Raw genomic sequence first — 56420 nt, forward strand, 5'->3', positions numbered from 1 at the left:
TTGGCGGGCAATTGCCGGTCGCGCTTGGCGAAGCGCTGATGGCGCGAGTCGAATACTGGGGCGGCGACCGTTACGGCATCACGGCCACACGACCCAGTCTGGTGATGGGGCAACAGAGTTGTGACGCCGCCGCCCGCGGCGCGGCGCTGATTCCGCTGCGGGCCTGCTTTTTCCTGTAAGCGGTTTTTCGTCTGTCCGGCCCATGAGGTTCAATAATGCGAACGCTTCACTGCCTGCTCGTACTCCTGCTGACCGCCACAGCGACTGTCGCCCGGTCGGCCGAAAGACTGTATGCCTGCGGAGACGATCAGGTTCGCGAGTACCGTGTGCAAGCGGCGAGTGCCAACGAGATCTGGCGCTGGAGTGCGGCTCAGGCGAAGGACTTGCCGGACGCCTACCGCCAGAAGCTGCTGTCGCATATCGACGAATGCAAGCCGGTCGAGGGTGGCCGCGCCATTCTGGTGACGTCTTCGACGGGCGGTGTGGTCTTGCTCGATCGGGCATCCGGCCGGGTTCTGTTCCGGGCCCTGGCACCCATGGCGCATTCGGCCGAGTACCTGCCCAACGGTTTGATCGCCGTCGCGTTGTCGATTGAGCCCCGGGGCGACCGGCTGCAGCTCTACGATCGGTACCGCAATGAAACGCCGCTGTTCGAGACGCCGCTGCCCTCGGGGCACGGCGTGGTCTGGGATGAGCAGCGTCAGCGTCTGTTCGCGTTGTCCCATGACCTGTTGCAGGCCTTCACGCTGAGCGGCGACCGCGCATCACCCGTGTTGCAGGAATCTGAGCGCTGGACGTTGCCGGGAAGGCGCGATGGCCATGACCTGTCGGCGCTTGGCGATGGTCGTTATGCGGTCACAACCGATGATGGCGTCTGGCTGTTCAGCCTGGACAGCGGTGTGTTTTCGACGTTCGAGCCTTTACGCTCGGCTTCAAGGGTCAAGGCATTGAGCGTTATGGATGAGCGCATGGCCTGGGTCGAAGTGGAGCAAAGCTGGTGGGCCTTTGGTTTTCATCTGGCCGAGCGCGACGGTAGCGGCGGGGTGCGTGTGCCGGTCGCGGATCTGCATCTGTACAAGGTGCGCTGGGTGCATTGACCTGTCGGTCTCTGGCGGACTGCCTGCTCATTTTCCTGCGCCCAGCTCGACCGCGCTTCGCAGCCGGCTGGCATCCCTCGCAGGCGGCAGGCCGAACAGGCGCACGTAGTCCCGACTGAACTGCGAGGGGCTTTCGTAGCCGACCTGATAGCCCGCACCGGCCGCGTCCACGGCCTCGGCCACCATCAAGCGACGTGCTTCCTGTAATCGCAACTGACTGCGAAACTCCAGCGGACTCATTGACGTCACGGCCTTGAAATGCGCGTGGAATGTGGAGCGGCTCATGCCCGCCAGTTCGGCGATGTCATCGATCCGGCAACCCTGTCGGTAGTGCTCGCGCATCCAGGCAATCGCCTTGGCAATCTGCCGCAGTCGGCTGTCTGCCCGGGCCAGTTGCCGGACGATGCCGTTGCCGCTCTCGCTCAGCAGCCGATACAGCATCTCTCGGACGATGAGCGGAGCCAGCGCATCGATATTCTGGGGTGTGTCCAGCAGACCGGCAAGCCTGGCCGCAGCGTCGAGCAGCTCCGGTGTGGTGGCGTTGAGTTCGATGCCTGCAGTCGGCAGGTCGCTCTTTTCGCTGGTGTCCGGGTGCCGAAGCGCCAGTTCGCTCAGGATGGCCATGTCCAGATCCAGCACGAGACACAGGTACGGCAATGCTTCGCTTGCCTCGATGACCGAGCCCATGACCGGCATGTCCACCGACGCCACCAGATAGGTGGATGCGTCGTACACATAGGACAAGGCGCCAGCCGCGACCTGCTTACGGCCCTGAACGATCAGGCAGAGGGTCGGTTCGTAGACCACCGGCATCGGCACGGTAGGCGCGCCCGAGCGAACCAGGCTGACACCTGCGACAGGCGTGGTGTGCATGCCGTCGGTCCTTGCATGCCGGCTGATGACGTCGATCAGTTTTTCAAGAGAACCCATAGCGGCTCCGGTCGCTCGATGATGAAAACAGCCTTTAATCCCGTTCGGATAATCGTGCAAGAACGCAGGATTATCCGGCTACAGCGCAGCGCCTCCCTGACGGCAGACTGAACCTGACTGTTCAGAACTTCACATCCACAAGGAGGCCATCATGCCCACTATCACTGCACTCGACCACTACCGTCTGCTCGGACGATCAGGTATGCGCGTCTCGCCCATGGCCCTTGGCACCATGACCTTCGGTGCCAACTGGGGCTGGGGCGCCGAGGCCGATCAGGCACGGCAGATATTCGATGCGTATGTCGACAAGGGCGGCAATTTCATCGACACCGCCGTCAACTACACCAACGGCGAGTCGGAGCGCATCCTGGGGCAGTTTCTCAAGGGCAAGCGCGAGCGCCTCGTCGTCTCGACCAAGTACACCATGGCGCGTGATCCGGGTAATCCGAACTCGGGCGGCAACCATCGGCTGAACCTGATGCGCTCGGTCGAGACCAGCCTCAGGCAGCTCGACACTGACCGCATCGAATTGCTCTACCTGCATGCCTGGGACTTCACCACCTCCGCCGACGAAGTGATGCGTGCGCTCGACGATCTGGTGCGCGCCGGCAAGGTGCTTTACCTCGGTATCTGCAACACCCCTGCGTGGAAGGTCGCTGAGTTGCAAACCCTGGCCCTGCTGCGTGGCTGGTCGCCGCTGGTTGCGCTGCAGATCGAGTACAGCCTGGTCGAACGCAGTGTCGAGCACGAGTTGATTCCGATGGCAGAAGCGATGGGGCTTGGCGTGCTGCCGTGGTCGCCGCTGGGTGGCGGCATTCTGAGCGGCAAGTACAGCCGCGACGATCTGCAGCAGGTCAGCGAAGCGGGGGTTTCGACCACGCGCAAGGGCGTGATCAGTTCATCGGGGCACATGACCGAGCGATCGCTGGAGATCGCCAGTGTCGTGGGTGATATCGCGAAAGACATCGGCGTCACGGCTTCACAGGTCGCACTGGCCTGGACGCTCATGAATCCGGCCGTGGTTGCGCCGGTACTGGGTGCCAGGACGCTGGCGCAGGCGCTGGACAATCTGGCCGCACTTGATCTGCAACTGGATGAGCAGCAGGTCGCTCGGCTGGATCAGATCAGTGCGCCCGCGCCGATCTTCCCCGAGCGCTTCGTGTCGCGGCCCATGGTTCAGCAACTTATCTTCGGCGGTGCCCGGCTGCAAAACCGAATGTAACAGCTTCGCAAATGCCCGCTCATCCTGGGCGGGCCTTCTGCTCTTCAATGCCGTGACGGCCAAAGGAGTCTTTAGATGCACGTTTCCATTCTGAAAAAAATCCACGCGTTGGCGCTGGCAGTGGCGGCCCTGATTGGCGCCGGGCTGATTTCCGGCAATGCTCATGCCGATTGCGGCCCGGATACCGAGGCATATAACAAGCAGCTCATGACTCAGGCCTTTGATCGCTGGGCGGCTGGAGGGACGACGTTCTTCACTGACATGCTGTGGCCGGATGTGGTTTGGACCATAAAGGGCTCGGGTCCCAGCGCGGGCGTTTATCGAGGCGTCGATTCATTCGTTCGACAGGCGGTGCAACCGTTCGTGTCGCGGTTGTCCAATCCGGTCAGGCCTGTGAGCAAGCGCGTCTGGGCGGATGGCGATCACGTTATCGTTCAGTGGGACGGCGTTGGCGTTGCGCGGGACGGACAGACTTACAACAACAGCTACGCGTGGATCTTTCACATGCGTGACGGCAAGGCGTTTGAAGCCACCGCGTTTCTCGATCTTGCACCTTACGACGATGTGTTACGACGGATTCCGGTGCCTGCCGCGAGCGGCGGATAGAAGGTTTTGATTCGGGCGATAGATATCTATTGATGTCGATCAGCATCAAAGTCGTTGACGGCTACGATTACGTTCATCATCATAGCGCCATCTTCATTCGATCGACCCGCGAAGGAATTCCCATGACGACTCCTAAACCTGTAGCACTGGTGACCGGCGCTTCTTCCGGCATCGGCGAAGCCACTGCCAATGCGCTCGTTGCGGCAGGCTATACCGTGTACGGAACCAGCCGGAAAGGGAATCAGAGCGGACAGCGTAACTTTTCGATGCTGGCCCTCGATGTGACGGACGATGCGTCCGTCGAGGCGGCGATCAAGGAACTGCTGGTGCTGGAAGGGCGTATCGACCTGCTGGTCAACAACGCCGGATTCGGACTTGCGCCTGCAGCAGCTGAAGAGAGCTCGATCGAGCAGGCCAAGGCGATCTTCGATACCAACTTTCTGGGCATTGTGCGCACCACTCGTGCGGTCGTACCGCACATGCGTCGGCAGGGAGGCGGCCGAATCATCAACATCGGCTCCATTCTGGGCATCGTGCCGGTGCCGTTCGTGGCGTTGTATGCGGCCAGCAAGCATGCGGTGGAAGGGTACTCGGAATCTCTGGATCACGAATTGCGCACCTTTGGCATCCGGGTCACGATCATCGAGCCTGGCTATACCAAGACCTCGTTCGAAACCAACAACCTCGAAGCCGACGCCAAGCTTGAGCTCTATCAGGACGTGCGGGCCAGGGTGTCCAAAGCGGTCAACCACGCCATGGCCAATGCCGACAGCCCGGAGGTAGTCGCCCAGGTGGTGCTCAAGGCTGCGCGTGCCGAGCGTCCGAAGCTGCGTTATACCGCCGGTAAAACCGCTGGCCAGTTTCAATTCATGCGCCGCTTTGCGCCAGCGGGTTTTCTGGATGCGGCCATCCGCAAGAACCTGAAACTGGACGCAAAATCACCTTCGCAGGCACGCACGTCTCACCAGCCAAGTTGATCCGGCCGGCATCGCCCGATCAATCCCTGTTCGCCAGACGCGCGTTTACTCACTACAGTGGTTCCCGATGGCAACTTCAGGAGGAGCCCGATGACGCTTCCAAAAGCGCTGGCGTTTGATGTCTTCGGTACAGTGGTTGACTGGCATTCGGGTATTGCCCGCGAAACCGCAGCGTTTCTGGCGAACAACCTGCCTTCGGTCAGCCCGGCCGAGTTCGCGTTGCAGTGGCGCAAGCTGTACGCCCCGGCAATGCGCGAGTGCATCAATGAGGCAAGAGGCTTCGTGGTGCTGGACACCTTGCACCACGAGACGCTGCAACAGCTGTTGACGACCCACGGCCTGAACGTCGGCCGGATTCAGCCCGATGAGTTATGGCGGCTCGCCCATGCCTGGCGCCGACTGGATCCCTGGCCCGATGTGCCTGAAGGGCTGGTGCGACTGCGCGAGCGTCTGCCTGTCGTGACCCTGTCCAACGCCAACGTCGAGCTGATGATCGCGATGAACCGCTACAACGGCTTGCAGTGGGACGCCTTGCTGGGCGCTGAATTTGCCCAGACCTACAAACCGGAGCCTGCCGCCTACCTGACGACAGTCGATGCCCTGGGCCTGAAACCCCAGCAGTTATGTCTGGTGGCGTGCCATCACAGCGATCTGGCGGCAGCCAGGGATTGCGGCCTGATGACGGCTTTTGTCCATCGGCCCATGGAGTACGGTGGAGCGCCCGCGCCCGACGCGGATTATGCCCAGGACTGGGACTACGAAGCCGACAGTCTCATCGATCTCGCCCGGCAGCTTTGCACCGCACCCTGAACCTTCCGACGATACAGCGCTCACTTGTTAAGCCGCCGCGTTGAGTGACCGCGCTGTCCCATTGCCGATAAGGAATTCGCATGCACCAAGCCTCGCCATCGCTTTCGTCGACGACTTCGCTGGCCGGACCTGTAGAGCGTGAGCTCAGCCTGCGCGCTGTGGTTACCGGGATCGTGCTCGGTATCCTCCTGACGCCTTCCAATGTGTACGCGGGACTCAAGATCGGCTGGTCGTTCAACATGTCGATCATTGCCTTGCTGATCGGCTATGGCATCTGGCAGGGGCTGGCCCGGCGTTCGAGTACGCAATTGCCCTGGACCCTGCACGAAAGCAACATCAACCAGACGGTCGCTTCTGCCGCCGCATCGATCATTTCCGGCGGGCTGGTTGCGCCGATTCCTGCCTACACGCTGCTCACCGGCCAGCAACTGGATGCGATTCCAATGATCGCCTGGGTGTTCTCGGTGAGTTTTCTGGGCATCTGGATCGCCTGGTACCTGCGCCCCTCGCTGCTCAACGACAAGGCGCTGAAGTTTCCCGAGGGCATGGCGACGCTGGAAACCCTGCTGCACATCTATAACCACGGCCATGAAGCCGCAACACGTCTCAAAGTGCTGCTGAGCGCTGCATTGCTGTCGGCATCGGTCAAGTGGGTCGACACTTTCATGTGGGCCTTGCCACGCTGGTCGCCGAACGCACAGCTGGAGCGTCTGACCTTTACTGCGGACCCCTCGCTGCTGCTGGTGGGCTTTGGCGCGATCATCGGCATTCGCGTGGGTCTGACGTTGCTGCTCGGTGCCGCTCTGGCATGGGGCGGGCTGGCGCCCTGGCTGCTGGAACAGGGGCTGGTGCAGTTGCCGCCCGACAGCAGCGGACCACAGTTCGCCGCGCTGGTGGAGTGGTTACTGTGGCCGGGCGTGAGCCTGATGGTCTGCTCGACACTCGCGTCGCTGGCGATACGGCTTTGGTCACTGCACAAAACCACCCGGGCGGAGGGCGGCAAAACCTGGGCCCTGCCAAAGCCTGGACCGGCAGCCGGTTTCGCGCTGGCAATCGTGTTGGTGGTCAGCCTGCAGGCCCTGTTGTTCGGCATCAATCTGTGGATGGCGCTGCTGACCATTCCATTGGCCATCTGCCTGGCCGCAGTGGCTGCCCGAGTGGTCGGTGCCACTGGCATTCCACCCATCGGCGCCATCGGACAGTTGTCCCAGTTGAGCTTCGGCATCGTCGCACCGGGTCAGGTGCCGATCAACCTGATGAGCGCCAACACCGCAGGCGGTTCGGCCGGGCAGTGCACTGACCTGATGAACGACTTCAAGGTCGGCCGCGCCATCGGTGCAACGCCGCGCAAACAATTGATCGCGCAAACTCTGGGGATCTTCGTTGGCAGCATCGTTGGCGTGTTCGCCTATCTGGCCCTGATCCCCGACCCGCAGAACATGCTGCTCACCGAAGAATGGCCTGCGCCCGCCGTCGCTACCTGGAAAGCCGTGGCACAAACCCTGACCCACGGGCTGGACTCGCTTTCCACGAGCATCCGCTGGGCGATCTTCATCGGCGGCCTGGCAGGGCTGCTGCTGGGCATTCTCGACAGTGTGTTGTCCACACGCCGCGCCAGATTCCTCCCCAGCACCGCCGCGCTGGGTCTGGCCTTCGTACTGCCGGCATCGGTATCACTGATGATGGCCCTCGGCGCAATCGTGACCTGGCTGGTGAGCTGCCGCTGGGCGAGCCTGACCGAGCGGTTCGCGATTACCGCGGCGGCGGGGCTGATTGCAGGGGAGAGTATTACCGGGGTGGGGGCGTCGTTGTGGCAGATGGTGGGGAATGGTTAAGGTTGCGCTGAGAGGCGCTTCTGCCCGCAGTAAGTGGGAGGGGGCTTGCCCGCGATGAACGATGATGCGATTTTCCTGACACACTGCATCGCCGGCAAGCCGCCTCCCACGGACCGGTGTTTGCAGCGCGAGGGCGATACCTCGTAGACGTGGCGGGGCCACTCACGGCTCAAGCCTGTTTATTCAGGAACGTTACGTACTGCCTGAACACGATGCATCGAACATCAACCCATCGACTGTGCGATCAAACGTCTATGTCAGCTACCGTCGTTGTCCTCATTGTTCAATTTATTCTCGGCCCCATCTGTCTCTGCATTGCAGTGCCTTACATCGGTTTTCCCAAAGCCTCAACGAGAATTGATCACCCCTCCAGACCCTGGCGAATCTTCTATCGAATCATGTTGGTGGGCATGTGCAACTTCCTTTCGGCGACCGTGACATTTATCGCGATGATTGCCGCAATGGGTGAGATCAACGATGAGGGCCTGTCGGACATCAGTTGCGCGCTGCTCATGGCAATTCTGCCCATACCCTTGCTTGTCGCCTTTTACTGGTTTTATGTCAGAGGAATGCGCATGCGGGATCGGGAGAGCATATGAGCGATGGTCTTTTTCACAAGCACCACGCAAGGGCGCGTCGTTAGCTTTGATGCGCAGGATTTACGTTCAGCTTACCCAGCAAGCGACCTCAAAAGAATGTGCCGATTCCACGGTCCGCAATACCTGGGGATGTGTGCGATCAGCACATAGCCGATGCGCTGATACCAACCGGCAACCCCGTCATCCAGCGTTTCAATGATTGAATCCACCCAGCCTCTTTCGAGAGCCAGCGCCTCTAGCTTGTGCAGTGCCTCGGCGCCGAGCCCGGTGTCGATGACGCCATCTCTGATTGCTTGCAGAAAGCTACTGTCGAGGTTGTCATCCGTTATCCATTTTCTCATTCCTGTGCCCCCTGCACGTTTGTGTAGAAAATAGACAGGCAAATGAAATGCCAGGAGGTGTTGATTCACTAGGTCCAGTTGCCGACGCTGGGCTTACACTGCGATAAACCCTGGCGAATGGAAAGATTTGTACGAGACACATTAAGCATGACGTGACGAGGAGGACCGCAAGCAATGGAATCGCAGATTAGCTATCGAAAAGCGACAATGGACGATGTTCTGGATATCTGCAAAGTGGGTCAATTGCTCAATGCCATCCACCACGAGGCACGCCCAGACATCTACAGCGCTGCCACTACGGACTATGCGCGCGACTTGCCTCACTGGATGAGAAGCTTCGAAAGTCCTTTTCAGGTCGTCTACATCGCGCATGTCGATAACCGTGCGGCGGGCTTCATCACCGCCAGCCTTGCGTCGAGCAGCGGACCATTGATGCAGCCATTGGATTGCGTCCGAATCGGGTCGGTCTGCGTGGCTGAAGCAGAATGGGGAAAAGGTATCGGAAGTTGCCTTTTGCAAATGGCCAAAGACTGGGCCATTCAGCAGGGAGCGAAAGATATCAGGCTGACGGTCTGGGCGTTCAATGCACAGGCCATACGGTTATACACGGAGTTAGGCTATGAGACGCGTGCACTCGAGATGGGAATGCGCCTGTAACAGGCTGGATTATCTGCGAATGCATACTGTGTTTGTGCAGTGGGAGGCTCCACCACGTCTTCGAAGTAGCGCTGTCGCGCAGCAAACACCGGACCGTGGGAGGCGGCTTGCCGGCGATGAACGATGACGCGACTTTTCTGACATACCGCGTCGACTGCATCGCCGGCAAGCCGCCTCCCACAACAACGTGTTCAGTCAGCAGGTTACGTGTTGTTTGATAAGAGCGGCGCGCTCTTCTACAAAAAGCGCGCGCCTGATGAACCCTGTGGGTCAATCACGATAAACAGGATAATCCGTATATCCCTCGGCACTCCCGCCATACACCGTCGCCGGGTTCAGCGTATTCAAGGGCCAGTCATGTTTGATCCGCGCAGGCAGGTCGGGGTTGGCCATGAACGGGCGGCCGAACGCAACGAAGTCTGCCAGTCCTGAGTCCAGCAATCTGGCACCCGATTCGGCGTTGTAGCGACCTGCGTAGATGATTGCGCCCTTGAACGTGTCGCGCACTGCACGGCGGAAGGTTTCCGGCATGGCAGGTGCGTTGTCCCAGTCGGCTTCGGCGATGGACAGGTACGCGATGCCCACATCCTGAAGGATCTTGATCGCCTCGATGTACGTGGTGTGCGGGTCTTCCTCGACCATGCCCAGGTAAGTGCGCGCTTCGTCGGTGGTCGTGAACAGTGGCGCAAAACGCACGCCGACCTTTTCCTTGCCGATGCATTCGGCCACGCCAGCGACCACTTCGCGCAGAAAACGCAGGCGGTTCTGCAGAGAGCCGCCGTACTGGTCGGTGCGAAGGTTGCTGTGCGCGGAGATGAACTGGTTGACCAGATAGCCGTTGGCGCAGTGCAGTTCGATACCGTCGAAGCCGGCTTCCATGGCGTTGCGCGCAGCCTGAATGTAGAGCTGGATCAGTTCCTGGACTTCATCAGTGCTCAGCGCTCGTGGAGCGGAAGGTGGAACCAGCTCGCCTGCGCCGGGGGCGGTTTCGATGAACACGCTGACGCGATCAGTGGCAACGGCAGAGGCCGACACGGGGGCATCGCCGTTTGGCTGCAAGGCGGTATGCGATACACGGCCCACATGCCAGAGCTGCGCGAAGATCACGCCGTCTTTGGCATGAACGGCTTCGGTCACTTTGCGCCATCCGGCGATCTGCTCTGCGGTATGAATACCCGGAGTCCAGGCATAACCCTGACCGCGCGGCTCGATCTGCGTGCCCTCGGTGACCAGCAGGCCAGCGCCGACGCGCTGTTGGTAATACTCGGCCATCAATTCGTTGGCGACGTTGCCCGGTTGTGTGCTGCGCTGGCGGGTCAGCGGCGGCAGGACGATGCGGTTTTGCAGGGTGTGGGAACCCAGTTTGGCTGGGGTGAAGAAAGCGCTGTTTTTCATCGGTGTACCTTGTTTGGTCTGATTAGACCAGTCGACTAGTATTTGGGTGAAAATAAAACCGTGTGCCAGGCACACGGTTTCATGAGCTGCCGAGGACGGACGCTGGTCTATGGATCAGCCAAGCATCTTCAAAAGCTTCTCGGCCACTGCAGCCGAGCTGGCGGGGTTCTGACCCGTGACCAGTTGGCCGTCAACGACCACGTGGACTTGCCAGTCAGCGACTTTGGAGTAGTGGCCGCCAAGGCGTTGAAATTCGTCTTCGATCAGGAAAGGCACGACGTCGGTCAGGCCAACCGCAGCTTCTTCGGCATTGGTGAAACCGGTCACTTCGCGGTGTTGGATCAACGGCTTGCCATCGGCTCCGACGACGTGACGCAACACGCCCGGTGCGTGGCAAACGAAGCCATGAGGCTTGTTGCTGCGATCAAAGGCTTCAATCAGCGCGATGGAATGCTTGTCTTCGGCCAGGTCCCACAGCGGGCCATGACCGCCTGGGTAGAACACCGCATCAAAGTCATCAGCGCTGACATCAGCCAGGCGACCGGTAGTGGCCAATGCCTGCTGAGCAGCAGGGTCATTGCGGAAACGATCAGTCTCGGCGGTCTGTGCATCCGGCTCATCGCTCTTCGGATCCAGCGGAGGCTGGCCGCCCGCTGGCGAAACCAGTGTGATCTCTGCGCCAGCGTCCTTGAAGGCGAAGTAGGGGGCGGCGAATTCTTCCAGCCAGAAGCCGGTTTTCTTGCCGGTGTTGCCGAGCTGATCGTGTGAGGTCAGAACCATCAAGATTTTCATAGCGCACCCTGTAGTTGGTCAGGCATCAGCGACGTGCAATGAATTTGCGTGTCCCGAGTACCTGTGGAATAGGTTGACGGGGCGCAGCATAGTTTCTAATTAGACCAGTCGTCTAGTAGTTTTTTTAACCCGAGGTTTTTCACCACCGGATGTGGCAAACTCTCGGTCCTTCGAATACGACTGGTCTATTGCCTGGTAATCCGCCCCATGAAACCGACCTACGACGACACCCGCCAACACCTGCTCGACACCGGCCACCGGATGATGGCCGAGCGAGGCTTCACCAGCGTCGGCCTGAACGAACTTCTGCAGGCGGCAGGCGTGCCCAAGGGCTCGTTCTATCACTACTTCAAGTCCAAGGAGCTCTATGGCCAAGCCTTGCTGGAGGACTACTTTGTCGGCTACCTCGCTGACATGGAGCGACGTCTCACGCTGCCCGGTCTGAGCGCTTACGAGCGTTTGATGGACTACTGGCAGGGCTGGCAGGATCGCTGCGTGCCGGACGGGCAGGGCGACGAATGTCTGGTGGTCAAGCTCAGTGCCGAGGTGTCGGACCTGTCCGAAACCATGCGTCTTACGTTGCGTGACGGTACGGAGCGGGTCGTGTCGCGTATCACTGTTTGCATCGAGCAAGGACAGGCCGACAAGTGCCTGCCTGTCGGCGATGCCCGTGCACTGGCGGAGACGCTCTATCAGCTTTGGCTGGGAGCCAGTCTGCTGAACAAGTTGCAGCGCACCGGGCAGTCACTGGGCAGGGCGATGGAGACGACGAAGCGGTTGCTGAGTGTTTGATCGAACGCAACAGCCCGACTAGGTGGAATGACTGAGAATTGAATCAAGCAAGCCTGGAAAGCGTCTTTCAAGCTCATCCTTGCGAAGAGAGTTCATGTGGGCTGTAGCAACCGTGCGGGTGCGCATCAATCCCGCATCACGCAGAACCCTGAAGTGATGAGAGACGCTTGATTTGGGGCGCCCTCCATCCAGCTCACCGCAGGTCGCTTCGGCCATGCTGTCGAGACGGCGAATGATCTCCATGCGTACAGGGTCGCTCAAGGCATAGAGAACACGCTCAAGAACGAACTCGCTGGCTTCCGGATGTTTGAGTGCTCTCATGATCAGCAACCTTTAACGCAGAACGGTTGGAGTGGATGCGATGTTTTCAGCGCACCTGACCTCTGAAAGCATCAAGGTTTTCACGAAGCCAATCGGACAACGAGCGGGGCGCGTTACCGGTGAGGTCTTCTACCGTGAAGGTCCGTTCTGTCAGTACGCAGTCATGGAAAACCCGGTCAAGCCCCACGAGAATTTCAGCCACGAACGGAGAGAGTCCGTCGGCAACCAGCGCAGCATGCTGGGCGGCGGGAGTCCTGTGGGTATAGCTGACAGCGTGACCTAGCAAAACGGATAGTTCCTCGGCAATTTGCGGCATGGTCCAGTTTCCAGGTCCTGTCAGGTGATAGGCACGCCGGGAGCCTTTCTCCACATCTTCCAGTAGCGCTATACGCGCACAACTGGCCACGTCTCGAGTGTCGATCAGGTTGACGCGTCCATGGCCTGCGGCACCGGCCCAGGTGCCCACAGCAATGGCATTACCAGCGCGTTTGAGTACGTCCATGAATGTGGTGGGTCTCAATACGGTAGAAGCCAGGGATTGCTGACCCAGATGCGCTTCTATCGTTGAATGCCAGGCGAATGGATTCATAGGGGTCGATGGCCCCATGACCGAGAGCTTTACGATGTGCTGCACACCTGCTTCTACGGCAGCGTCAATGAGGGCAATTTCATTGGCGACCTGTTGCACAGACGTACCGTGAGCAATGAACAGTTTATCGACACCTGCAAGCGCCTTTCCGAGCGTTGACGGTTGATCAAAATCCACTGTCGCGGACGCCACCCTCGCGATAGAGGGCGGGGATGATTGTTGGCGTGTAAGCGCCATCAGGGTGACCGGGTCAGGTGCCAGTTGATCGATCAACTGCATGCCTACGCGGCCCGTAGCGCCTGCAATGGCGATGCGCAGTGGTTTCGTTTGCCTGTTGGATGGGTCAATCATGATGAATTTTCCGTATCATGGAACGATCAGTCCATCTATCCTGTACCGATCGTTCCAGTGTGTCAACGGAGGAATCATGAGCGGTAAACCGCAATATGATGAAAGCGCGGTGTTGAAAGCCGCTACAGGCGTTTTCTGGCGTCATGGGTATGCAAATGCCTCTGTGAGCGATCTGACCGAGGCGACGGGACTGTCTCGATCAAGCCTGTATCAGCGCTTTCAAGACAAGGACGGGCTCTTCAACGAGTCCCTCCAACTGTATACCGAGCGCGTATTGGCCCGGATGAAATCGACTCGCGTACAGACCTCCAAAGCGAGCGTGGAAGCGCTGCTACGTGAGTTTCTGCCCAAAGAGTCTGATGTAACGCGCCCGTCAGGCTGTCTGATTTCGCGCAGCAACGCTGAGCAGGAAGGCCTTAGTGCCACAGGAAAAAGCGCTGCGAACGCTGCGGCCTGCAAGCAGCGGCAGATTTTTCTGGAGATTTTGATGGATGGGCAAGTGGCAGGTGAGATCGAGCGCGACGTGGATGTGGATCTGCTGGCCTGGTATTACTTCGGAATATTGCAGTCGATTGTAAATCTGCCTTTGGTGGGTGCTAACAGCCAGACGCTTACCCGTCTCATTGACGTCGCCATGCTCACATGGCCGCAAGGCAAGGCGTGAATGACGGTCGTGTTGAGGCTGTTTCGCCGACATCCGGAGGCCCGTTGGCTGAACAGGTTGGCGTCGCTTCGATCAAGGCTTGCTTACATATAATTGGTAACTAATTGTTGGCTGATTGCCGCCCCGCATTTGATGTATACCCTTTTTCTTTTTTTGCCGTCGCCGCTGCACGAAGAGTGAAGGGTGAGCGTTAAGGACTGACCATGAAGCCCGAAAGCCAACCCGCCATGCAGGCGAAAAGCGGCCCGATTACGTTTGCATGCAATGGATGCGGAATCTGCTGCAAAGGACGTCTCATACCCCTCACGCTTCAAGAGGCCGAGGAGTGGCTGGATCGCGGTAACGATGTCGCCGTCATACTTGAAGCGTTCGACCACTCGACCTACCTCGATCCGGCACACTACGCCCACAGCGTCAAGCGCGCTGCGGAAGTGATCAGTGGCGAGGCACGCATCCAGGTGGTCGCCGTCTTTGCGGGTAACGCGCTGACACAGTGTCCGAGTCTGGGTGAGGATAACCGCTGCGGAATCTACGAAGACCGGCCGCTGGTCTGTCGAATCTATCCCATGGAAATCAACCCGTTTCTGACCCTGCGTCCCGAAGAAAAGGTGTGTCCGCCGGAAGTCTGGGAGTCGGGCGACGTGTTGTTTTCTGATCGGGTCGTTGACCCTGTCCTGGAGGATCAGATTCAACGCTCCCGCCAGGCAGACCGAGACGACGCCGGGGCCAAGATTGCCGTGTGTGAACAGATGGGAATGAACGTCGCGGCCTGGAAAGGCGATGCTCTGGCTGTTTATCTGGCTGACCGCGTGTTACTGCGACAGGCCATAAGGCTCGTCAGGGCAGGGGATCCTAAGCCTGCAAACGTGTCCTGGAAAGTCCGTGCCGATGATGCCGATCTTCACACCCGTCTGGACCTGGCGGGCGTTGAAATGGATTTTGGAAAACAGACCGACTACATCTTTCATTCCGTTGCCGTATGAGCCTGCCGGGTGATGGTTGTGCTTTTACGGAATGAAGAAAATACCGAGACGTCAGCGCAACCGTTGATACGCCAGCAACCGGTGCTCGGTCGCTCGAAACAGGCCAACCAGAGCAAATGCCACCAGCATGTATAGCAGCGCAGCTATCCCGTAGGCCTGAAAAGTCTTGAAGGTGGCAGCGTTGACATCGGCAGCAATTTTCAGAATATCGGGCACCGTTGCCGTAAACGCGATGGCCGTGGCGTGTAGGACAAAAATCACTTCGTTACTGTAAGCGGGAAGTGCCCGGCGCAACATGCCGGGTATCAGCACGTGAAGGAACAGTCCGCTGCGCGTCATGCCCAACGCCAAAGCAGCCTCGATCTCGCCACGGGGTGTGGTGCGCAATACGCCGGAGAGAATTTCGATGGTATAGGCGCAGGTATTCAAGGCCAGCGCCAGAATCACGCAATGCATACCGTCCTTGAAGAACCACCACAAGCCCGGCGATTCCCTGATGACGCTCAGACTGGCCATGCCGCTGTAGATAATCAACAACTGGACGAACAGCGGCGTACCGCGAAACACTAGGGTGTAGAGCCTGACCGGCAGAGCGAACCATGGGCTGCTGTAGGTGCGTATCAGGGCCAACGGTATTGCGGCGAGCAACCCGATGGCGGCGGACGTTACCAGCAGCCATAACGTGACGGCCAGACCGCTCCAGTGGTATCCGTCCGACCACAGGAAGTTCGGCCCGAACTCTTGCAGTATGTCGATCACGATAGCCTCCGCTTAGGCTCGACGCTGTAACGCCGCTCAAGCTGTTTGAGCGCAACACTTGAAAGGATTGCGAAGGCAAGGAATATCGCGGCAATCACCAGGTAGAAAAACATCTGCCTTGAAGTCGCGTTACCGGCCTGTTTGGCTACCTGCACCATGTCGTTGAGACCCAGCAGCGAAATCAGTCCGGCACCTTTCAACAGGACTTGCCAGATATTGCCGAGGCCAGGCAGCGCAAAGCGCATCATCAACGGAAACCGGATGCGGCGCAGCACTTGCCAATGACTCATGCCATAAGCACGAGCGGCTTCCAGTTGCCCAGGTGGAGTGGCCTGGAACGCGCCGCGAAAGGTCTCCACGCAGTACGCTCCGTAAATGAATCCCAGCGTTGCGATGGCAGTGCCGTAAGGGTTCAGAGGCCATGAATCCTGGCCGAACGCTTGCGCCATCTGGTTCAGTCCGATCTGTGCGCTGTAGTAAATGAGCAGCATCAGGACCAGGTCCGGAACACTGCGCACCAGGGTGGTGTAGAGGGTCGCGATCAGCCTTAGCGGTGCCAGTGGCGCCAGTTTTGCCAAGGCTCCCAGCAGGCCGAGCAGGACCGCGAGGCAGGCAGCCCAGATGGCCACCTGAACGGTCAACCATGCCCCCTGAAAAATGAGATAGCCGTACCCCTCAAGGAACATGATTTCAGGCTCCGCGGTGGTGGTTTATTGAGGCGAAATGTCGAAGTCGAAGTATTTTCTGGCGATACGGTCATAGGTGCCGTTTTCGTGAATCTTCTGGAGCGCCCGGTTGATGTCGGTGGCCAGCGCGGTGTCACCCTTTCGCAAGCCTATTCCTGTTCCCGGCCCGAATATTTCGGGTGATTTGACGACGTCGCCGGCGTAGCTGAATCCCTTGCCTATCGGCTTCTTGAGCAAGCCTTCATTGATCGCGATGGCGTCGTCAAAAGCAGCATCGAGCCGTCCGTTCATCAAGTCCGAATAGGTCAGGTCGCTGCTTTGATAAGGCACTACCTCTACACCCTTCAAGCCCCACATCCGCTTGGCATAGACTTCGAACACACTGCCTTGCTGCACACCAATGCGCTTGCCGCGCAAGGATTCTGCCGTCGGCTGCCAGGGGCTGCCTTGCGGTGCCACCAGACGGGCAGGGGTGTCGTACAGCGTGTCGGAAAAAGCGATTTCGTTCTTGCGCGCTTCGGTAATCGACAGCGCAGACAGGATGCCGTCGAACTTCTTGCCTTTAAGCGCCGAGATCATTCCATCGAAGGCGTTTTCCACCCAGACACACCGACGTTTCAACTCGGTACACAGGCTTTCACCCAGCTCGATATCGAACCCTGTCAGCGAGCCGTCCGGTTGCTTGGACTCAAACGGAGGGTAGGTGGGGTCTACCCCGAAACGCAGCTCGTCACTGGCGCCCCAGCTCAGCAGTGGGAGTGCCGCGAACGTTAATCCGATCAGACATTTTTTCATCGACAGGGTATCCACAACGGTTGGTTGAACGGTCCAGGCACACGCCTGGAACAGCGCGTATCAGCCTTGGTTTTTCAAGGCGTTTTTCAGGTGCTCGGAGCGTTCGACGTCCAGTGTCTGCGCATGACCAAAACCACCGTTCCAGCCACAGACCTGAACGGCATAATCGACGCCGCGCACCAGACACTCCGCAAGGCCGTACCGGGCCTGATTCGCCAGCAGAAAAGCGGTAGTGAATCCGTCTCCGGCCCCCATGCTGTCGACGACGCTGCAGGGCAGGCCAGGGTGTTCGTGGATCCCTTGCCCATCAGTCGCGAGCGCACCCCGCGCACCACGAGTGATGACCACGATCTTCGGCCCCATGGCCTGCATCGAGAGCGCCAGTTCGTGCGCGTCTTGTGAAGGCAGGTCGGCGGCCGAGAAAAAGGCGATATCGACCTGTTCGATCAGACCTTTCCACTCGAACTCGACCCAGTTGTCCGAGAAGTCGAAAGACAGACAGCCACTTGCATGACGAATCTGCGCCAGCTGGTTTTCAAGCCCGCTATAGAGGCTGCTGTGCGCCAAGGGGAACTGCGCGATGTAGGCCAGATCCTCGGTGCTGAGTTGCAACTGACGACAGACACCAGGATCGCTCCCGAGAAACACGCGCTCGCCATCGATGCTATCGACACACGCCCAGCCATTGGCGCCCGGCAGCGTTCGGCAACGGGACGTATCGACGTGTTCTTTCTGAAGGCTGTCGAGCAGACACTTGCCGTAACGGTCATCGCCCACGCAGCCCAGGTAGGCGCTGCGAGCGCCAAGCCGGGACGCAAATACCGCTGCGTTGAGCGCATTCCCGCCCGGATACTCAATGTTCCGGTCCAGGTAGACGTCCATGGTGTTGTCGCCGACCGCGATCAGGCTTGCCATGCTCAGTACTCCGTTTTCCACATATAGCGGCGAGTGGTCAGCGGTTGTTGATGCCAGACAGCCAGATGCGCGGCGATGCGTTCAGCTGCGATACCGACGATATAGGGCGCAACCATGGCGCGGATTTCGGGCTCGATCCCGACCATCGGGAAGTCCTTGGAATCGTAGATCATCACCCGCTCGGTATAACGCTGGCAGAAGCTCACGACCCGTTCCATCTGCGCCCGGCTGGGATCTTCGCCAACCAGCAGCAGCAACGGAGTAGAGGCGTCGATGGCTTCGAACGGACCATGGAAAAATTCCGCAGCTTCCACGGGCAGGCAGTGCAGCCATTGGCTTTCCATCACGACACACACGCCGAATACATAGGCAGTGGTAAACATCGGCCCCGATGCCAGGAAATACATGACGCGATCATCTTTGTAGAGGCGGGCCTCTTCAGTGGCGCGTTGGTCGTTGTTGATTGCCGCATCCGCCAGCGCTTGCGGCAATGCCTTGAGCGAGCGGGTGAGCTTGTCGAGCAATGGCCAGCCTTCACGTTTGGCCAGAATTCCGCCGACCAGGGCCTGGAGGATCATGAAGCAGCCGAAGTAGGCCTCGTCCGTCGGCCCCAGCAGAAAGCAATGCTGAACGGCTTTTGCCAGCGGCAACCCGGCCGTTTGCGTCACGCCCACGGTGAGACAGGGTTTGCCCTGAAGAAAGTGTGCAGCGGCGATGGTTTCCTGCGTCGTTCCGGACTTTGAGGCAAGCACCACCAGCGTGCGTTCGTCCAGGCGCGGCGGATCGATATCCATGAAATCGGCCGGGAAGTAGCGCCGGACTTCCAAGGAATGGCTATAGCGTTCAATCCAGTATTGCAGACCGAGCATGATGCGATTGGGCGCACCGCAACTGACGAAATAAATCCGGTCGATCCGCGTGGCCAGTTCCTGGCCGAACTGCTGGGCGTCGTCGACGATTTGAATGGATTGTTGCAAGGAAGCGATAAAGCCTTCCCGGTTGAACTGGATCGCCATGCGGACTCCTGAGTACCTTGTGAAGAGGCTACTATTCGCCAAGAATTAGACCAAAACCTATACCATGAAAAAGACCACTACAAGGCTTTTCCTTCATGGTCTAATAGGGCGAGTGAGCGATTTTGTAGAAAGCTGATGGGCCGTTCATTAACCAGATCGCCTAACGCGGGGACTTTTTGGCTGTAGCAGTCACACGAACCGCCAGAAAAAATAAATCGGGATGTAGACCATGAAGTTGACCAGTGAAAAACCTTCGGACACGGCGTTTCCTGCCCCTCTGCGCAAGCAGGTGGCCTGGCAGGCTGTGCAGGCATTGCTGGAAATGCTTGAGCGCCCGGAGTTCGGGCCGACTGAGCGTATTCCGGCGGAGCGGGACCTGGCTGAGCACCTGGGCATCAGCCGCATGACCTTGCGCAAGGCATTGCAGATACTGATCGACCGAGGGGTGCTTGAGCGTCGCGGCAACCGTGGAACCTTCGTGACGGCACCAGGCGTTGAGCGGCCACTCAATACCATGGCGCGCAAGGGCATCGCCCAAGTGGTTGAACAGGCCGGGGCTCGCCCAGGCAGCAAGCTGCTCTACTTTGAGCAAACCGCCGCAAGTGCTCGCGTCGCCAGACTGCTGAAGATTCAGGAAGGGGACGTGCTACTCACCATCAGGCGTCTGCGCACAGTGGACCAGAAGCCGTTCTGCATCGAGACCAGCTACATCCCCGCCGCCAAGGTCCCTGAGCTGGTTGCTGCCGACCTGATTGAAGGGGCGTCGCTGTATGCGCTGTTGTCGGAGCGCTATCAGATTGAAATAGAAAGTGATGAGGGGACGTTAAGCGTTGCCACGATGAACGACCAGGAGGCCCGATTGCTGGAGGTTGAACCCGGCACAGCCGCATTGGTTTATCGAGGCGTGATATTCGATACCCAAGGGCAGCCGGTCGAGTATCTGGTCTCGGTCAACCACCCCCAGCGCGTGGTGTTCAAACTGGCAGACAGTCGGATCAATGGTTTCCATGCCCGTCCCTAGACCGCCGGATGCTGGCCAAAAACAATTTGACATATGTTATTTGTGATCACATATTGAGCGCATAAGAACGCCAATATGAGCCAGATCCATGACCGACAGTCCGACCCTCCTGCCCAGCATGCGCCAGGTTTCTCGCGATACCTTGCAGGATCAGATCTATCGTCAGATCCGTGAAGCGTTGATGAGCGGTCGCTTCCAGCCAGGCCAGAAGGTGACGATCCGCGGCCTCGCCGAGGCGCTGGGTTCCAGCCCGATGCCGGTCCGTGAAGCACTCAATCGCCTCAGCGCAGAGAATGCCTTCGAAGTCACTGAAACCTCCCGTCTGCGCGTCCGCATGATGACGCCCGAGCGACTGCGCGAGATTCGCGACGCGCGGGTTGCGCTCGAAGGCCTTCTGGCCGAGAAAGCGGTCCTTCTGCTCAAGGACATCGACCTCAAGGAAATCAGCCACCTCTGTGACCAGATGCAGCAGGCCGCCGACAGCGTCGATGTGCCCCGTTATCTGTGGACCAACTTTGCCTTCCACCGGCGTATCTACGCGGTAGCGAACGCTGAGCTGACCATCGCCGCCGTTGAGAATTTCTGGCTGCACATGGGCCCGTGCTTTGCGCTGGTGGCACCCGATAAGGCGCACCTTCAGCGCTCGATGGAGGCACACAACCGCATCGTTCAGGCGCTTGCCGAGCGCGATGGGGCTGCGGCCCGGGCGGCAGTCACCGACGACATCATGCAGGCCGCCGATTCCCTGGCGCGCCTGATCGTCAAGAGCGGCCGTTCAAGGTCGTCTGTCTCTGGAGCAAAAAAAGCATGAGCGTTCTCGATCGACTGATTCCCTATAGCGGCCTGCGAGTACTGATCTCTGGAGGTGCCGCCGGCATTGGCGAAGTACTGGCGGCGGCTTATACCGAAGCCGGTGCACAGGTGCATGTGTGTGATGTCAGCGAAACCGCCCTCGCATCGTTTCGCGACCGGTATCCAGAGAGTGTCGCCACCCAAGCGGATGTGGGTGACCCTGCGCAGATCGAAGCGGTGTTCAAGGTCCAGCGCGAACGCTTCGGCGGTCTCGATGTGCTGATCAACAACGCCGGGATCGCAGGTCCTACGGCGGGCATCGACGCCATCACCGATGAAGATTGGCAGCGCACTGTCGACATCAACCTCACCGGACAATACCGCTTTGCTCATCACGCGGTTCCGCTGCTCAAGGCATCGCCCAACGCGCACATGATCCACATTGCTTCCGTTGCTGGCCGCCTGGGTTACGCCTGGCGCACACCGTATGCGGCGACCAAATGGGCCATTGTGGGTTTGATGAAATCGCTGGCATCCGAGTTGGGCGAAAGCGACATCCGCGTCAACGCGTTACTGCCCGGGATCGTCGAAGGCCCGCGCATGGACGGTGTGATTCGTGCCCGCGCCGAACAGATGAAAGTGCCTGAAGCCGAGATGCGCGAGGAGTACCTGAAAAAAATATCGCTCAGACGCATGGTCACCGCTGAAGACGTCGCGGCCATGGCGTTGTTCCTGTGTTCGCCCGCCGCGCGCAACGTGACCGGCCAGGCCATCAGCGTGGATGGCAACGTCGAGTACCTGTAGACGTCTCGATCCGAACGAAGATAACGGCCGTACGTATTCCGGTCGGGCAACCCCAATCACTTTCTCGCCAAGAACAAGAATGGAGAAGACTCATGCCCAAAAAACGCCCGGTGATCATCACCTGCGCCGTCACTGGCGCCATCCATACGCCTTCAATGTCGCCGCATTTGCCGATCACGCCGCAGGAAATTGCCGACGCGGCCATCGGTGCCGCTGAAGCGGGTGCATCGATTGTTCACCTGCATGCTCGCGATCCCCATGACGGTCGGCCAAGCCAGGACGTGAATCTGTTCCGCCAGTTTCTGCCGCAGATCAAAGCCAGCAGTGATGTGATCATCAACATCACCACCGGCGGCGCGCCGACCATGGGTGTGGAAGAGCGTCTGCAGCCGGTGGCGCAACTCAAGCCCGAATTGGCGTCGTTGAACATGGGCTCCATGAACTTCGGGCTTTACGAAATGCTCGATCGCTTCACCGAGTTCAAGCATGACTGGGAGCGGCCATACCTGGCCGAAAGCGACGACCGGATTTTCCGTAATACTTTCCGCGATATCGCTCACATTCTCGATACCTGTGCTGAAAACCGCACTCGCTTTGAAATTGAATGCTACGACATCGGTCATTTGTACACCGCTGCGCATTTTCTGGAGCGTGGCCTGCTCAAGGCGCCGATTTTCATTCAGTCAGTGTTCGGCTTGCGAGGTGGCATCGGCGGTCACCCTGAAGACCTTGCACATATGCGTCGTACGGCCGACCGCCTGTTTGGCGATGCCTATCAATGGTCGATTCTCGGTGCCGGTCGCAACCAGATTCCTTTGGGCACGATGGGCCTGTCGATGGGCAGTCATGTGCGCGTCGGTCTTGAAGACTCGCTGTGGGATGGGCCGGGCAAACTGGCAGCGTCCAACGCTGATCAGGTCAAACGTATCCGCACTGTGATCGAAGCCCTCGGCGGAAGCGTGGCGACGCCAGATGAGGCGAGGGAAATGCTCGACCTGAAGGGCAAGAACCAGGTCGACTTTTAACACCTGTTTTCAGTGACCCAACGTGCCATCTCAATAACAACAAGACAGAGGTGAAACATGCGTATCGAAGTCGTCGTGGACGTCAAGACCACGCTGGGCGAAGGGCCGGTCTGGGATGTCGAACAGCAACGGCTGTACTGGATCGACAGTTTCGACGGTCGGATCCTGCGCTGCACCGGGGACGGGCGCGAACTGCGCGCCTGGGATGTCGGGCAGAAAATAGGCTCCATGGCTCTGCGCAGGAATGGCGATGCAGCTATCGTCGCCCTGCAGCACGGGCTCTACAGTCTGGACTTGCCAACCGGCGATCTTGAACTGATCGTCGACCCCGAGCCGGGGCAGCCGAACAATCGGCTCAATGACGGCAAAGTCGATCGTCAGGGCCGATTCATCGTCGGTTCGATGGATACACAGGAAGATCAGGCGAGCGCCAGGCTCTATCGTCTCGACCCGGACCTGAGCCTGCATACCCTGGACGAAGGCATCATCGTTTCCAACGGCCCATGCTGGAGCCCGAACGGCGAGACCTTCTATTTCGCCGACACCTGGTCCGGGGAACTCTGGGCTTACGACTACGACAATACGACCGGAACGGTTGCCAACCGCAGAACGTTCGCCAAGGTCGATACCTCCGGTGGCGGCGCTGCGGATGGCTGCACTGTGGATGCTGAAGGCTGCCTGTGGCAGGCGCTGGTGTATGCCGGAAAACTGGTGCGTTACACGCCGGACGGGCAGGTGGATCGCATCATCGACATGCCTGTGAAGAAGGTCACCAGCCTGACCTTCGGCGGACCGAATCTGGACACGCTGTTCGTCACCTCCATGGCCAAGCCTCCGCTGCCGCGCTTTCCCGAAGACGGCCAGCAACGGGGTGCTTTGTTCGCCATCACCGGGCTGGGTGTGCAAGGCATCGCCGAAAAACGCTTCGCCAGCTGATCGACCCGAAAAATCGGACCCGACCGTTAAGGACAACTGAACTCTCTTTACAGCGCGTGCGTGGCACGCCTGGAGATTCTCCCGTGCAAAATAATAAAAAAGCATCGCTGGGCCAGATCCATCGTTTCTCGTGGGTATCGTTATTGGTGTGTTGGTTGATCTGGATCCTCAACGCCTATGATCGCGAGATTGTCCTGCGCCTGGGGCCGACCATTTCCAAGCACTTCGATCTGTCGGCAGATCAGTGGGGCACACTGGCGACTGTCGTTATGTTGGCCCTGGCGGTTCTGGATATTCCCGGCTCCATCTGGAGTGACCGCTACGGCGGCGGCTGGAAACGCGCGCGCTTCCAGGTACCGCTGGTGCTGGGTTACACCGCGCTTTCGTTCCTGTCCGGCTTCAAAGCACTCAGTGCAAGCCTGGCCAGCTTCGTTGCCTTGCGGGTGGGTGTGAACCTTGGAGCAGGTTGGGGCGAGCCGGTCGGCGTCAGCAACACCGCAGAATGGTGGCCCGTGGAGCGCCGGGGTTTTGCCCTTGGCGCTCACCACACCGGCTACCCCATCGGCGCGATGCTCAGTGGCATTGTCGCGAGCTTCGTGATCACCACGTTCGGTGAAGAAAACTGGCGCTACGTGTTCTTCTTCGCGTTCGTTGTAGCGCTGCCATTGATGATTTTCTGGTCGCGCTACTCAACCGCCGAGCGCATCACCCAACTGTATGTCGACATTGCCGCCAAAGGCATGACCCCACCGGACAGCACGCCATCAACCAACGTCAAAGGCCAGGCCTGGAAAACGTTCAAGGCGACGCTCGGCAATCGCAACATTGCCCTGACCGCCGGCAACACGATGCTGACGCAGGTGGTATACATGGGCGTCAACATTGTCCTGCCCGCGTACCTGTACAACATCCTTCACCTGTCGCTGGCCGAATCGGCAGGCATGAGTGTGGTATTCACCCTGACCGGCATCCTCGGGCAACTGGTCTGGCCGTCACTCTCGGACATCATCGGCCGGCGGGTGACATTGCTCATCTGCGGCGTGTGGATGGCTGCCAGCGTCGGTGCGTTCTACTTCGCCAACACCACATTCATCATCATCGTCGTGCAATTGCTGTTCGGTCTGGTCGCCAACGCAGTCTGGCCGATTTACTACGCAGTGGCCTCTGACTCCGCACAGCCATCTGCAACCTCGACCGCCAATGGCATCATCACCACCGCGATGTTCATTGGCGGCGGTATTGCACCGATATTGATGGGCACACTGATCAGCATGGGCGGTGGCTGGACGAGCCTTCACGGCTACACGGTGTGTTTCTTTGTCATGGCAGGCTGCGCGCTCGGCGGGGCGTTCCTGCAGCTGTTTTCTCATCGGCCGCAGGTGTTGGTTGTTCAGACAGGGCTCTGATGGTTTTGGTCCCGGTGGTGAGGGCTGCCGGGATTTCAGTTACCCAGAATGCGATTGCAGAGGGCACCAATTGTTCAACTTTTTATGTGGATTAAATCCATTATATTGTGGTTAAAGCCAAAATTTGTCGTATAAGTCACGATATTTAGGAATTAGGTCGCTTGATACCTAAGGGCATTAACTCTACAATTTTGGAGATTAACGATCAGCGAATGGGCTTGGTGCGCACTATGTTGGATTTGAGCTTCAGCAAGCCGAGCGAGGTTGTCAAACGCCTCTGCGATCGCCTACGCACAGAGCGGCTGGCGCTGGACATGACACAAGCCGACCTGGCCGGACGTGCCGGCATCGGTACAAACACCGTGTCGAACCTTGAAGCCGGGCGCAATGTAGGATTCGAGAACGTCGTTCGTGTGGCGATGGCGCTTGGCCGAACCAGGGAGCTTGAAGGTTTGTTCCTGCCAAAGCTGGATAGCATCGAAGATATTCGGCGCTACGAAAACAGCGCCAATCGTCTTCGTACGAAGAGGAAGTCCGGCAATGCTTGAGCAGGTAAACGTCTTCTACGAGGGCTGGGGCGAGCGATGGCAATGGGGCACGCTGGTCTCCACGACCGCCCTGACCGGTCGCCCGCTGATCGTGTTCGAGTACAGCAATGAAGCCAGGCAAAGAGGCCTGGAGCTGTCTTCCTACACGCTCCCGTTGCAGGGGCCTCAGTTGCGCAAGGGCTTCCCGGACCACCAACTGTACTTGCCCGGGCCTGTCTACGACTCCTTGCCCGATGGGTGGGGAATGTTACTGATGGACCGTATGTTCAGGCGCCGCGGGCTCACCACGGCGCGCATCGGCTCACTGGAACTGTTGGCCTACATCGGCAGCAATGCCATGGGTGCCATGACGTTTGAACCCGTGGCGCCCGAAGGGCAGGGGGCCGAAGTCCATATCCCGCTGGAAAAACTTGCCGCCGAAGTACAGGAAGTGCTCCATGGAGACGGCGGTGAGTTTCTGCAGACATTGATGCTGGTCGGTGGCTCGCCTCAAGGAGCAAGGCCCAAGGCCCTCGTCTATCGCGATCCTGAAACCGGCGCATTTACCACGGCGGTCACACCGGGTTTTGAAGCATGGATGGTCAAGTTTCCGGCCAAAGAAGAGCATGCCGAAGTGTGCGCTATCGAAATGGCCTACGCCGAGTGCCTGCGCATGTGCGGGATTGAAACCCCTGACACGCAATACTTCAGTTTGCCTGATGGGCTGGCTGCGTTTGCCAGCAAGCGATTCGACCGCCAGGAGGGTCTGCGCATCCCCATGCAAAGCCTTGCCGCCTTTACAGGGGCCAATTACCGGTCTCCGGGCGTATTGGATTACGTCAATTTCCTGCGTGCAACACAGATGTGTACCAACGACGTCCGAGAGATGGCGGTGGTCTTCGAACGTGCCGTCTTCAATGTTGCATTCAACAACCGAGACGATCACCCCAAGAACTTTGCTTACATCATGTCGCAAGACGGTCAGTGGAAACTGTCCCCGGCTTACGACGTGACCTTCTGTGAAGGGCCGGGTGGCTATCACCAGATGGATGTGATGGGAGAAGCCCTGTCGATTTCCCGCGCACAAATGCTTCGGTTTGCCGAAGAGGCCGAGGTGCCTTCGGACGTTGCCGGTAGGATGATTGATGGTATTTGTGATGTGGCGAGCCGGTTTACGAGCGTTGCCGAGAAGCTGTGTCCTGGGGGTATTACTTCAGACACCTTGCGCGTGATTCAGGGCCGTATTGATCAGAACGTCGATCGGTTGCACCAAGGTCATGAAGGCCGCGGTCGCCGTTGATGAGCACGAAGGGTGGGGCGACTCTCATGTCACCATGCCTGGCGACTGTCCCAGCAGCATCAACAGCTCCTTTTTAAGGGCTGTACATGTGCAGCATTCAGCGCGTGGCGGTGGGCTTTTTCAGCAGGATGAAGCCTGAAACCAGGATAAGGGCCAGGCCTGCTGCAGTTCGGCTGTTTAGCACTTCATTGAACAGCAGGGCTCCCCAGACAATCGCGAAGATCAGGTAGGTGTAATCAAACGCACCGATGATTGAGGTCTCGCCGATTTGATAGGCCCGAGCGATGCCGGTACTGACCAGTACCATCAGAATTGCCAGCACGACCATTACACCCCAGTCGCCGATGCCCATGGGTGACCAGCCGCCTAGCAGGAAGCGCAGGCCTTCGTTGTCCGGCAGGTGAGGACCGGTCTGTAAAACGACAACGCTGCCGATCATCCCCATCAATAACAACGCGATGTTCAGTGCCAGGGCCAAGTGCATCGGCACCTCTTTGGCGCACTTGCCCTTGGTCACGACCGCTGCCAAGGCATAGAAAATCGCCGCGAGCACGGGCAGCAGTGTCCATAGATTGAAGTCGGCCTGACTGGGCGCGAGCGTGACCAGCACCCCTGCGAACCCCACCAGAATGGCCAGCCATTTGCGCGGTGTGACATGCTCGTCCAGAGTCACTGCCGAGAACAACGCAATAAACAGTGGTGTCGTATAGATTGCCAATGCGGCCGTGGTCAGACTGATGAAGGGCAGTGCGCTATAGAAGGCGATCCACATCAGCGCCAGCAGCAGGCTTCTTGTTCCCACCCAGAAGGGGGAGAGTGGCCATCTTTGCGTTGTGCCACCACGGCGCATCAACCAGGCGGCGATAATGCCGATGGCCAGGAGCGAGCGAATCACATAGAGCTGCCACATTGACGTCTCGGCGCTGGTGGCTTTTATAAGAGCGTCTGACACGGACAACAGGAACACCGAGCCTACAACGATGAGGATGCTTTTTCGGTTTTCAGCGGCGGTAACTGTTGTGGTTGCAGGCATGATGGGTCCTGATGTGATCGAGTGGGCGGTACGTGCAAGGAGACGTTGCAGGATGTTCGAGCTTAATTCGTTTCGCGAGACAGTAGAGGCTATCGCTGCATGCTCTGATGATCGGGCGTTATGGCAGCGATACGCCTGGGTCTACGTTCAGGGCGATACAGCGTTGCTGGAAAGCCGCTTTTACCTGGTGCCGAATCTCGATGAGGATGATGAGCTCCGCATTTTGGACCTTGGCGATCAGTACAACCTTTCTCCATGCCTGGAAGCGGCTGATTTTGCAGATGTGTTGTGTGTACAGAAGCGACAGCAGCCGCACTCCAGCCTGGAGGACTACGCTATCGCCCTTGAGCATTACGCTCAACAGGATGCTTTTCTGGAAGTGCCCGGCGGTGATGACATGAAGGCAGCAGAACCCGGGTTGGCACGCGAGTTATACGCCGAGTACGATCTGTTTCTGGCTGAATGCACGCCTGATCGGCTGACTGTCGCGGCGCGGGAGGTCAGCGCTGTCCTGGAAATCAACATTGCCACAGCGTTGCAGCGTTGTCGGGCGTTGCCCTTGTGTCTGGGCGAGCGCATGACCGGCGATCAGTGCATACAGATCAAGGCGCGTTTTTCCGCGCTTTCGGTTCCGCTGCAGGAAGTGATCCATCGCTCATTTCCCTGGCAGTGAGGTGACTTCAGGACTTCAGATGAATGAACGCGTAGTCATCGTCAGTCAGTTGCTCCCCGTCGTTGTATGAACAACAAAGACGTCCGTTCACGCCCATCACGGCATCAATACCTTAGCCGAGCGAAGACGTCAGTAGTCTTCATCCTCGAAAACGAAGGCGTAGTTTTCATCAATCAACTGTTGCAGGTAATGATCAAAGCTTGGCGCAATCACTTTATAACTGTCAGGGTCGTGAAGGTAGCGTACGACCTGACCCACGTTGCCGCCAGCTACTGGATTAAAATCGATATACAGCTTCGAGCTTCCCCCATTGTTCATGCAGTGCGAGAAACATAGCCGCTCATGCATGCCCAGCGATATGTCGATTCCGGGGCCGACCAGATCGGGCTCCTCATCCAGATAGCCTGCATAAATTTGCGCAATGCTCCGAGTGTAAGTGTCACTTTCTTCAAGGATCTGAGCGATCGAACTGAGGTAGTACGGATACTCGAATACATCTGAGCCCAGTACCAACACCATGACTCTGCCGTCCGGGTAATCTCGATAGTGCGTGCCATCGATCTGGCCAAGCAGTTCCAACAGGCTCGCGGGGCAGAGCGGATAACGATCGTTCAGCCGCTGCACATCTGCCGTCGAAGCCCCGTGTGCATGTTTCAGCTCATTGAGTCGTTCGGCTGGCAGGGCCTTGCGCAGACCAGCGAGGTACGTATCGACGAGGCTCATGATTGAGATCCTTGCAAACCATCGATTGATGGCTTCACGCTACATTATTGGCGATCGCTCGACTATCCCACTTGTTCTCGTATGCAGGTTTCGTCCATTAACTGAGGTGATCGGATAACGCTCGGCGGCAGGGAATAGCAAGAGGTTCATGGTTCGTTGAAAGGCAAAAATGGTCAGGTAATCAGGCTGCCCAACCAAACTTAAAGACTACCTGGGTCCCCAAAAAATTTTGACTGGGCTCCAGGGCGGTAGCTACACAACTTCGTGGGCAAGTGAGCAGGCAAGTAAGCTAGGCTGTTCGCACCAAAGGCCGTCGGTATTCTGCGGCCTGAAAACAAAGGCGCTATCAATGTCGAAGCATTTGCTGTTGGGCTGGCCCCGTTGCTTGTGCGTGCTTGCTGCCTTGAGCGGCGCGGCCACCATGGCAGTTGCTGCCCCGCCTGAGAAAACCGCAACGGCGGCATCGGATATGCAATCGGTGTCTCTGGCAAGCGGCAAGCTGAAGTTCGTGCTGAAAGGCGTCGAGGCCCGTACCTTGAACAGCGAAAACGGCGGCACGATGTACTTCGATCCGAAAAGCGAACGGGCCATTATCGTTACCGAAGGTCCGGTGCCGACTGCGGGTACCACCCCGGACGCTGCGTTTCGTCTTGCCGTGGATACCTTGAAGGAAAAGCAGCAGGCCGCGTCACCCAACTTTCGCATGACTGGCGAGAAGACCATTCATGTGAACGGCTTGAAAATGTACCGCCTGGACGGCACCGACGATTTTAACGGCCTGAAACTACTGATGGCCTCGTTGATGACGATGAACGATCAAACGATCACCATCATCGAAGTGATGTCCAGCGTGAACGACCCAGCGGGGCATACCGCTGCGTTGAAGAACATTCTGGGCGAGTAAACCGCAGGTTTCCGGGTAGTAGGCTGTCGGTTCCTGACGGTCTGCCCATCACAAGGAGCCCGCATGATCTCATGCGCAAAGCTTGCCCAACTCGGTGTCGTGCTCCCCGATCCGCCCGCGACGCGTGGCGACTATGTATCCCACGTGGTACCCGGATATTCAGACTGTTGTGCTGCGGATGACTGGAAAATATACCTGCGAAAGCCACTGAGGGTACGAATTCGACGGCTCCGTCTCCTGAGTGTTTCGGAACTGGGTCCCTTCCATTGGAGGCCTATGATCCGAGTGGGTTAGATTCTGCAAAGTAAATGCTGACCTAGACCCTGAGTGGCGCCTTCTGGGGGGCATATTTGCCTGATGCAGTCAGCGACCGGATGAACGCATCGCTGAATTTTGGCGGTAAGGGGCCTCCTTCGGTGGAGATCGTATTGGGGTGTTAAATTTGGATTTGATATATCCCTAAGCCCCCCATCAAGCTTGAATTGGATACATTCTGATAGGCGGCAATGGATACAAGAACGTGGCTGACTTCATACATTTAACGGCTTTCTGACTTCCAGCGGAGCTTAGGCAAAGATTATCAGGATCCCCAAAAAACATTTTGACTGGGCTCTAGGACGGTATTTTCAGGCGGAAAAAATTCAATGTGCCCCCAGTTTTGCCCCCAGTGCATCAGGTTCGCGAGTGGCGATCTCCGGCAGAGCCAGATGGATTCAGATGGCTTTCAGTAGTTCATAAGTGAGGGGAAGGGGCTCACATTGCTTATCTCTCAGTCGGGAATTACCAGCGACGACGGATAGAGCTGTCTACGGTGCTGCGAATCTCTCAGTCCGACGCTGGTTGATCTGCGAACATCTGTATACTTATACAGCTATTGCGCAACCTCCGACGATTTGCACCAAAAGTTGTCTCCGTTGTTGTTTACCGCTCCCGTCAATCACGCTAACTTGCGGTAACGCTGGCAGAGTGCCGCTATCGGTCATCCCTGACCAGATCTCACTCGCGCGCACAGCTGCTCAGCTAGTGCCTACCCTTAATCAGGGCGGGATCATTGATCGCGCCCAGCAACCGCAAGAGGATTCTGCGGTTTAGTGTTTGTAGGAAGTGTTATGGATGGCGTGAGCTTCAAGCAGGTAGATCAGTATGCCCTGTGTTGTGTCGAGAATTTTTCTGATGAGCTTAAGCTCGCGCTGAGGGAAAACCTCACCCGTATCTGCCATGGTGCTGATCAGGCCAGCAAGGACAGGGCGATCTACAAATACCCTGCGACGATTAAGCACTTCTGGAACGAGCGCTATTCTAAAAAAACTTGGGAAACCCGGATTGGTATGCTGGGTGAGCTCCTGTCTCACGTCATCATTCTGAAGCTCTTCCCCAACTTCGATGTGGTCTCCCCGTTCTTCAATATGGAAGAGAAGAGTATCCGGAAGGGCTTCGATCTCCTCCTATACGAGACCTCAACCAACAACGTCTGGATCACCGAGGTCAAGTCGGGCGGCAGAGGGGCGAACAAGACTTCTTGCTCGGCCACAAGTGCTCAATTGCGTTTGGCTCGGGATGACCTCAAGAGGCGTTTGGCTGAGCCGGAGCTCAATCACTGGCTCAATGCGATAAATGCCGCGAAAAATGCGATCCACAACAAAGCTAATTACCGGGACTCGGTTATTGAGATCTTGGAGATGGAAGGTGATTTGGCTGAAGAAGACGGGGCGAGTGCTTCGGACAACAATGTGTTTCTGGTCTCTGCCCTGTTCAGCGAAGTGTCCCAGGCTATCGCCGAAAATACCGTGTCAAACTTCACCACCAAGCTGGTAGCTGAAGCTGTGTTCAAAACGGTGTGGGTGCTGTCCCTCCACAAAGGCACCATGGAAAAGCTGGAAGAGTTTTTGAGGCAGGAGGCGGAGCAGTAGCATGGAAGAGCTGACTATCAGGAAACTGGGCAACACCAAGTTCAAGGATCTGTATTTCCAACTCCTCAAGGGAGACGAACTGTGTAACACAGAGATTGTGAAACTTTTGGCGATCGCCGTGCTGCTCCTTAACCACAAGACCCTCGAAATTCGACGTCTCGGCTACCGCATTATCCTGTTTTACGGTAACGCTTCGGGTCAGTACCAGGCGCTGTACGATGTAGCACTCAACAGTGGTCTTCACCCTGTCTCAGCGGTAATCAGCAGCTACTTTTCCGAGGATGATCACCGCAGCGAGTCGTTCATCCGAAACATCGTGGGCAGCTACATCGACACCTTCCGTGACCAAGGCATCGTGCTGACTGAGCAACAGGATGCCCTGCGGACATTTGTTCAGTCGGAGTACCGTAAGTCGTCAGTCGTGGTTGCTCCGACCAGTTACGGTAAATCTGAGCTCATCATCCAATCGGTGAGGGAAAATCCAGGGCAGCGGATCCTGATCCTTGTGCCTTCTAAGGCTCTGCTGGCCCAGACGAAAAAGCGGTTGATTTACGCGGACATTGAGGGGTTGGGCAAGGTGGTGACCCATCCCGAGATGTATTCGGTTGAGCGAAAGAACAGGGCATTTGTCCTGACCCAGGAGCGGCTCAACAGGCTATTGAACGAGAACGCCGGGTTGAGCTTCGATATGGTCTTCGTCGACGAGGCCCACAACCTGCTGCAGAGCGACCGCAGAAGTGAGTTACTGGCTGCCATGTTGTGCATCCTGGGGGCTCGTAATCCGGAAACATCATTCAAGTTCCTGACTCCCTTCCTATGCGATGAACTCAACGTCCGTGTGCGCTTCCTGGACATGATCCCGAGCGGATTCAAGATCGACGAGTACATCAAGTCTGAGCGCTTCTACATCAGGGATTTTAGGGGAGGGAGGGGCCAGACGAAGCTGAAGCTCTATGACCATTTCCTGAATGACTGGATGGAGTTCGATCGGAGGTATGCAAACTGCTTCGAGCTCATCAAAGGCGAAGCACTGTCCAAAAACATCGTTTACGGCAACAGGAAGAAAAGCATTGAGTCATTTGCGGTTGAACTGGCTGCCGTGCTGCCGCCCGTAGATTGTCCGCTGATCCAGACGGCCTGTGCCGAGCTAGGAGAGCTTTTTGACCGACGCTACAAACTGATCGGCTGCCTGCGCAAAGGGGTTATGTACCACCATGGTTCGATCCCTGACACCATCCGTCTTTACTTGGAGAACCTCTTTAGTAGCTCCAAGCAAATGAGGTTTCTGGTCTGCAACTCCACGCTTCTGGAAGGGGTGAACCTGCCGATCGAACGACTCTTCGTTTTTGATTTTTTCAAAGGGAAGCAAAAGCTGACGCCATCTCAATTCAAGAACCTGGTCGGACGCGTCAATCGGTTCAGTGAGGTCTTTGCGCCTGGAGCTAAGGCTGCGTTGAGAAAGCTGGAGTCCAGCATCTACCTGTTGGGCGTAAATGGCTACACACGCGAAAATGCAGCGCTTGAGACTTTCTACGATAAATCCGTCAACGTCTCAAAGGTGGTCAAGGACACTGTCAGCAACGTTCTGCTTGAAGCCACCAAGATCATCGATGGGAAGATGTCGGTTCTCTACGACGACGCCGTGGCTCGTCTAGAGAATCTGCATCCTGGCGTGGTTAAAGATCGAGAGTGTCGTTACGTTACCACTCAGGTGGGCAAGCTCCTCATCGCGAACAGTGTCAGTGAAATTGACGTGTTCTCAGAGGAGCAGGCTATTGAACGGAAGATCAGGCGAGGCATCGAGGCGAACGGCGTCATCAATACCGTTGACAGGCTGATGCTTGCGATCTCCAAATCGTTCGTCGATCACTTCGACGACAGCCGAGAGTACAGCGACCTAGTGCGTCTCAAGCAAGAGCCTGCCCGGAATTTCTACGCCATGATCCTGGATTGGAAGCTGAAGAAACTCAGCGTCAAGCAGACGATCCGACAGACGCTCGCGTACTGGAAAAAGCTGGTCGAGACTAGCCATAGCGATCACGTATTCGTGGGTAAATGGGGTGATACCAAATATCGCGACAGCAAGTACGAGAACTGGGTAAGAATCTCCCAAAAGGATGACGGCGAGCGTATTAACCTGGCAATCGTCCGTCTCAAGGACGAGGACGATTTCTTCGACAACAAGATTTTCAAGTTCGTCGAGGTGCTGAATGGGGTTGGTGCCCTGGATCCAGGCTTCTACAAACTCATCAAATACGGTACTGCGGATGACACCAAGATCAAGCTCATCCGCGATGGCTACAGCCATGGCCTAGCGGATCTGATGCTCGAAAGGTACCCCGAAACTGTGCGTGCGACGCTCGGCGGCGAGATCGAAGTGAGCCCTCGCCTAGTGAACATGATGATCAACAACGAGGAAAGCGATCTGCTGATTTTTGAAGCCAAGATGAACCTCAAACCCATCTGATCGGGAAGATTAAGATGTGATGAGCGGACGCAGAAATTGAGTAATTTGCATCGACCCATTGGCTTTGCGAATCGCTGCTGATCTTTATATGAATCGATACAAGGATGTTTGTTGCTTTTGGCTTGATGAGGCTGCGTGCGCATTGCTCTAACGAGCCGCTTGGCAAAGTGGGCCGGCTTTTTCGTACGTATGGTTGGAGCTGACTTCCACAGCTTGTGCTTGTCCGAAATGATTGTTACCAGCGAGGTAGTCCAACGCTCGCTGGAAAGCTGCTCGAGTCAGCGCCAACTGCGAGTCTTCCGATCCGGTCTCAATCACAACGCGATTTGCATCAACGGTCGTGATACGGAAACGGGCGCTACGCGAGAGTATTTGTAGTTCCTTGCCTTGCAGGCGGCTGGTTAACGCCCAGAGAGTGTGGTCGACCTGAATGATATGCTGCATGGGATAATTCTTCCGTTGCTGAACGGACGCTAGCTTTAACCTGAAGCGACTTATGGAATCTTGATCCCTAACGCATTCAGCGATGGTGTATCCATCCGGCCATTCACAGCCAGCCCACTGTCCATCTGAAAGGCCATCAACGCCCCACGTGTCGCCTTGCCCATCACCCCATCAATGGTGCCTTGGTAATACTGGCGCACCATCAGCGCGGTCTGCACACGGGTGACTAAGTTGCTTTTCTGCTCATTGGTGGCGCGGCTCTTTGAAGGGCTCGAAGTTGTCCCGCTGGCAGTGCCAGGCGACTGATAAAGACTATTGCTGCTTGGGGTGCTGCTTGAAGCGCTCGGCGCACTGTAGCTTCGGGTACTGGTAGCGGGTGGGCTGTAGTAGCGAGGTGCGCTATAGCCACCCGAGCCGCTGTAGTGAGAACTGTGCGAACTGTGGGACCGGTGTGAACTGTGCGAACGATGCGCCGCATAGATGTTGACGGTGTCTGGCGCATTGAGCGTATCGGCAAATACCGGGGGCCGTAGCTTGTCGTTGGGTTGCCAGTTCGCATCGGCGAGCGACAGATGGCCCGCCTGTGCCAGGGTGGTGCCTGCCATTGGCAGCAAGCTGATCCCACTAATCAGGACTTTCCAGCGGTCGAGCAATTTCACTGTGCACTCCTTGCATAGGCGCTAAAGGCCTCGGTCGATAGTAGTTGTACGCCGCGGCTCTGCCAGCGGTCGGTGTGGGATTTGAAGAAGCCAGAGCAATGTTTGACGGCAGCGCATTGTTGGCAGGTATCGATGAACAGGTTCTTCCAGTCCGAGATGCTCTGGCGGGCGAAACGCGAGAGGTGGGCCGGGATCAGGCACAGGGGCAAGTTGTAGATCGAAACCGGCACTCCGCGGTTGAACAGGAAATACACGGTCTGGCTCAACGACTCCTGATAGTCCAGCGGGTCAATCCACAGTTCTTCGTAGTTCTTCCTGGCCAGGCCGGTACTTTCGATACCCATCAGCGCAACATGCCGCACGAAGGGCAAATTCCTGAACACGTAGTGGGCGAGCTCTGGCAAGCGCGGCGTGGTCAGGCGATTGAGCACCACGCGTATCTCGATGATCTGGTCGGCGCGCGCCAGGTTATAAAGACCTTGCAGGGTTTCGCTAAACGCGCCGGGAGCCTGCACCACATGGTCATGGTCTTCTGCATTGTCGGCATACAGCGGGATGCCCCAGCTCAACTGAGGGTGACCGATGGAAGAGAGCGCATCGATCCAGCTCGGGTCTTGGAACAGACGCCCGTTGCTGAGCACATGAATGGATTTCTGCGGCAAAACGGCTTTGCACTTGGCTAGGATTTCGAGCAGCCCGTCGCGATAAAGCGTGGGTTCTCCGCCGCTGATTCCCAGATTTTCCTCGCTCTGGTCCATCAGGTCGATTAGCCGTAGGTTCTCCTCGATATGCCAGCGGTCATCAATATCTTTGGGCGGCTGCGAGCACATTAGACAGAGGCTATTGCAACGATCGGTCATAAACAGCAGGTTGCTGTCTGAGCATCGTCGATAGAGCACTCGCACCAACGCGTTGCCTGGTGTGATGGCAATGACATCGCCGGGCTGCACGACCTCCGCATCTTTGGGTGTGTGCAGGTGTAGCTGCGCGCTGTCGAAGTCGCCAATCAATGGCTCTGGGGTCAGGAATCCACCCACTGGTAATGAGAGCAGATGCGGGCTCCGTAGCCGTTCTTCGTTTGGCAGCCAAAGCAGCAGGTCACCGAAATCAGCGCTTCCGGCACAAACAGCCAAGCCTTGTTCTATGAACTCATCCAGAGTGATGACCTTGAGCAGTTTCGGCTCATTCAGGTGATGGATTTCGAAGTGGGTATCTTTGCGCAGCATCGCCATCAGCCCCTGTAACCCGGGAACCGGACATCGTTGTAAGAGCGCCTGTTCAACCAAGACAGCAGCACCCTCTGCACGTTGTCGTCGCCATCGCAAAGCAGGCCGAAAAGATGCTTCAGCAGCCCCATGTTCTTCTTGCAGAAGCTGCTGAACACTCGGTGTCCGATCGGGTCAGCTTGGCGGGCATAGTGTTCGACGGGGTCAGCACCACAGTACGGGACAAGTGCGCAGTCGGAGCAGCCCGGCAGCGCCTCTGCTACACCACTGGCGAGCAACGCATTCATAACGGGCGATGCGAGTAATTCAGACAAGGGTTGCTGTACGGTGCCGAGCCTCAAGCCGTCTTCACCCATCTCCAGCAACATTCGGGCTTCGTCCGAGGGATAGACGTAACCGTCATAGTTGTAAACCAGCGCTGCAGTGCCTGCGCCAGCAGGGGAGCGCAGGTCTACATAGCCGGAGGAGAAGGGTGTTAGGATATTTTTCAGCAACAGGCTCGTATAACTCTCTGAGAGGTATACGCCCTGTTGGTTGATATGCAGCAAATAGCCCAGTGCCTTCTTGTAGAAGGCCAGGTATCGCTCAATAGGGTAATCAAGTCGAAGGACACTCTTGGTGGCAAACCCATAAGGGCTCAGAGGCCGAAGCGAGATGCTGGAGAAGCCCTGTCTTACATACTCATCGATGATCGCTTCAGGTTGTTCGAGGCTTCTTGAAGTCAGCGTGGTCAGCGCGGAAACCGCATCATGGCCAAGGCGCTCACGGACCCACTGGATGCCTTTTACAGTGCGCTCGTAGGAGTCTCGTGACGGGGTAGGGCGGTTGGCATTGTGCAAGGGCGCCGGCCCATCGAGCGAGGTCGAAAACTGGATGCGATTTTGTTCTGCGAAGTCGAGTATTTCCTCCGTCAGGTGGTGCAGCGTGGTGGTGATGACGAACTGGATATCCCGTTGTTCGACCACGTTCCGTTCAGCGATCCATTCGACAATCTGGCGGACGCGCTCGAAAGCCAGAAGCGGCTCGCCACCCTGAAATTCTACAGTGAGGGCGGGAGCATTCGATTCGAACAGGCGATCGACCGCCGCCAGTGCATCCGCTTCCGAAAGGTCGTGGCCGGATCCTCCCAGAGGGGCCCGCGACACCTGGCAGTACTGGCAGGTGTGGTTGCAACGCAATGTCACTACGAACAAGTGCAGTGCAGGGCCCTGGAAGAGGAAGTCCTTGCGACTGCGATACTGCGCGGCCATTTCCGGGAACGGGTCGTGGCGGCTTGGTTCGTAGATGAAGTGGCGGGCCAGCAGGTTCTTGTAAAAAGGCGTACTTGCTTGAACGTCGAAGTAACTGAGGGCTCGTAATTGCGCGTCGTTCACGTGCATGTACTCACCGGTATCGGAGGTGAGCAGGATGTCACGGTCACGTCCCGTGTCCATGCGCATGAATCGGAAAGGCAGCAAGTGGTATCGCTTGGCGTCTGTCGCAATCAGTGTCACTGCGAAACCCCACATCCAGCGAGTGCGGCTCGGGCCAGAACTTCTCGTAACCCGGCTGTTTCGCGGTTGATGTGGTCGCGCAGGGCAAAGTCGTTCAGATGCTGAAGGATCAGCGAGTGAGCTTGCTCCGGGGAAAGTATTAGCCTTGATTCAGCGGGGTGGGCAGTGAGACTTATATGACTGGCGTCAATACCGACCTGGATCGCGACAGTGCCGGCCAGCGAATAAGCTACGCGTTGCACCACACTGAGCGGGTAGGCTGCGCTATCGAGTTTCAGTGTGACTGGCCATGTCATCGGAACCGCTCCTTCATATCCGTTGGGAACGTGTGGATTTTGCCGGTTGCCGAGGCATTTTGCCATTATAATTTTTACATTTGCGCGCATTTTGCCAGTGTGGTGGGTGGTGCGCTCAGTACGGCTCGCCCATTAATAAGGGGTAGAGCCGAGGGTTCAATCTCTCTCAATTCACCCATCCTCATCAATAGCCCGCTTGGCCTCAGACTGGGGGTATCCTTTTCAAACCATCCAAAGCCTGCCCTCAAATATGCCTCCAATGTAGCAATCCACTGGAAATGAACGGACATCCATGGCCTATGAAAAGCCAGAACTGGTCAGATAAACAGCCTGCCAGACGACCCCTAAAGACTATCCGGATCCCCAAAAAACATCTGAATCCGCGACCGCAACCACCGCTCCCCCGGATCATTGTCCTGCGCCCCACGCCACGCCATGTGCAGTTCAAACGTACGCGTCTCGATAGGCAGCTCTTCAGCCCGCACACCACCGGCCGCAGTCAACACCTGCGCGGCATAATCCGGGACGGTGGCGATGATGTCGGTGCCGGTCAGCAGCGTGGCCAGGCCATTGAACTGCGGGACGGCGAGGACAACATGGCGTTTGCGGTCCAGTTGTTCCAGGTGCTCGTCGATGAACCCGCTCAGGTCGCCTGCGAAGGACACGAGGGCGTGGGGGCGGGCGCAGAAGTCGTCGAGGCTCAGTGGGCCGGGGATCGAGTCGGCGCGCAGCAGTTGCGGCTTGCTGCGGCGCAGGACCTTGCGCTTGGCGTTGGCGGGCAGGTCCTGGGTGTAGCTGACGCCGACCGAGATTTCGCCCGATGCCAGCAGGGGCGGCATCAGGATGTAATTGACCCGTCGGATGACCAGTACGATGCCCGGCGCTTCCGAGCGCAAGCGTTTGAGCAGGGTGGGCAGCAGGGCGAATTCGACGTCGTCGGACAGGCCGATTCGGAATACCGAGGTGCTGGTGGCCGGGTCGAACTCCGAAGCGCGGCTGACGGCTGTGGAGATGGAGTCCAGCGCTGGCGAGAGCAGGCCGAATATCTCGGTGGCGCGTGCGGTGGGCTCCATGCTGCGGCCGGTGCGTACGAACAGTGGATCGTCGAACAGCCCGCGCAGTCGTGACAGGGCGGCGCTGATAGCCGGTTGGCCGAGGAACAGTTTCTCCGCCGCGCGCGTCACGCTTCGTTCATGCATCAGTGTTTCAAAGACGATGAGCAGATTGAGGTCGACGCGACGCAGGTCGTTGCGATTCATACGAAGGGTCTCGGGCCATGTGTCGAATGGAAGCGGGGGCAGGGTGCGATAGTACGAGCAAACGTCGATTTCACGAATCAAAAATTAACAGAAAGATCATTGACCTGCGTTAAATGCCCACATGGGTTGCAATGTTTCGTCGACATGCGAACAATGGCCGCCATCTGCGAATCGCCGCACAAGCGTTGTCTGGCAAGCTGTGCAGCCTTTCAGGGACAATCGATGACAGGCATGTCGACTATTAATAGCCACTGATAGTGTTACCGGCAATGCCCGGATAGAGTTTGTGGCATCAAGGTTTACGAGGCGAGGTTCTCAATGTCCCGCATGATCCGTTTTAACCAGTTTGGCCCGGCCGAGGTGCTCAAGATCGAAGAGCACCCCGACGCGTTGCCTGCACCCGGTGAGGTGCAAGTGCGCGTCCAGGCGATCGGCGTCAGCTGGTATGACGTTCTCTGGCGACAAAATCTGGCTTCCACCCATGCCCGCTTACCGGCCGGTCTGGGTTACGAAATGGCCGGCGTGGTGACTGCGCTGGGCGAGGGTGTCGATGACCTGCGCGTTGGCGACAAGGTGGCCAGCTTCCCCGCAGCGGACGCCAACGAGCATCCGGTGTACGGTGAATCGATTGTGCTGCCGCGCAAGGCGCTGGTCCGTTACCCGGATGTGTTGACGCCGGTTCAGGCCAGTGTGCATTACACGTCGTATCTGGTGGCTTACTTTGCCTATGTCGATCTGGCACGGGTCAAGGCGGGTCAGTACGTGCTGGTGACCGATGCAAGCCACTGCGCCGGACCTTCCTTCGTGCAGTTGGGCAAGGCGCTGGGGGTACGTGTCATCGCGGCGACCAAGACGGAAGATGCTCGCGATTACCTGCTGTCTCTAGGCGCCGAGAAGGTCGTTGTGACGGAAGAACAGGACCTGTTGATGGCGATCAACAAGTACACCGATAACCGCGGCGTCGATGCGGTCTTCGATGGCCTGGGCGGTCCACAGATGTCGTTGATGGGTGATGTGCTGGCCCCGCGAGGCAGTCTGGTGCTCTACGGTCTGCAAGGTGGCAACCAGACGCCGTTTCCGGCCTGCGCTGCCTTCCAGAAGAACATTCAGTTCTACGTTCACTGCCTGGGCAACTTCACCGGCAAGCCGGAGCTGGGCATTACTCAGGACGAGGAAGCGCTTAAGCGTGCGCTGCAGGACCTCAACCAACTGACCACCGACCGCGTGCTGGCTCCGTTGCAGACGCGCAGCTTCCCGTTCGAGCAGGTGGTTCAGGCGCACCGGTACATGGACACCTGTCCGATTGGTGGGCGTGCGGTGCTTGAGCTTGAGGCTGACTGAGGTCTGCGAACGGCATAAGTCAGTGGTTGCACAGAACTAAAAGCCTTCCCGATGGAAGGCTTTTTTGTGTTCGCAAGAACATGATTTTCCCGCTGGCAACGACGAACAGTCATGTAGAGAGCGTTCCTTGTCTGCGAAATTATAAAGTAACGGCAGGACAGAAAATTAAGCGCAGGCATCGGTAATCTTCTGCACGTCGTCAAATAGTGTCGATGAGATTCACTGATCTGAGTCAGGGTTATAGACATTCCGACTGGCGTATGAATGCAGAAGGACACCGGTCATGCAGCATGATCATTGTTGTTTAATCAGGCTTTCAGAAAGTCTGCGGTGTAATAAGTATTTCCTACGCGCTACACGTATTTGGCTGTGTGTGCCACAGGTGGGTCGTAGGCGCTCCACCCGTGTTTATTGGTCGAAACCTTGCCGGTTCAATGCGGTAGGGACGCTGCCTGTAAATGAATGAGCCGCGCTAATAATAAACACTTTGTTTAACGCCGCATGATTTGATCGTCAACTGCACTCTTTTCCGCACATATCTGTGCCTTGTAATTGTTTCAAGGATACTGATAATAGTTGGGTAATTATTACTCAGGGAATGAGTCATGGTCGATTCCAGATGTGTTGGTCAGCCTGATGTTGAATACCGCGTGCGCGTGGTGCCTTGCCTTGATAAACAGGCAGGGGGAACACGATGAGTGCGATTCACGAACAGGCAATGAATTATGTATATCAGCAAGTGCTGCAACGCTTGTTGGGTTATTTCTCGCGGGCCGAGCGCACGGCGTTGCAACTGTTGATTCAGCGGTTGATTGTCGCAGCTGGCGGCATAGAACGAATTTCCACCTTCAAGGTGTTGGTTGCTTTTGGCGGTGGCAAAGACAGTGCCTACACCCTGGCATTTGTGAGAGCTGCACAGTTGAGCATCGCCTGCCGCGCGCCAGGGACGTTCAACCTGCGTGTAGCCAATCGGCGTCACGCAGGCATGACTCCGGCGGTCATGGACAATATCGACAGAAGCTATGGCGCGCTGTTTCTCTACGATGATCCACGGGTCGAAATGCTGGTTTTCGATAACCAGTACGTCCAGCCCTTCGAGCCGGATCTGCCGTTTTCCAGCGCAGGTCGCGAACAGAACCGCTCCGATATGTTGCTGGCAGGCCATCTCTCGGCGGGCGATGCGCGCACTACGTTTTGCAACAGTTGCTACCTGGGGCTGGCCGAGTTTCTGGGCCGGGCGTCGTGCTGGGGCAAGGGTGTCGATGCGCTGGTCAGTGGCGATTCGAGAAAGGAACAGAAGCAGTACATCACCTGGATCATGCGTCTGGCGCAGGGCACGGGGCAGGGTGCCGGTCGCTGGAAAAACCAGAGCGCCAACACGGTGCTCAGAACGCTGGAGCATGTCGGCGAGGCGTTTTACCAAGAGTTGTATGGCGACGAAGAAGGGTTGAACCGGGTCGCTCGACCTTCTGGTTCTGCGTTCAGGCCGAGCGCGCCAGCGCTGATCGGTATAGCCGATCTGGTCAGTTGCAATGCCGACGAGCACTGGACGCTGCTCACAGAGTTTCTGGGCTTTCGATTCGACGACCTGTCGTTCAGCTTCAGCGAGTCCGATTGCGCCAACCCATTATTGATGGCGCACATGCGAGGGCTCACCGCGCAGTTTCTGCAGGACCGCAGCTATGCCGCCGGAATCGCCGAATACCTGACGTTGGCAGGATCCCTGATGCGTGCCAAGCAGATGCCTGCCCGGCTCATCGAGCAGGCCTTGAATGCCTACGAGGGTCATGAACGCATCGAGGCGCGTCGTGACCTGGCCGCCAGTTTCGCTCAGGAAGGCTATGGCCTTAACGAAACGCAACTGATCTGCCTGTTGTTCTCTCCCTTTGTGAACGAAGGGCGCGGGCTGGAAGCTTTTCTGCGGCGCTGCCATCCCGGAATGCTGATTGCGCTACCGGACCTGCACAAGGTGTTATCGGGTGCCACAGCGCCTGATCAGGTGCTTCATTGGTTGATGGACATCAGCGGTCTCACGATCGAGGGACTGCGCAGCCTGTACACCCGGCAACGGGTGGATTTCAACGAGGATGACTCGATCATCGCCCGAATCCGTGCTGCCGACCCTGACAAGCGTCGGATCCTGACGATTGATCCGGCAACCGGTGAATCCGTGGTGCAGATCCTTTCCGGGCGTTAAGCCTGCGTTGCGACCTGGACCTGTCGGCGTCGGCATCGGTCAGGTCGCGGCTGCCTGGAATCTCTTATTGGCTGAGCGCCAGGTAATTCTTCGATGAAAAACAAAACGGATTTCGCCTATCAGGCGGTCTACCGCTATCTGCTGCGTCTGGTCAACGAGGCGCAGGCTACATCCCCCGTCAAACTGCCCTCACTGCGTCAATTGGCAAAGCGTCTCAAGGTGTCCATCTCGACCGTGCAAAGTGCCTATTCGATGCTGGAAAAAGAGCGGCGCGTCTGCTCGGTGCCCAAGTCGGGTTATTACTCGGTCCCTGTCGACAGCGCCGAGAGCCACGCAGAAAGCGACAGTGACGGTTCGCTTCTTGACCTGTACTGCCGAAGCGCTCGCCGTCCGGGCTTGCATCTGCTGGGCAGTGACGAGCCGAGCGCAGTCAAGGAATCGGTCTGTCCGCTGTTACTCATGGAGCGGGAGCTGGCGCGGCTGTATCCGCGTCCCGATGGCCTGGGGTATCAGCCTTTTGGTGACCTTGAGTTGCGCGCAGCGCTGGCAGCCCGCTATACATGTGATGCCGGACACGTCTGGTACGCCGACAATGTCTATGTAGGGTCGGACCTGCCGGGCATGCTCAAGGCCGTGATTGAAACCCTCGAACTGCGTGGCGCTACGGTTCTGGTGGAGTCTCCGTGTCCGTGGACGTTGCTGCGGATGCTGCAGGCGTTCGACATCCGTGTCATCGAACTGCCGCTGGACGAGCACGCAGGCATTGATCTGACCAAGCTTGAGCAGGTGTTGCTGAGCGAACGAATCGGTCTGGCACTGCTGTCATCGGTGCTCAATCCGGTCCGGGGCAGCATTCGTTCTGATGACAACACCCGGGCTGCAGCCTTGTTACTGAACCGCCACGAGATCCGGGTGCTGGAAAATGACAGCCACGGCGAGCTGTTGTTTGCACATCAGGCCATCCGCCTGCGTGATCTGATCGAACCGCAACACCTGCTGATTCTGGGTTCCTTCGCCAAAACGCTGGGGCCGGAGGCGCCGTATGGCTATCTCTTGTGTCAGACACTGGAGCAGAGCTGGCAACGCTATTTTCTAATGCGTTCGTTTGAGCTGCCGCCGATTCGCCAGAAGGCAATCGCCAGGCTTTACACGAGTGGACGTCTGGACCGGTACCTGGATTCGCTGCGAAACTCACTGGTCGGGCGAATGCGGAATACGACCGAGCGGCTCGACCGCCATCTGGCACATGCGCTGCGATACGAAATCCCGGCAGGTGGCAGCGGAATCTGGGCTGAAAGCCTCCACACAGTGGACATGCGAAAGGTCTTCGCGTGCCTGCTGGAGCAACGCATTGTCATCAGTCCCGGCGAGTTGTTCAGCCTGGAAGGGCTGCATCGACAGCATCTGCGTATCAGCTATGCCGTGAACGGGAGCGATGACTCCGAGCCTCTGTTCATCGCGCTGGGCGAGGTGTTCGAGCAGGCAAATGGCACTCAAGTGGCCAAGTGATTGCCCGTCGATCCATTTGTGTTTGCCAGCGCTGCCTCGAGCCTGTTAACTGGACGCCTGTCCAGTACTCATCATTAATGGCTTCTCCTCGCAGTGACTTCGACCGCTCCCGCCCCCGCTGAATCCGTGCCTGTCCTAGACTGTCTGCCGACGCAACGGTACACGGTGGCCGTGCGTGCGTTGTGCGAGTTCACCGCCAAGGTGGGCGACCTCGACCTGCGCTTCACGCCATCGCCCACGGCACAGGAAGGTATCGCTGGACATCGCACGGTCGCTTCCCGACGGGGTGCTGACTATCAGGCCGAACTGAGCTTGACGGGTGACTACGAAGAACTGACTGTCAGGGGCAGGGCGGACGGCTACGATCCGGGCCGCAATCAGCTGGAAGAAGTGAAAACCTATCGCGGCGAGCTGGACGCCATGCCGGCCAATCACCGGCAGTTGCACTGGGCTCAGGTGAAAGTCTACGGCTGGCTGCTCTGTCAGCAGCTCGATCTTCAGGACGTCACGCTCGCGCTGGTCTATTTCAACATCGTCAGTGAGCAGGAAACCCTGATTCGAGAACAGTTCAGTGCCGAGGCGCTGCGAGGTTTTTTCGAACAGCAGTGCGCGCTGTTTCTGAGCTGGGCGCGTCAGGAGCTGGCCCACACTCAGGCGCTGCATCAGTCACTGGATACACTGGCCTTTCCTCATCCCGCGTTTCGTACCGGTCAACGAACCCTGGCGGAGTCGGTCTACAAGGCCGTGAGCACCGGGCGTTGTCTGATGGCGCAGGCCCCGACCGGCATCGGCAAGACTGTCGGTACGCTGTTCCCGTTGCTCAAGGCGATGCCGGTCCAGGCGCTCGACAAGATATTCTTTCTGACTGCCAAGACACCGGGCCGAAGACTCGCGCTGGATGCCTTGCAGGTGATCGGCAAAAGCTCACCGACGCTCGGATTGCGAGTACTGGAGCTGGTGGCGCGGGACAAGGCCTGCGAGTACCCGGACAAAGCTTGCAATGGCGATTCATGCCCGCTGGCCAAGGGATTTTATGATCGTTTGCCTGCGGCACGTTCGGCGGCCGTGCAATCGCCCTGGCTGGATCAGGCCGGTATGCGCGATGTCGCGTTGCAGCATCAGGTCTGTCCGTATTACCTGAGTCAGGAACTGGCGCGCTGGGCCGACGTCGTCGTCGGCGACTACAACTATTATTTTGACCTAAGCGCGCTGCTGTTCGGTCTCGGCCAGTTGAATCAGTGGCGCGTCGCGACGCTGGTCGACGAAGCCCACAACATGGTCGAGCGCGCGCGGCAGATGTACAGCGCCAGCCTCGACCAAAGTACGGTCAAGACGTTGATCCACACGGCGCCTGAGCCAGTGAAGAAAGCCTTGCAGCGCGTGAGCCGGCAGTGGACAGCGCTGCACAAGGAACAGACGGGCGTCTACCAGGCCTATGCCCAGCTGCCGGATAAGTTTCTCAACAGCCTCAACCTCTGCATTTCAACCATCGGTGATCATTTCAACGAACACCCACAGGCGGTTGACGTTGCGTTGCAAGGCTTCTATCTGGAAGCGATCGGTTTTGTGCGCATTGCGGAACTGTTCGATGAGCACTTCCTGTTCGACATTGCCAAGCGGGACGTCGGCAGCAAAGGCAGCCTGTCGCGCCTGAGTCTGCGCAATGTGGTGCCCGCGCGCTTCATCCAGCCGCGTCTGACGGCCGCGCGCAGTACGGTGCTGTTTTCCGCCACACTCAACCCGAGCCATTATTATCGCGATCTGTTGGGACTGCCCGCCAGCACGGTGTGGATTGATGTGGAGTCGCCGTTTCATCACGATCAACTGGAGGTGCACATCGTCAGTCGCATCTCTACGCGCTACACCCATCGGCAGGCGTCACTGGCGCCCATCGTCGAACTGATGGCGGAGCAGTTCCAGGCGCGGCCGGGCAATTACCTGGCGTTCTTCAGCAGTTTCGATTATCTGCAACAGGTTGCGGAGCTGATGGCGCGCACGCATCCGCACATCACGCTCTGGCAGCAGGCGCGGGGCATGGGCGAGGGCGAGCGTCATGCTTTTCTCGAGCGCTTCACCCTGAGCAGTCAGGGCATCGGTTTTGCGGTGCTGGGCGGCGCTTTCGGCGAAGGCATCGATTTGCCCGGTGCACGCCTGATCGGTGCGTTCATCGCCACGCTCGGGCTGCCACAGCTCAACCCCGTCAATGAACAGTTCAAGCAGCGCATGGCGGCCTTGTTTGGCGCTGGCTACGATTACACCTACCTGTATCCCGGCGTGCAGAAAGTCATACAGGCGGCCGGCCGAGTCATTCGCAGCCAGAGTGATCGTGGCGTGGTGATGCTGATCGATGACCGTTTTGCCGAGCACAAGGTGACGCAGCTGTTTCCTGCCTGGTGGCGTCCAGTCGGCTCAAAGACTTAAGGATCGATATTCAAGCGTCGCTGTCGAACTGCCAGTAAACTGCCGCATCGCTCGCGGTCCGTTCGATTTCTTCTGTACGAATTTTCTTTTTTATCCACGGAGGTTGTATGAGTCTCAGTCCTTTCGCCGGCAAGCTGGCACCTGCGCAGTTACTGGTCGATATCCCGAGACTGGTCACGGCTTACTACACCGGCCAGCCCGATGCTTCGGTCTCCACCCAGCGTGTTTCGTTCGGCACCTCCGGGCATCGTGGTACCTCGTTCGAACTGAGCTTCAACGAATGGCACGTTCTGGCCATCAGTCAGGCCATCTGCCTGTACCGCCAGACCAAGGGCATCGACGGCCCGCTGTTCCTGGGTGCCGATACCCACGCACTGTCCACTCCGGCTGCTGCCACAGCGCTCGAAGTGCTGGCGGCCAATGGCGTGCAGGTGATGATTTCCCAGGGTGACGAGTACACGCCGACGCCTGCGGTTTCCCACGCGATCATCTGCTACAACCGTGGCCGTACCTCGGGTCTTGCGGACGGCATCGTCATCACCCCGTCGCACAACCCGCCCCAGAGCGGCGGCTTCAAGTACAACCCGCCCAACGGCGGCCCGGCCGACAGCGACGTTACCAAGTGGATCGAGAACAAGGCCAACGAATTGCTGGCCGAGAAGATAGTGGGCGTGTCACGCATGAGCCACGAAAAGGCCCTGCGTGCTGACACCACTCATCGTCATGACTACGTCAATACGTACGTGGCAGACCTGAAGAATGTCATCGACATGGATGCCATTCGCGATGCCGGACTGCGCCTTGGCGTCGATCCGCTAGGCGGCGCCGGGGTCAACTATTGGACGGCGATTGGCGAGCATTACGGCCTGAACCTGGACGTGGTGAACAAGTTCGTCGACCCGACCTTCCGCTTCATGAGCGTCGACTGGGACGGACAGATCCGTATGGACCCCTCGTCCAGCCATGCCATGCAGAGCCTGATCAGCCTGAAGGATCGTTATCAGGTCGCTTTTGCCTGCGATCCTGATCACGACCGCCATGGCATCGTGACGCCGACCGGCGGGCTGATGACGCCTAACAGCTACCTGGCGGTGTCCATTGACTATCTGTTTCAGAATCGTCCCGAGTGGCGCGCTGACGCAGCCGTCGGCAAGACAGTCGTCAGCAGCGGCATGATCGACCGTGTCGCCGCGCGTCTGGGTCGTCGTCTTTACGAAGTGCCGGTGGGCTTCAAGTATTTCGCTGACGGTCTGTTCGAAGGTTCGCTGGGCTTTGGTGGCGAGGAAAGCGCGGGCGCTTCGTTCCTGCGTCGTGACGGCACGGTCTGGACCACCGACAAGGACGGTCTGATTCCGGCGCTGCTGGCGGCAGAGATCACTGCACGTACCGGCCGTGATCCGAGCGAGCACTACCAGACCATGACCGAACAGTTGGGCAAACCGTATTCGACCCGTGTCGATGCCAAGGCCAATCCGCAGCAGAAGGCTTTGCTGAGCAAGCTGTCGCCGGAGCAGGTCACCTCCACTGAACTTGCGGGCGAGTCGATCCAGAACGTGCTGAGCAACGCGCCGGGCAATGATCAGGCGTTTGGCGGCGTGAAAGTCATGACTGAAAACGGCTGGTTCGCGGCGCGCCCATCGGGCACCGAAGACATCTACAAGATCTACGCCGAGAGCTTCGTGGGCGAGGATCACCTGAAACGTCTGGTCGAAGAGGCCCAGGTGCTGGTGGACAGCGCGATTTCTGCGAAGTAATCGCTGAGGTCAAATTAACGGCCCGCCTGCGTTCGCGCAGGCGGGCCGTTTTTCGTCAATCCCGGTAAAACACCTGCACCAGGTGGTAGCCGAACTTGCTCTTGATGGGCCCGTGCACGGTGCGCAGCGGCTTTTTGAAAATCACCTGATCGATGGCGCCGACCATCTGTCCTGGCCGGACTTCGCCCAGATCGCCGCCGCGTTTGCCGGACGGGCAGCTAGAATGCTTCTTGGCCAGTACATCAAACGCCTCGCCCTTGGCGATACGCTGCTTGAGCTGTTCGGCCTCTTCGGCGGTTTTCACCAGGATATGGCGGGCCTGTGCTTTCATGTCTCGATATCCAGCAACTGTAAAAGCCTGCCATTATGCCTGTCCTAGCGGCATCTGGCGCTCAGGCGACAGGCAAACGTTTTTCCACCCTGATTTCGTACGGTAGTGATTATGGATTTCCCGGCGTTGTTGAAGATTCTGGCCAGTCAGGACGGATCGGACCTTTATCTTTCCACCGGAGCGCCGCCCTGCGCCAAGTTCAATGGCGTGCTCAAGCCACTGGGCACCGAAACCCTCAAGCCGGGCGAAGTCGCAAAGATCGCTCAGGGCCTGATGGACGAAGAGCAGAAGCTGGAGTTCCTGCGCGAGCTGGAAATGAACCTCGCCGTGTCACTGGCGGGCATCGGGCGTTTCCGGATCAACATCTTCATGCAGCGCAACGAAGTGTCGATCGTCGCGCGTAACATCAAGCTGGACATTCCACGTTTCGAAGACCTGTATCTGCCGCCGGTTCTGCTCGATGTGATCATGGAAAAGCACGGCCTGGTGCTGTTCGTCGGTGCCACCGGTTCGGGTAAGTCCACCTCATTGGCGGCGCTGATCGACTACCGCAACCGCAACGCCAGCGGCCATATCATCACCATCGAAGACCCGGTCGAATTCATTCACCGACACAAGAAATCCATCGTCAATCAGCGGGAAGTGGGCGTCGATACCCGCAGCTTCAGGGCGGCGCTGAAAAACACCCTGCGTCAGGCACCGGATGTGATTCTGATCGGCGAGATCCGGGACCGTGAAACCATGGAGCACGCGCTGGCATTCGCCGACACCGGGCACCTGGCAATCTCGACCCTGCACGCCAACAATGCCAACCAGGCGCTGGACCGGATCATCAACTTCTTCCCGGAAGAACGACGTCCGCAATTGCTGCATGACCTGGGTAACAACCTCAAGGCGTTCGTGTCGCAGCGTCTGGTCAAAACCCCGGATGGCAAGCGCCGTGCAGCGGTGGAGGTGATGATGGGCACGCCGACCATTCGTGATCTGATCCAGCGTAACCAGTTGAACGAGCTCAAAGGGATCATGGAGAAGTCCGGCAGCCTGGGCATGCAGACCTTCGACACCGCGCTGTTCAACCTTGCGGTGGAGGGCGCCATCAGCGAAGAGGAAGCGCTGAAGCATGCGGATTCGCAGAACAACGTGCGCCTGCGCCTCAAGCTGCACGGCGAAAACGGGGTGAACACCCTCACTACAGCGCCTGCTGCGCCGACCGGCGCGGCCAAGCCGAGCATGGTCGAGTGGGGGCTGGTCGACGACGAGCCCCCGTCCCAGAGCTGAGGGGCAACTTCGCTACTGAGCCAGCCATCCGCCGTCCACGTTCCAGGCTGCGCCACGCACCTGGACTGCCGCATCGCTGCACAGGAACAGCGCCAGCTCACCCAGTTGCTGAGGCGTGACGAAATCCAGTGATGGCTGCTTTTCCGCCAACAGGTCGTAACGCGCCTGTTCGGTTCCGCCTCGCTTGTCGATCTGCTGCTGCACCAGCGGGGTCAGCACCCAGCCGGGGCAGATGGCGTTGCAGGTGATCTGGGTGGAGGCGGTTTCCAGCGCGACGACCTTGGTCAGACCGATCACGCCGTGCTTGGCCGCCACGTACGCCGCCTTGCCGGTCGAACCGACCAGCCCGTGCACCGAGGCTATGTTGATGATCCGCCCCCAGCCTTTCCTGCTCATGCCCGGCAGGCTGAGGCGCGTGGTGTGGAAGACGGAGGACAGGTTGATGGCGAGGATCGAATCCCAGCGCTCGACCGGAAACTCTTCCACGCTGCTGACGTGCTGAATACCGGCGTTATTGACCAGAATATCGACGCCGCCGAACTCACGCTCGGCATAGGCGATCATGTCCGCGATCTGCGCAGGATCGCTCACGTCGGCCGGATGATGGCCGACCTTGCCGCCAGCCTGTTCGACCTGACTGATCACTTCGGATGTGTCACCAAAGCCGTTGAGGATCACGTCGGCGCCAGCCTTGGCCAGTTCGAGCGCGATACCCAGACCGATACCGCTGGTGGAGCCGGTCACCAGTGCAGTTTTGCCTTGCAGATTCATAATCGATTCCTTACACGATGCCGGTGGCGTAGAACGTTGCAATGACGACGAACACCGCCAGCGTCTTGATCAATGTGATGCCGAAAATGTCCTTGTAGGCTTCTCGGTGGGTCAGCCCGGTCACTGCCAGAAGGGTGATCACTGCCCCGTTGTGCGGCAGCGTGTCCATGCCGCCGCTGGCCATGGCGGCCACCCGGTGCAGCACTTCCAGCGGGATGTTCGCGGCGTTGGCGGCGGCGATGAAGTTCTGCGACATGGCGGCCAGGGCGATGCTCATGCCGCCCGACGCGGAGCCGGTGATGCCAGCCAGCAGCGTGACGGTGATCGCCTCGTTCACCAGCGGGTTGGGGATGCTTTTGAGACCATTGGCCAGCACCAGAAACCCTGGCAGTGAGGCAATGACTGCGCCGAATCCGTACTCGGAGGCGGTGTTCATGGCGGCCAGCAACGCGCCGCTCACTGCGCTCTTGGTGCCTTCGGCCAGCCTGCTTTTAATGGCCCGGAAGCCAAAGATCAGCACCATCAGAATACCGACCAGCAGCGCCGCTTCGACCGCCCAGATGGCCGTGACCTTGGCTACTTCGGTCTGCACCGGTGCCGCCATGCCCGGCAGCGCGAGTGTGTGGGTCTTGCCGTACCACTGCGGAATCCACAAGGTGAACAGCAGGTTCATGACGCCCACGGCGACCAGTGGCGACAGCGCCAGCCAGGGATTGGGCAGCTTGAGGTCAGGGGCAGTCTCCGGTTCGTTGCGCAGTTCGGTGCCGTAACCTTCACCGGCACGTTGTGCCTTGTTGCGCTGACGTTGCAGATAAAGCATGCCTGCGCTGAACACGAAAATCGAACCGATGAGTCCGAGCCACGGTGCCGCCCATGCGGTGGTGTTGAAGAAGGTGGTCGGAATGATGTTCTGGATCTGTGGCGTGCCGGGCAGGGCGTCCATGGTGAACGAGAACGCGCCCAGAGCAATGGTGGCCGGGATCAGGCGCTTGGGAATGTTGCTCTGCCTGAACATCTCCGAAGCGAACGGATAGACCGCGAATACTACGACGAAAAGTGACACGCCGCCGTAGGTCAGCAGTGCGCAGACCAGCACGATCACCAGCATGGCCTGACGCGTGCCCAGCACGCCGATGGCGGCTGCCACAATGGAGCGTGAAAACCCGGACAGCTCGATCAGCTTGCCGAACACTGCGCCCAAGAGGAATACCGGAAAATACAGCTTGATGAAGCCGACCATCTTGTCCATGAACACCCCGGTGAAGGCCGGGGCCACCGCCGAGGGATCGGTCAGCAGCACGGCACCCAGAGCCGCGATGGGTGCGAAAAGAATGACGCTGTAGCCGCGGTAGGCGGCAAGCATCAACAGCGCAAGCGCTGCGAGGGCGATGAGAACGCTCATCAGGTGTCTCCTGTTGTTATTGTTTTTGATGAAACCGGAACAGCTGGAGTCGACATAGCGGGTTTCGTGCCATGTGAGCAAGATGTTGAAATATATGAGTATTTTCAGTCTTGCCAGAATGCAGACCAAGGTTTTGTCTACAAATAGAGACAGATAACAGTGCTCAGGTCTGCAGCGCGGCGATCAAGCGATCATAAAGCGCCTGATTACGGGAGATTTAGCGCTATCTCCCTAAAGAGACTGCTGTCTCTTTAGGGAGACTCGGCAATGCCCAAGGTCGCCATTTTCTTGTAGAGAGTGGAGCGCCCCAGGCCCAGTTGGCTGGCTGCCAGCACGACGCTGCCTGCGCACTGATGCAAGGTGGTTTCGATCAGGTGGCGGTCGAAGCGCTGCCGCGCCTCGCTGAACGTCTCCTTTTGCACGAGGCTGCTGACGCTTGCGGCGGTTGCCTTCAACGGCATCAGCGTACCGATGGCTGCCTGAATATCTGCAGCGGTCAGCAACGACTCGTCACTCAACAGCGCGGCACGCTCCAGTACGTTGCGAAGCTCACGGATATTGCCAGGCCAGGCGTGTCCGGCAAGCACCCCCAGCGCTTCACTTTCCAGCTCATGATGACTGCGCAGTTCTTCCAGAATCGCCTCGCTGAGTGCGGGCAGGTCCTCGAGACGCTCGCGCAAGGGCGGCACTTTGATAGGCAGCACGTTGAGCCGGTAATAAAGGTCGGCGCGAAACTCGCCGCGCTGGATGGCGGCTTCTAGGTCAGTAGATGTTGCCGCGATCAGGCGCACATCGCTTTGAAAGACTTCGTTGGAGCCCACCGGCTCGTATTCCTTTTCCTGCAGTACGCGCAGCAGTTTGCTTTGCAGGGCCAGCGGCATGTCGCCGATCTCGTCTAGAAACAGCGTGCCGCCCTGAGCGATCTTGAGCTTTCCGGGGCGTCCCTTGCGTTCGGCACCGGTAAAAGCACCGGGTGCGGTGCCGAAGAATTCTGCTTCCAGCAGGGTTTCCGGGATCGCGGCGCTGTTGATACTGACGAACGGCTTGCCCGCCCGGGGCGAGGCGTTGTGAATGGCGTGGGCCAGCAGCTCCTTGCCAGTGCCGGTTTCACCCAGTAGCAACACGGTTGACTGAGTGTTGGCGCCGCGTCTGGCGCGACGCTTGACCTCCAGCGACGCCTCGCTGGTGCCAATGAAGTGCGCGAAGCTGTACTTGGCCTGTCGCGCCTTGAGCAGCGAGCGTGTGGTGGCCAGTTCCTGTTGCATGCTCAGGTAGCGGGTGAGCAGGGGAGACAACGTCTGCAACTGATCGAACAGCGCAAAGCCAATGGCGCCGATCAACCCTCCCGCGTCATCGTGGATGGGCAGGCGCATGACCACCAGCGGGTCTTTGGCGGTGTCCATCATGTCCAGCAGGATGGGCTGGCCGTTGCTCGCCACCTGACGCAGCAAACTGCCCGGAATAACGCTCTCGCAAGGCTGCCCGATGGCTAGGCTCGGATCCTGCAGCCCGAAACGCCGCGCATACCGCTCGTTGATCCAGACGATGCGTGCGTCCTTGTCGACGATCACCGTCCCTTCACTGGATTGCTCGATGATCTCGAACAGCGAGCGGATCGCCAGGCGCCGGATGCTTTGATAGTCGTTGAGATTGTTGTCGTTCATGGGGGTGTTCCGTCAAAAGCGGGCGCCTGGCCGCACAGACTGTCCGTTTTTACGCAATCAGATGAAGCCCGGATGCGCGGCCGCCAGCAACTCCTGGGTGTACGGCTGCTGCGGCGACTCGAATACCGCGTGGCTGGGGCCTCGCTCGACCACCTTGCCGTCCTTGACCACGATTACATCATGGGCCAAGGCCTTGACCACCGCCAGATCGTGGCTGATGAACAGGTAGGTTAGCCCGTGTTTCTCCTGCAGCTCGCGCAGCAGGGCAACGACTTGCTTTTGCACGGTGCGATCCAGCGCGGAGGTGGGCTCGTCGAGCAGGATCAGCGCCGGTTTGAGCACCAGTGCCCGGGCGATGGCGATGCGTTGTCGCTGACCACCGGAAAATTCATGCGGATAGCGATGACGGCTCTGCGGGTCGATACCGACTTCTTCCAGTGCGCGTATCACCTCGACATCACACTGAACCGCATCCAGGCCGCCATGCACTTCCAGACCTTCGGCGATGATCTGCGCCACGGACATGCGCGGGCTGAGGCTGCCATAAGGATCCTGAAACACCACCTGCATCTCTTTGCGCCAGGGCCGCATCTGTTTCTGGTTCAGGCCGTCCAGCGCGCTGCCACGAAAGCGGATGCTGCCACGCGAATCCAGCAGACGCAGGATGGCCTGGCCCAGCGTCGACTTTCCGGACCCCGATTCACCGACGATGCCCAGGGTCTTGCCGCGCTCGATGCTCAGACTGATGTCATCGACTGCTTTCAGGTATTCCTTGTGCCGCCTCAGAATGCCGCCCGTCAACGAGAACCATACCTTCAGGTTGTCGACTTCGAGCACGTTCTCCCGCGCATCGCGCGGCAATGGCTCGCCTGCAGGCTCGGCATCCAGCAGCAGACGGCTGTACGGGTGTTGCGGCGCCTTGAACAGCGACTGGCAATCGGCCTGTTCGACGATTTCGCCCGCGCGCATCACACAGACCCGCTGCGCGACGCTGTGTACCAGGTTCAGGTCATGGCTGATCAGCAGCAACGACATGCCCAGGCGTTGCTGCAATTCCTTGAGCAGCAGCAGGATCTTGCGTTGTACGGTCACATCCAGCGCAGTGGTTGGCTCGTCGGCAATCAACAATTCCGGCTCGCAGGCCAGCGCCATCGCAATCATCACCCGCTGGCGCTGGCCACCGGACAGTTCATGGGGGTAGGCCTTCAGGCGCTTATGCGGCTGCTGGATGCCCACCATTTCCAGTAATTCAATGATCCGCTTCTGGGCCTCCCGTCCGGCCATGCCTCGGTGCAGCAACAGGGTTTCACCGATCTGTTTGGACACGGTGTGCAGCGGGTTCAGCGACGTCATGGGCTCCTGAAAGATCATGGCGATGCGGTTGCCGCGCAACTCCCGCAGGGTTTGATCGCTAGCGCCGATCAGCTGCTGGCCGCGATAGGTAATGCTGCCCTTCGTGACGGTGCCGCTTTTGGGCAGAAGTTGCAGAATCGAGTGTGCAGTGACCGACTTGCCCGAGCCGGACTCTCCGACCAGCGCCAGGCATTCACCCGGCCGGACATCCAGACTCAGGTTGCTGACCACTGTCTGCCCGCTGAAGGCGACACTCAGGTCGCGGATTTCGATCAGGTTTTCTTGCATGTCAGGACCTCGGGTCGAAGGCATCGCGTAGCGCCTCGCCAATGAACACCAGCAGGGTGAGGATCAGGGTAAGGGCGAAAA

The 56420-nt window shown here is 58.3% G+C and carries 55 protein-coding genes (2 of these 55 only partly in view); 30 read left to right on the plus strand and 25 right to left on the minus strand.

The annotated features are described in order from the left end of the window. A protein-coding gene (locus AO065_RS16115) for an ROK family protein (RefSeq protein WP_004879643.1) crosses the window boundary here: on the plus strand, positions 1 to 179 show its 3' portion. Its footprint begins 952 nt before the window's first position; only the last 179 of its 1131 coding nucleotides appear in the window; its start codon lies off the left edge, out of view; its stop codon occupies positions 177 to 179. A 36-nt stretch (positions 180 to 215) separates the two neighbouring features. Beyond that, positions 216 to 1097 carry a DUF6528 family protein gene (locus tag AO065_RS16120; protein WP_004879641.1) on the plus strand — a complete coding sequence of 294 codons (882 nt, stop codon included), beginning with the start codon at positions 216 to 218 and terminating at the stop codon, positions 1095 to 1097. Positions 1098 to 1124: 27 nt separating this feature from the next. Here the strand turns inward: AO065_RS16120 and AO065_RS16125 are convergent, their stop codons facing one another. Next, on the minus strand, positions 1125 to 2027 hold the full coding sequence (locus AO065_RS16125) for an AraC family transcriptional regulator (protein ID WP_004879640.1): 903 nt from the start codon (positions 2025 to 2027) through the stop codon (positions 1125 to 1127). 151 nt (positions 2028 to 2178) lie between these two features. On the opposite strand from AO065_RS16125, the gene AO065_RS16130 reads away from it, so the two are divergent. The 6 genes from AO065_RS16130 (at position 2179) to AO065_RS16155 (ending at position 8076) form a co-directional block, all read left to right on the plus strand. Continuing rightward, positions 2179 to 3249, plus strand: a complete 1071-nt coding sequence (locus AO065_RS16130) for an aldo/keto reductase (RefSeq protein WP_004879639.1) — start codon at positions 2179 to 2181, stop codon at positions 3247 to 3249. 75 nt (positions 3250 to 3324) lie between these two features. Beyond that, positions 3325 to 3855 carry a nuclear transport factor 2 family protein gene (locus AO065_RS16135; protein WP_004879638.1) on the plus strand — a complete coding sequence of 177 codons (531 nt, stop codon included), beginning with the start codon at positions 3325 to 3327 and terminating at the stop codon, positions 3853 to 3855. A gap of 122 nt (positions 3856 to 3977) precedes the next feature. Further along, positions 3978 to 4832: an oxidoreductase gene (locus AO065_RS16140; RefSeq protein ID WP_032650384.1), complete on the plus strand. Its 855-nt coding sequence runs from the start codon at positions 3978 to 3980 to the stop codon at positions 4830 to 4832. A gap of 90 nt (positions 4833 to 4922) precedes the next feature. Beyond that, positions 4923 to 5642: a haloacid dehalogenase type II gene (locus AO065_RS16145; RefSeq protein WP_004879636.1), complete on the plus strand. Its 720-nt coding sequence runs from the start codon at positions 4923 to 4925 to the stop codon at positions 5640 to 5642. Between the two features lie 80 nt (positions 5643 to 5722). Continuing rightward, complete coding sequence (locus AO065_RS16150) at positions 5723 to 7477, plus strand: OPT family oligopeptide transporter (RefSeq protein WP_004879635.1); 1755 nt, start codon at positions 5723 to 5725, stop codon at positions 7475 to 7477. Positions 7478 to 7731: 254 nt separating this feature from the next. Then, positions 7732 to 8076, plus strand: coding sequence for a hypothetical protein (locus tag AO065_RS16155; protein WP_004879634.1), 345 nt, complete (start codon positions 7732 to 7734; stop codon positions 8074 to 8076). Positions 8077 to 8147: 71 nt separating this feature from the next. Here AO065_RS16155 and AO065_RS16160 read toward each other — a convergent pair whose 3' ends face one another. Beyond that, positions 8148 to 8417 (minus strand): hypothetical protein, encoded by a 270-nt coding sequence (locus AO065_RS16160; protein ID WP_004879633.1) that lies wholly within the window; start codon positions 8415 to 8417, stop codon positions 8148 to 8150. Between the two features lie 174 nt (positions 8418 to 8591). On the opposite strand from AO065_RS16160, the gene AO065_RS16165 reads away from it, so the two are divergent. Then, complete coding sequence (locus AO065_RS16165) at positions 8592 to 9074, plus strand: GNAT family N-acetyltransferase (RefSeq protein ID WP_004879632.1); 483 nt, start codon at positions 8592 to 8594, stop codon at positions 9072 to 9074. A 270-nt stretch (positions 9075 to 9344) separates the two neighbouring features. Here AO065_RS16165 and AO065_RS16170 read toward each other — a convergent pair whose 3' ends face one another. Together AO065_RS16170 and AO065_RS16175 are read right to left on the minus strand one after the other, a co-directional pair. Next, a complete protein-coding gene (locus AO065_RS16170; RefSeq protein ID WP_004879631.1) occupies positions 9345 to 10469 on the minus strand; it encodes an alkene reductase in 1125 nt (374 codons plus the stop codon). A 114-nt stretch (positions 10470 to 10583) separates the two neighbouring features. After that, positions 10584 to 11261, minus strand: coding sequence for a type 1 glutamine amidotransferase domain-containing protein (locus tag AO065_RS16175; RefSeq protein WP_004879630.1), 678 nt, complete (start codon positions 11259 to 11261; stop codon positions 10584 to 10586). Between the two features lie 207 nt (positions 11262 to 11468). Here AO065_RS16175 and AO065_RS16180 point away from each other — a divergent pair, with 207 nt between their 5' ends. Beyond that, positions 11469 to 12053, plus strand: a complete 585-nt coding sequence (locus AO065_RS16180; RefSeq protein ID WP_004879628.1) for a TetR/AcrR family transcriptional regulator — start codon at positions 11469 to 11471, stop codon at positions 12051 to 12053. A gap of 18 nt (positions 12054 to 12071) precedes the next feature. Here AO065_RS16180 and AO065_RS16185 read toward each other — a convergent pair whose 3' ends face one another. Both AO065_RS16185 and AO065_RS16190 read right to left on the minus strand, forming a co-directional pair. Further along, a complete protein-coding gene (locus AO065_RS16185; protein WP_004879627.1) occupies positions 12072 to 12374 on the minus strand; it encodes an ArsR/SmtB family transcription factor in 303 nt (100 codons plus the stop codon). A 46-nt stretch (positions 12375 to 12420) separates the two neighbouring features. After that, positions 12421 to 13314 (minus strand): NAD(P)H-binding protein, encoded by an 894-nt coding sequence (locus tag AO065_RS16190; protein ID WP_004879625.1) that lies wholly within the window; start codon positions 13312 to 13314, stop codon positions 12421 to 12423. A 76-nt stretch (positions 13315 to 13390) separates the two neighbouring features. Between AO065_RS16190 and AO065_RS16195 the strand changes: the two genes are divergently transcribed. Then, positions 13391 to 13978, plus strand: a complete 588-nt coding sequence (locus AO065_RS16195; protein WP_004879624.1) for a TetR/AcrR family transcriptional regulator — start codon at positions 13391 to 13393, stop codon at positions 13976 to 13978. A 203-nt stretch (positions 13979 to 14181) separates the two neighbouring features. Continuing rightward, positions 14182 to 14961, plus strand: a complete 780-nt coding sequence (locus tag AO065_RS16200) for a YkgJ family cysteine cluster protein (protein ID WP_004879623.1) — start codon at positions 14182 to 14184, stop codon at positions 14959 to 14961. A gap of 51 nt (positions 14962 to 15012) precedes the next feature. Here AO065_RS16200 and hisM read toward each other — a convergent pair whose 3' ends face one another. Genes hisM through AO065_RS16225 form a run of 5 tightly spaced genes read right to left on the minus strand, consistent with a single transcriptional unit; the run spans position 15013 to position 19132 of the window. Then, entirely contained in the window at positions 15013 to 15720 is a 708-nt protein-coding gene (gene hisM, locus AO065_RS16205; RefSeq protein WP_004879620.1) for a histidine ABC transporter permease HisM, read from the minus strand. Then, positions 15717 to 16406, minus strand: coding sequence for an ABC transporter permease (locus tag AO065_RS16210; protein WP_004879619.1), 690 nt, complete (start codon positions 16404 to 16406; stop codon positions 15717 to 15719). Before AO065_RS16210 ends, hisM begins: the two co-directional genes overlap by 4 nt. 24 nt (positions 16407 to 16430) lie before the next feature. Beyond that, on the minus strand, positions 16431 to 17201 hold the full coding sequence (locus tag AO065_RS16215; protein WP_004879616.1) for an ABC transporter substrate-binding protein: 771 nt from the start codon (positions 17199 to 17201) through the stop codon (positions 16431 to 16433). Positions 17202 to 17261: 60 nt separating this feature from the next. Continuing rightward, positions 17262 to 18116: a PfkB family carbohydrate kinase gene (locus AO065_RS16220; RefSeq protein WP_004879615.1), complete on the minus strand. Its 855-nt coding sequence runs from the start codon at positions 18114 to 18116 to the stop codon at positions 17262 to 17264. Positions 18117 to 18118: 2 nt separating this feature from the next. Then, positions 18119 to 19132: an SIS domain-containing protein gene (locus AO065_RS16225; RefSeq protein ID WP_004879613.1), complete on the minus strand. Its 1014-nt coding sequence runs from the start codon at positions 19130 to 19132 to the stop codon at positions 18119 to 18121. Positions 19133 to 19361: 229 nt separating this feature from the next. Between AO065_RS16225 and AO065_RS16230 the strand changes: the two genes are divergently transcribed. The 8 genes from AO065_RS16230 (at position 19362) to AO065_RS16265 (ending at position 26943) form a co-directional block, all read left to right on the plus strand. Continuing rightward, the gene (locus tag AO065_RS16230; RefSeq protein ID WP_004879611.1) at positions 19362 to 20153 is read left to right on the plus strand and encodes a GntR family transcriptional regulator; all 792 of its coding nucleotides are present in this window, start codon (positions 19362 to 19364) and stop codon (positions 20151 to 20153) included. Positions 20154 to 20241: 88 nt separating this feature from the next. After that, positions 20242 to 20964: a GntR family transcriptional regulator gene (locus AO065_RS16235; protein WP_004879610.1), complete on the plus strand. Its 723-nt coding sequence runs from the start codon at positions 20242 to 20244 to the stop codon at positions 20962 to 20964. Then, complete coding sequence (locus AO065_RS16240) at positions 20961 to 21749, plus strand: SDR family oxidoreductase (RefSeq protein ID WP_004879609.1); 789 nt, start codon at positions 20961 to 20963, stop codon at positions 21747 to 21749. The genes AO065_RS16235 and AO065_RS16240 overlap by 4 nt, the downstream gene beginning before the upstream one ends. 92 nt (positions 21750 to 21841) lie before the next feature. Then, positions 21842 to 22774 carry a 3,5-dioxohexanoate:acetyl-CoA acetone transferase gene (gene kce / locus AO065_RS16245; RefSeq protein WP_004879607.1) on the plus strand — a complete coding sequence of 311 codons (933 nt, stop codon included), beginning with the start codon at positions 21842 to 21844 and terminating at the stop codon, positions 22772 to 22774. 57 nt (positions 22775 to 22831) lie between these two features. Continuing rightward, positions 22832 to 23710, plus strand: a complete 879-nt coding sequence (locus tag AO065_RS16250; RefSeq protein ID WP_004879605.1) for an SMP-30/gluconolactonase/LRE family protein — start codon at positions 22832 to 22834, stop codon at positions 23708 to 23710. Between the two features lie 83 nt (positions 23711 to 23793). Next, the gene (locus AO065_RS16255) at positions 23794 to 25116 is read left to right on the plus strand and encodes an MFS transporter (protein WP_004879604.1); all 1323 of its coding nucleotides are present in this window, start codon (positions 23794 to 23796) and stop codon (positions 25114 to 25116) included. Between the two features lie 230 nt (positions 25117 to 25346). Beyond that, positions 25347 to 25664, plus strand: a complete 318-nt coding sequence (locus AO065_RS16260) for a helix-turn-helix domain-containing protein (RefSeq protein WP_025993022.1) — start codon at positions 25347 to 25349, stop codon at positions 25662 to 25664. Further along, positions 25657 to 26943, plus strand: coding sequence for a type II toxin-antitoxin system HipA family toxin (locus AO065_RS16265; protein WP_004879600.1), 1287 nt, complete (start codon positions 25657 to 25659; stop codon positions 26941 to 26943). The genes AO065_RS16260 and AO065_RS16265 overlap by 8 nt, the downstream gene beginning before the upstream one ends. 97 nt (positions 26944 to 27040) lie before the next feature. Here the strand turns inward: AO065_RS16265 and AO065_RS16270 are convergent, their stop codons facing one another. Further along, the gene (locus AO065_RS16270; protein WP_032650360.1) at positions 27041 to 27976 is read right to left on the minus strand and encodes a DMT family transporter; all 936 of its coding nucleotides are present in this window, start codon (positions 27974 to 27976) and stop codon (positions 27041 to 27043) included. A 52-nt stretch (positions 27977 to 28028) separates the two neighbouring features. Between AO065_RS16270 and AO065_RS16275 the strand changes: the two genes are divergently transcribed. Beyond that, entirely contained in the window at positions 28029 to 28649 is a 621-nt protein-coding gene (locus AO065_RS16275) for a hypothetical protein (RefSeq protein ID WP_004879597.1), read from the plus strand. A gap of 129 nt (positions 28650 to 28778) precedes the next feature. On the opposite strand, the gene AO065_RS16280 is transcribed toward AO065_RS16275, so the two are convergent. Next, a complete protein-coding gene (locus tag AO065_RS16280) occupies positions 28779 to 29372 on the minus strand; it encodes an SMI1/KNR4 family protein (protein WP_004879596.1) in 594 nt (197 codons plus the stop codon). A 349-nt stretch (positions 29373 to 29721) separates the two neighbouring features. On the opposite strand from AO065_RS16280, the gene AO065_RS16285 reads away from it, so the two are divergent. From AO065_RS16285 to AO065_RS16295, 3 genes are all read left to right on the plus strand, one after another. Continuing rightward, entirely contained in the window at positions 29722 to 30276 is a 555-nt protein-coding gene (locus AO065_RS16285; RefSeq protein WP_004879595.1) for a DcrB/PsbP domain-containing protein, read from the plus strand. Positions 30277 to 31385: 1109 nt separating this feature from the next. Then, on the plus strand, positions 31386 to 32186 hold the full coding sequence (locus AO065_RS16290) for a Hachiman antiphage defense system protein HamA (RefSeq protein ID WP_004879594.1): 801 nt from the start codon (positions 31386 to 31388) through the stop codon (positions 32184 to 32186). Position 32187: 1 nt separating this feature from the next. After that, positions 32188 to 34653, plus strand: a complete 2466-nt coding sequence (locus AO065_RS16295) for a DEAD/DEAH box helicase (RefSeq protein ID WP_004879592.1) — start codon at positions 32188 to 32190, stop codon at positions 34651 to 34653. Positions 34654 to 34800: 147 nt separating this feature from the next. Here AO065_RS16295 and AO065_RS16300 read toward each other — a convergent pair whose 3' ends face one another. The 6 genes from AO065_RS16300 to AO065_RS16325 form a co-directional block, all read right to left on the minus strand. Beyond that, a complete protein-coding gene (locus AO065_RS16300; protein WP_004879590.1) occupies positions 34801 to 35097 on the minus strand; it encodes a hypothetical protein in 297 nt (98 codons plus the stop codon). 50 nt (positions 35098 to 35147) lie between these two features. Beyond that, complete coding sequence (gene hxsA / locus AO065_RS16305; protein WP_004879589.1) at positions 35148 to 35756, minus strand: His-Xaa-Ser repeat protein HxsA; 609 nt, start codon at positions 35754 to 35756, stop codon at positions 35148 to 35150. Then, on the minus strand, positions 35753 to 36988 hold the full coding sequence (hxsC, locus tag AO065_RS16310) for a His-Xaa-Ser system radical SAM maturase HxsC (protein WP_032650357.1): 1236 nt from the start codon (positions 36986 to 36988) through the stop codon (positions 35753 to 35755). Before hxsC ends, hxsA begins: the two co-directional genes overlap by 4 nt. Beyond that, positions 36988 to 38475, minus strand: coding sequence for a His-Xaa-Ser system radical SAM maturase HxsB (hxsB, locus tag AO065_RS16315; protein WP_004879586.1), 1488 nt, complete (start codon positions 38473 to 38475; stop codon positions 36988 to 36990). Before hxsB ends, hxsC begins: the two co-directional genes overlap by 1 nt. Then, on the minus strand, positions 38472 to 38771 hold the full coding sequence (hxsD, locus tag AO065_RS16320) for a His-Xaa-Ser system protein HxsD (protein WP_004879585.1): 300 nt from the start codon (positions 38769 to 38771) through the stop codon (positions 38472 to 38474). The genes hxsB and hxsD overlap by 4 nt, the downstream gene beginning before the upstream one ends. A gap of 344 nt (positions 38772 to 39115) precedes the next feature. Further along, positions 39116 to 40030 carry a LysR family transcriptional regulator gene (locus AO065_RS16325; RefSeq protein WP_004879583.1) on the minus strand — a complete coding sequence of 305 codons (915 nt, stop codon included), beginning with the start codon at positions 40028 to 40030 and terminating at the stop codon, positions 39116 to 39118. A gap of 318 nt (positions 40031 to 40348) precedes the next feature. On the opposite strand from AO065_RS16325, the gene AO065_RS16330 reads away from it, so the two are divergent. From AO065_RS16330 to pgm, 5 genes are all read left to right on the plus strand, one after another. Beyond that, positions 40349 to 41371, plus strand: coding sequence for a zinc-dependent alcohol dehydrogenase family protein (locus tag AO065_RS16330; RefSeq protein WP_004879581.1), 1023 nt, complete (start codon positions 40349 to 40351; stop codon positions 41369 to 41371). Between the two features lie 694 nt (positions 41372 to 42065). Further along, positions 42066 to 43568 carry a hypothetical protein gene (locus AO065_RS16335; protein WP_004879579.1) on the plus strand — a complete coding sequence of 501 codons (1503 nt, stop codon included), beginning with the start codon at positions 42066 to 42068 and terminating at the stop codon, positions 43566 to 43568. 93 nt (positions 43569 to 43661) lie between these two features. Then, positions 43662 to 45077, plus strand: a complete 1416-nt coding sequence (locus AO065_RS16340) for an aminotransferase-like domain-containing protein (protein ID WP_004879578.1) — start codon at positions 43662 to 43664, stop codon at positions 45075 to 45077. Between the two features lie 165 nt (positions 45078 to 45242). Beyond that, entirely contained in the window at positions 45243 to 47498 is a 2256-nt protein-coding gene (locus AO065_RS16345; RefSeq protein WP_004879576.1) for an ATP-dependent DNA helicase, read from the plus strand. Between the two features lie 107 nt (positions 47499 to 47605). After that, positions 47606 to 49252: a phosphoglucomutase (alpha-D-glucose-1,6-bisphosphate-dependent) gene (gene pgm / locus AO065_RS16350; protein WP_004879575.1), complete on the plus strand. Its 1647-nt coding sequence runs from the start codon at positions 47606 to 47608 to the stop codon at positions 49250 to 49252. 55 nt (positions 49253 to 49307) lie between these two features. On the opposite strand, the gene AO065_RS16355 is transcribed toward pgm, so the two are convergent. After that, complete coding sequence (locus AO065_RS16355; protein WP_004879573.1) at positions 49308 to 49583, minus strand: peptidylprolyl isomerase; 276 nt, start codon at positions 49581 to 49583, stop codon at positions 49308 to 49310. A gap of 111 nt (positions 49584 to 49694) precedes the next feature. Here AO065_RS16355 and AO065_RS16360 point away from each other — a divergent pair, with 111 nt between their 5' ends. After that, on the plus strand, positions 49695 to 50861 hold the full coding sequence (locus AO065_RS16360; RefSeq protein ID WP_004879571.1) for a PilT/PilU family type 4a pilus ATPase: 1167 nt from the start codon (positions 49695 to 49697) through the stop codon (positions 50859 to 50861). Between the two features lie 12 nt (positions 50862 to 50873). On the opposite strand, the gene AO065_RS16365 is transcribed toward AO065_RS16360, so the two are convergent. The 5 genes from AO065_RS16365 to AO065_RS16385 form a co-directional block, all read right to left on the minus strand. Continuing rightward, positions 50874 to 51632 carry a 3-hydroxybutyrate dehydrogenase gene (locus AO065_RS16365; RefSeq protein WP_004879569.1) on the minus strand — a complete coding sequence of 253 codons (759 nt, stop codon included), beginning with the start codon at positions 51630 to 51632 and terminating at the stop codon, positions 50874 to 50876. A gap of 10 nt (positions 51633 to 51642) precedes the next feature. Continuing rightward, a complete protein-coding gene (locus AO065_RS16370) occupies positions 51643 to 53034 on the minus strand; it encodes a GntP family permease (protein WP_004879567.1) in 1392 nt (463 codons plus the stop codon). 251 nt (positions 53035 to 53285) lie between these two features. Continuing rightward, complete coding sequence (locus tag AO065_RS16375) at positions 53286 to 54698, minus strand: sigma-54 interaction domain-containing protein (protein ID WP_004879565.1); 1413 nt, start codon at positions 54696 to 54698, stop codon at positions 53286 to 53288. 57 nt (positions 54699 to 54755) lie between these two features. Next, a complete protein-coding gene (locus tag AO065_RS16380) occupies positions 54756 to 56339 on the minus strand; it encodes an ABC transporter ATP-binding protein (protein ID WP_004879563.1) in 1584 nt (527 codons plus the stop codon). A 1-nt stretch (position 56340) separates the two neighbouring features. Then, positions 56341 to 56420: the final stretch of an ABC transporter permease gene (locus AO065_RS16385; RefSeq protein ID WP_004879561.1), read on the minus strand. It continues 943 nt past the right edge of the window; only the last 80 of its 1023 coding nucleotides appear in the window; its start codon lies off the right edge, out of view; the stop codon is at positions 56341 to 56343.

The sequence above is a fragment of the Pseudomonas viridiflava genome (genome assembly GCF_001642795.1).
GTDB lineage: Bacteria > Pseudomonadota > Gammaproteobacteria > Pseudomonadales > Pseudomonadaceae > Aquipseudomonas > Aquipseudomonas viridiflava.

What these genes read in the sequence shown, in the direction of transcription:
- AO065_RS16260 (WP_025993022.1), top strand. Translation starts at nt 25,347, where the DNA reads ATGTTGGATTTGAGCTTCAGCAAGCCGAGCGAGGTTGTCAAACGCCTC.
- AO065_RS16240 (WP_004879609.1), top strand. Translation starts at nt 20,961, where the DNA reads ATGAGCGTTCTCGATCGACTGATTCCCTATAGCGGCCTGCGAGTACTG.
- hxsD (WP_004879585.1), bottom strand. Translation starts at nt 38,771, where the DNA reads ATGACATGGCCAGTCACACTGAAACTCGATAGCGCAGCCTACCCGCTC.
- AO065_RS16360 (WP_004879571.1), top strand. Translation starts at nt 49,695, where the DNA reads ATGGATTTCCCGGCGTTGTTGAAGATTCTGGCCAGTCAGGACGGATCG.
- AO065_RS16330 (WP_004879581.1), top strand. Translation starts at nt 40,349, where the DNA reads ATGTCCCGCATGATCCGTTTTAACCAGTTTGGCCCGGCCGAGGTGCTC.
- AO065_RS16135 (WP_004879638.1), top strand. Translation starts at nt 3,325, where the DNA reads ATGCACGTTTCCATTCTGAAAAAAATCCACGCGTTGGCGCTGGCAGTG.
- AO065_RS16375 (WP_004879565.1), bottom strand. Translation starts at nt 54,698, where the DNA reads ATGAACGACAACAATCTCAACGACTATCAAAGCATCCGGCGCCTGGCG.
- hxsC (WP_032650357.1), bottom strand. Translation starts at nt 36,988, where the DNA reads ATGGCGATGCTGCGCAAAGATACCCACTTCGAAATCCATCACCTGAAT.
- AO065_RS16220 (WP_004879615.1), bottom strand. Translation starts at nt 18,116, where the DNA reads ATGGCAAGCCTGATCGCGGTCGGCGACAACACCATGGACGTCTACCTG.
- AO065_RS16250 (WP_004879605.1), top strand. Translation starts at nt 22,832, where the DNA reads ATGCGTATCGAAGTCGTCGTGGACGTCAAGACCACGCTGGGCGAAGGG.
- AO065_RS16180 (WP_004879628.1), top strand. Translation starts at nt 11,469, where the DNA reads ATGAAACCGACCTACGACGACACCCGCCAACACCTGCTCGACACCGGC.
- AO065_RS16290 (WP_004879594.1), top strand. Translation starts at nt 31,386, where the DNA reads ATGGATGGCGTGAGCTTCAAGCAGGTAGATCAGTATGCCCTGTGTTGT.
- AO065_RS16130 (WP_004879639.1), top strand. Translation starts at nt 2,179, where the DNA reads ATGCCCACTATCACTGCACTCGACCACTACCGTCTGCTCGGACGATCA.
- AO065_RS16200 (WP_004879623.1), top strand. Translation starts at nt 14,182, where the DNA reads ATGAAGCCCGAAAGCCAACCCGCCATGCAGGCGAAAAGCGGCCCGATT.
- AO065_RS16145 (WP_004879636.1), top strand. Translation starts at nt 4,923, where the DNA reads ATGACGCTTCCAAAAGCGCTGGCGTTTGATGTCTTCGGTACAGTGGTT.
- AO065_RS16165 (WP_004879632.1), top strand. Translation starts at nt 8,592, where the DNA reads ATGGAATCGCAGATTAGCTATCGAAAAGCGACAATGGACGATGTTCTG.
- AO065_RS16125 (WP_004879640.1), bottom strand. Translation starts at nt 2,027, where the DNA reads ATGGGTTCTCTTGAAAAACTGATCGACGTCATCAGCCGGCATGCAAGG.
- AO065_RS16365 (WP_004879569.1), bottom strand. Translation starts at nt 51,632, where the DNA reads ATGAATCTGCAAGGCAAAACTGCACTGGTGACCGGCTCCACCAGCGGT.
- AO065_RS16275 (WP_004879597.1), top strand. Translation starts at nt 28,029, where the DNA reads ATGTTCGAGCTTAATTCGTTTCGCGAGACAGTAGAGGCTATCGCTGCA.
- AO065_RS16150 (WP_004879635.1), top strand. Translation starts at nt 5,723, where the DNA reads ATGCACCAAGCCTCGCCATCGCTTTCGTCGACGACTTCGCTGGCCGGA.
- AO065_RS16300 (WP_004879590.1), bottom strand. Translation starts at nt 35,097, where the DNA reads ATGCAGCATATCATTCAGGTCGACCACACTCTCTGGGCGTTAACCAGC.
- AO065_RS16280 (WP_004879596.1), bottom strand. Translation starts at nt 29,372, where the DNA reads ATGAGCCTCGTCGATACGTACCTCGCTGGTCTGCGCAAGGCCCTGCCA.
- AO065_RS16270 (WP_032650360.1), bottom strand. Translation starts at nt 27,976, where the DNA reads ATGCCTGCAACCACAACAGTTACCGCCGCTGAAAACCGAAAAAGCATC.
- AO065_RS16235 (WP_004879610.1), top strand. Translation starts at nt 20,242, where the DNA reads ATGACCGACAGTCCGACCCTCCTGCCCAGCATGCGCCAGGTTTCTCGC.
- AO065_RS16355 (WP_004879573.1), bottom strand. Translation starts at nt 49,583, where the DNA reads ATGAAAGCACAGGCCCGCCATATCCTGGTGAAAACCGCCGAAGAGGCC.
- AO065_RS16195 (WP_004879624.1), top strand. Translation starts at nt 13,391, where the DNA reads ATGAGCGGTAAACCGCAATATGATGAAAGCGCGGTGTTGAAAGCCGCT.
- AO065_RS16155 (WP_004879634.1), top strand. Translation starts at nt 7,732, where the DNA reads ATGTCAGCTACCGTCGTTGTCCTCATTGTTCAATTTATTCTCGGCCCC.
- pgm (WP_004879575.1), top strand. Translation starts at nt 47,606, where the DNA reads ATGAGTCTCAGTCCTTTCGCCGGCAAGCTGGCACCTGCGCAGTTACTG.
- AO065_RS16340 (WP_004879578.1), top strand. Translation starts at nt 43,662, where the DNA reads ATGAAAAACAAAACGGATTTCGCCTATCAGGCGGTCTACCGCTATCTG.
- AO065_RS16185 (WP_004879627.1), bottom strand. Translation starts at nt 12,374, where the DNA reads ATGAGAGCACTCAAACATCCGGAAGCCAGCGAGTTCGTTCTTGAGCGT.
- AO065_RS16380 (WP_004879563.1), bottom strand. Translation starts at nt 56,339, where the DNA reads ATGCAAGAAAACCTGATCGAAATCCGCGACCTGAGTGTCGCCTTCAGC.
- AO065_RS16335 (WP_004879579.1), top strand. Translation starts at nt 42,066, where the DNA reads ATGAGTGCGATTCACGAACAGGCAATGAATTATGTATATCAGCAAGTG.
- AO065_RS16140 (WP_032650384.1), top strand. Translation starts at nt 3,978, where the DNA reads ATGACGACTCCTAAACCTGTAGCACTGGTGACCGGCGCTTCTTCCGGC.
- AO065_RS16265 (WP_004879600.1), top strand. Translation starts at nt 25,657, where the DNA reads ATGCTTGAGCAGGTAAACGTCTTCTACGAGGGCTGGGGCGAGCGATGG.
- AO065_RS16190 (WP_004879625.1), bottom strand. Translation starts at nt 13,314, where the DNA reads ATGATTGACCCATCCAACAGGCAAACGAAACCACTGCGCATCGCCATT.
- AO065_RS16230 (WP_004879611.1), top strand. Translation starts at nt 19,362, where the DNA reads ATGAAGTTGACCAGTGAAAAACCTTCGGACACGGCGTTTCCTGCCCCT.
- AO065_RS16325 (WP_004879583.1), bottom strand. Translation starts at nt 40,030, where the DNA reads ATGAATCGCAACGACCTGCGTCGCGTCGACCTCAATCTGCTCATCGTC.
- AO065_RS16160 (WP_004879633.1), bottom strand. Translation starts at nt 8,417, where the DNA reads ATGAGAAAATGGATAACGGATGACAACCTCGACAGTAGCTTTCTGCAA.
- AO065_RS16175 (WP_004879630.1), bottom strand. Translation starts at nt 11,261, where the DNA reads ATGAAAATCTTGATGGTTCTGACCTCACACGATCAGCTCGGCAACACC.
- AO065_RS16295 (WP_004879592.1), top strand. Translation starts at nt 32,188, where the DNA reads ATGGAAGAGCTGACTATCAGGAAACTGGGCAACACCAAGTTCAAGGAT.
- AO065_RS16285 (WP_004879595.1), top strand. Translation starts at nt 29,722, where the DNA reads ATGTCGAAGCATTTGCTGTTGGGCTGGCCCCGTTGCTTGTGCGTGCTT.
- AO065_RS16215 (WP_004879616.1), bottom strand. Translation starts at nt 17,201, where the DNA reads ATGAAAAAATGTCTGATCGGATTAACGTTCGCGGCACTCCCACTGCTG.
- kce (WP_004879607.1), top strand. Translation starts at nt 21,842, where the DNA reads ATGCCCAAAAAACGCCCGGTGATCATCACCTGCGCCGTCACTGGCGCC.
- AO065_RS16120 (WP_004879641.1), top strand. Translation starts at nt 216, where the DNA reads ATGCGAACGCTTCACTGCCTGCTCGTACTCCTGCTGACCGCCACAGCG.
- AO065_RS16225 (WP_004879613.1), bottom strand. Translation starts at nt 19,132, where the DNA reads ATGGCGATCCAGTTCAACCGGGAAGGCTTTATCGCTTCCTTGCAACAA.
- AO065_RS16210 (WP_004879619.1), bottom strand. Translation starts at nt 16,406, where the DNA reads ATGTTCCTTGAGGGGTACGGCTATCTCATTTTTCAGGGGGCATGGTTG.
- AO065_RS16370 (WP_004879567.1), bottom strand. Translation starts at nt 53,034, where the DNA reads ATGAGCGTTCTCATCGCCCTCGCAGCGCTTGCGCTGTTGATGCTTGCC.
- AO065_RS16170 (WP_004879631.1), bottom strand. Translation starts at nt 10,469, where the DNA reads ATGAAAAACAGCGCTTTCTTCACCCCAGCCAAACTGGGTTCCCACACC.